Annotated in this window: 56 protein-coding genes, 3 tRNA genes and 1 pseudogene (1 of these 60 running past the window's edge); 16 read left to right on the forward strand and 44 right to left on the reverse strand. The window is 47.9% G+C overall.

What is annotated here, in order from left to right; genetic code table 11:
- The 5 genes and pseudogenes from dctM to JYJ62_RS08175 form a co-directional block, all read right to left on the reverse strand.
- Nucleotides 1-705: pseudogene (dctM, locus tag JYJ62_RS08155) on the reverse strand (C4-dicarboxylate TRAP transporter large permease protein DctM); the annotation flags it as partial.
- Entirely contained in the window at nt 702-1,349 is a 648-nt protein-coding gene (locus JYJ62_RS08160) for a TRAP transporter small permease (protein ID WP_205341722.1), read from the reverse strand. The gene JYJ62_RS08160 and the pseudogene dctM, both read right to left, overlap by 4 nt.
- A gap of 98 nt (nt 1,350-1,447) precedes the next feature.
- Entirely contained in the window at nt 1,448-2,440 is a 993-nt protein-coding gene (gene dctP / locus JYJ62_RS08165; protein WP_205341723.1) for a C4-dicarboxylate TRAP substrate-binding protein DctP, read from the reverse strand.
- Between the two features lie 219 nt (nt 2,441-2,659).
- A complete protein-coding gene (locus JYJ62_RS08170; RefSeq protein WP_205342075.1) occupies nt 2,660-4,036 on the reverse strand; it encodes a sigma-54-dependent transcriptional regulator in 1,377 nt (458 codons plus the stop codon).
- Entirely contained in the window at nt 4,036-5,835 is a 1,800-nt protein-coding gene (locus tag JYJ62_RS08175) for a sensor histidine kinase (RefSeq protein WP_205341724.1), read from the reverse strand. The genes JYJ62_RS08170 and JYJ62_RS08175 overlap by 1 nt, the downstream gene beginning before the upstream one ends.
- Before the next feature lie 438 nt (nt 5,836-6,273).
- On the opposite strand from JYJ62_RS08175, the gene JYJ62_RS08180 reads away from it, so the two are divergent.
- On the forward strand, nt 6,274-7,020 hold the full coding sequence (locus JYJ62_RS08180; RefSeq protein WP_205341725.1) for a sulfite exporter TauE/SafE family protein: 747 nt from the start codon (nt 6,274-6,276) through the stop codon (nt 7,018-7,020).
- Between the two features lie 67 nt (nt 7,021-7,087).
- Here JYJ62_RS08180 and JYJ62_RS08185 read toward each other — a convergent pair whose 3' ends face one another.
- From JYJ62_RS08185 to JYJ62_RS08200, 4 genes are all read right to left on the reverse strand, one after another.
- Entirely contained in the window at nt 7,088-7,576 is a 489-nt protein-coding gene (locus JYJ62_RS08185) for a hypothetical protein (protein WP_205341726.1), read from the reverse strand.
- An 87-nt stretch (nt 7,577-7,663) separates the two neighbouring features.
- Nucleotides 7,664-8,122: a periplasmic heavy metal sensor gene (locus tag JYJ62_RS08190; RefSeq protein WP_205341727.1), complete on the reverse strand. Its 459-nt coding sequence runs from the start codon at nt 8,120-8,122 to the stop codon at nt 7,664-7,666.
- A complete protein-coding gene (locus JYJ62_RS08195) occupies nt 8,119-8,547 on the reverse strand; it encodes an anti-sigma factor family protein (protein ID WP_205341728.1) in 429 nt (142 codons plus the stop codon). The genes JYJ62_RS08190 and JYJ62_RS08195 overlap by 4 nt, the downstream gene beginning before the upstream one ends.
- Nucleotides 8,540-9,097, reverse strand: a complete 558-nt coding sequence (locus tag JYJ62_RS08200) for an RNA polymerase sigma factor (protein WP_205341729.1) — start codon at nt 9,095-9,097, stop codon at nt 8,540-8,542. Before JYJ62_RS08200 ends, JYJ62_RS08195 begins: the two co-directional genes overlap by 8 nt.
- 374 nt (nt 9,098-9,471) lie before the next feature.
- Between JYJ62_RS08200 and JYJ62_RS08205 the strand changes: the two genes are divergently transcribed.
- The 5 genes from JYJ62_RS08205 (at nt 9,472) to JYJ62_RS08225 (ending at nt 13,956) form a co-directional block, all read left to right on the forward strand.
- Nucleotides 9,472-10,077: a TetR/AcrR family transcriptional regulator gene (locus JYJ62_RS08205; protein ID WP_205341730.1), complete on the forward strand. Its 606-nt coding sequence runs from the start codon at nt 9,472-9,474 to the stop codon at nt 10,075-10,077.
- A gap of 2 nt (nt 10,078-10,079) precedes the next feature.
- A complete protein-coding gene (locus JYJ62_RS08210) occupies nt 10,080-11,228 on the forward strand; it encodes an efflux RND transporter periplasmic adaptor subunit (protein WP_205341731.1) in 1,149 nt (382 codons plus the stop codon).
- Complete coding sequence (locus JYJ62_RS08215) at nt 11,225-12,427, forward strand: ABC transporter permease (RefSeq protein WP_205341732.1); 1,203 nt, start codon at nt 11,225-11,227, stop codon at nt 12,425-12,427. The genes JYJ62_RS08210 and JYJ62_RS08215 overlap by 4 nt, the downstream gene beginning before the upstream one ends.
- Before the next feature lie 4 nt (nt 12,428-12,431).
- Nucleotides 12,432-13,142 carry an ABC transporter ATP-binding protein gene (locus JYJ62_RS08220; protein WP_205341733.1) on the forward strand — a complete coding sequence of 237 codons (711 nt, stop codon included), beginning with the start codon at nt 12,432-12,434 and terminating at the stop codon, nt 13,140-13,142.
- A 157-nt stretch (nt 13,143-13,299) separates the two neighbouring features.
- A complete protein-coding gene (locus JYJ62_RS08225; protein ID WP_205341734.1) occupies nt 13,300-13,956 on the forward strand; it encodes a 7-cyano-7-deazaguanine/7-aminomethyl-7-deazaguanine transporter in 657 nt (218 codons plus the stop codon).
- A 191-nt stretch (nt 13,957-14,147) separates the two neighbouring features.
- Here the strand turns inward: JYJ62_RS08225 and yacG are convergent, their stop codons facing one another.
- From yacG to mpl, 18 genes are all read right to left on the reverse strand, one after another.
- On the reverse strand, nt 14,148-14,339 hold the full coding sequence (gene yacG, locus JYJ62_RS08230) for a DNA gyrase inhibitor YacG (protein ID WP_205341735.1): 192 nt from the start codon (nt 14,337-14,339) through the stop codon (nt 14,148-14,150).
- Nucleotides 14,339-14,947: a dephospho-CoA kinase gene (gene coaE, locus JYJ62_RS08235; RefSeq protein ID WP_205341736.1), complete on the reverse strand. Its 609-nt coding sequence runs from the start codon at nt 14,945-14,947 to the stop codon at nt 14,339-14,341. Before coaE ends, yacG begins: the two co-directional genes overlap by 1 nt.
- 110 nt (nt 14,948-15,057) lie before the next feature.
- Nucleotides 15,058-15,861, reverse strand: coding sequence for an indole-3-glycerol phosphate synthase TrpC (gene trpC, locus JYJ62_RS08240; RefSeq protein ID WP_205341737.1), 804 nt, complete (start codon nt 15,859-15,861; stop codon nt 15,058-15,060).
- Nucleotides 15,858-16,907, reverse strand: coding sequence for an anthranilate phosphoribosyltransferase (gene trpD, locus JYJ62_RS08245; RefSeq protein WP_205341738.1), 1,050 nt, complete (start codon nt 16,905-16,907; stop codon nt 15,858-15,860). The genes trpC and trpD overlap by 4 nt, the downstream gene beginning before the upstream one ends.
- Nucleotides 16,907-17,500, reverse strand: coding sequence for an anthranilate synthase component II (locus tag JYJ62_RS08250; RefSeq protein WP_205341739.1), 594 nt, complete (start codon nt 17,498-17,500; stop codon nt 16,907-16,909). Before JYJ62_RS08250 ends, trpD begins: the two co-directional genes overlap by 1 nt.
- A 34-nt stretch (nt 17,501-17,534) precedes the next feature.
- Nucleotides 17,535-18,521 (reverse strand): diaminopimelate dehydrogenase, encoded by a 987-nt coding sequence (locus JYJ62_RS08255; RefSeq protein WP_205341740.1) that lies wholly within the window; start codon nt 18,519-18,521, stop codon nt 17,535-17,537.
- A 51-nt stretch (nt 18,522-18,572) separates the two neighbouring features.
- Entirely contained in the window at nt 18,573-20,051 is a 1,479-nt protein-coding gene (gene trpE / locus JYJ62_RS08260; RefSeq protein ID WP_205341741.1) for an anthranilate synthase component I, read from the reverse strand.
- Between the two features lie 369 nt (nt 20,052-20,420).
- Nucleotides 20,421-21,524: a tRNA 2-selenouridine(34) synthase MnmH gene (mnmH, locus tag JYJ62_RS08265; RefSeq protein WP_205341742.1), complete on the reverse strand. Its 1,104-nt coding sequence runs from the start codon at nt 21,522-21,524 to the stop codon at nt 20,421-20,423.
- The gene (selD, locus tag JYJ62_RS08270; protein ID WP_269751411.1) at nt 21,521-22,549 is read right to left on the reverse strand and encodes a selenide, water dikinase SelD; all 1,029 of its coding nucleotides are present in this window, start codon (nt 22,547-22,549) and stop codon (nt 21,521-21,523) included. The genes mnmH and selD overlap by 4 nt, the downstream gene beginning before the upstream one ends.
- A gap of 336 nt (nt 22,550-22,885) precedes the next feature.
- Nucleotides 22,886-23,569 (reverse strand): phosphoglycolate phosphatase, encoded by a 684-nt coding sequence (locus JYJ62_RS08275; RefSeq protein ID WP_420042829.1) that lies wholly within the window; start codon nt 23,567-23,569, stop codon nt 22,886-22,888.
- Nucleotides 23,566-24,240, reverse strand: a complete 675-nt coding sequence (gene rpe, locus JYJ62_RS08280) for a ribulose-phosphate 3-epimerase (protein WP_205341743.1) — start codon at nt 24,238-24,240, stop codon at nt 23,566-23,568. Before rpe ends, JYJ62_RS08275 begins: the two co-directional genes overlap by 4 nt.
- Nucleotides 24,241-24,477: 237 nt before the next feature.
- A complete protein-coding gene (locus JYJ62_RS08285; RefSeq protein WP_205341744.1) occupies nt 24,478-25,002 on the reverse strand; it encodes a DUF3299 domain-containing protein in 525 nt (174 codons plus the stop codon).
- Nucleotides 25,003-25,011: 9 nt separating this feature from the next.
- On the reverse strand, nt 25,012-25,257 hold the full coding sequence (locus JYJ62_RS08290; RefSeq protein WP_205341745.1) for a GlsB/YeaQ/YmgE family stress response membrane protein: 246 nt from the start codon (nt 25,255-25,257) through the stop codon (nt 25,012-25,014).
- Nucleotides 25,258-25,328: 71 nt separating this feature from the next.
- Nucleotides 25,329-26,411, reverse strand: coding sequence for a 5-(carboxyamino)imidazole ribonucleotide synthase (locus JYJ62_RS08295; RefSeq protein ID WP_205341746.1), 1,083 nt, complete (start codon nt 26,409-26,411; stop codon nt 25,329-25,331).
- Nucleotides 26,412-26,414: 3 nt separating this feature from the next.
- Nucleotides 26,415-26,906, reverse strand: a complete 492-nt coding sequence (gene purE / locus JYJ62_RS08300; RefSeq protein WP_205341747.1) for a 5-(carboxyamino)imidazole ribonucleotide mutase — start codon at nt 26,904-26,906, stop codon at nt 26,415-26,417.
- Nucleotides 26,907-27,082: 176 nt separating this feature from the next.
- Entirely contained in the window at nt 27,083-27,376 is a 294-nt protein-coding gene (locus JYJ62_RS08305) for a YceK/YidQ family lipoprotein (RefSeq protein WP_420042830.1), read from the reverse strand.
- Entirely contained in the window at nt 27,369-28,001 is a 633-nt protein-coding gene (gene ubiX, locus JYJ62_RS08310; RefSeq protein WP_205341748.1) for a flavin prenyltransferase UbiX, read from the reverse strand. The genes JYJ62_RS08305 and ubiX overlap by 8 nt, the downstream gene beginning before the upstream one ends.
- Complete coding sequence (mpl, locus tag JYJ62_RS08315) at nt 27,998-29,356, reverse strand: UDP-N-acetylmuramate:L-alanyl-gamma-D-glutamyl-meso-diaminopimelate ligase (protein WP_205341749.1); 1,359 nt, start codon at nt 29,354-29,356, stop codon at nt 27,998-28,000. The genes ubiX and mpl overlap by 4 nt, the downstream gene beginning before the upstream one ends.
- A gap of 150 nt (nt 29,357-29,506) precedes the next feature.
- Here mpl and JYJ62_RS08320 point away from each other — a divergent pair, with 150 nt between their 5' ends.
- The 6 genes from JYJ62_RS08320 to ispA all read left to right on the forward strand — a co-directional run bounded on the left by JYJ62_RS08320 (nt 29,507) and on the right by ispA (nt 35,383).
- Nucleotides 29,507-29,947, forward strand: a complete 441-nt coding sequence (locus JYJ62_RS08320; protein ID WP_205341750.1) for a GNAT family N-acetyltransferase — start codon at nt 29,507-29,509, stop codon at nt 29,945-29,947.
- A gap of 160 nt (nt 29,948-30,107) precedes the next feature.
- Complete coding sequence (gene ppa / locus JYJ62_RS08325; RefSeq protein WP_205341751.1) at nt 30,108-30,635, forward strand: inorganic diphosphatase; 528 nt, start codon at nt 30,108-30,110, stop codon at nt 30,633-30,635.
- Nucleotides 30,636-30,783: 148 nt separating this feature from the next.
- On the forward strand, nt 30,784-31,716 hold the full coding sequence (locus tag JYJ62_RS08330) for an ABC transporter substrate-binding protein (protein WP_205341752.1): 933 nt from the start codon (nt 30,784-30,786) through the stop codon (nt 31,714-31,716).
- Nucleotides 31,710-34,082, forward strand: coding sequence for an EAL domain-containing protein (locus JYJ62_RS08335; RefSeq protein ID WP_205341753.1), 2,373 nt, complete (start codon nt 31,710-31,712; stop codon nt 34,080-34,082). Before JYJ62_RS08330 ends, JYJ62_RS08335 begins: the two co-directional genes overlap by 7 nt.
- A 174-nt stretch (nt 34,083-34,256) precedes the next feature.
- Nucleotides 34,257-34,493 carry an exodeoxyribonuclease VII small subunit gene (locus tag JYJ62_RS08340; RefSeq protein ID WP_205341754.1) on the forward strand — a complete coding sequence of 79 codons (237 nt, stop codon included), beginning with the start codon at nt 34,257-34,259 and terminating at the stop codon, nt 34,491-34,493.
- A gap of 2 nt (nt 34,494-34,495) precedes the next feature.
- Entirely contained in the window at nt 34,496-35,383 is an 888-nt protein-coding gene (gene ispA, locus JYJ62_RS08345) for a (2E,6E)-farnesyl diphosphate synthase (protein WP_205341755.1), read from the forward strand.
- Between the two features lie 176 nt (nt 35,384-35,559).
- On the opposite strand, the gene JYJ62_RS08350 is transcribed toward ispA, so the two are convergent.
- From JYJ62_RS08350 to JYJ62_RS08360, 3 genes are all read right to left on the reverse strand, one after another.
- Nucleotides 35,560-35,634, reverse strand: a tRNA-Lys gene (locus JYJ62_RS08350).
- A gap of 6 nt (nt 35,635-35,640) precedes the next feature.
- A tRNA-Pro gene (locus JYJ62_RS08355) sits at nt 35,641-35,717 on the reverse strand.
- A 1-nt stretch (nt 35,718) separates the two neighbouring features.
- Nucleotides 35,719-35,794, reverse strand: a tRNA-Asn gene (locus tag JYJ62_RS08360).
- 317 nt (nt 35,795-36,111) lie between these two features.
- Between JYJ62_RS08360 and JYJ62_RS08365 the strand changes: the two genes are divergently transcribed.
- A complete protein-coding gene (locus JYJ62_RS08365) occupies nt 36,112-36,762 on the forward strand; it encodes a TetR family transcriptional regulator (RefSeq protein WP_205341756.1) in 651 nt (216 codons plus the stop codon).
- A gap of 5 nt (nt 36,763-36,767) precedes the next feature.
- Here the strand turns inward: JYJ62_RS08365 and JYJ62_RS08370 are convergent, their stop codons facing one another.
- The 9 genes from JYJ62_RS08370 to JYJ62_RS08410 form a co-directional block, all read right to left on the reverse strand.
- Complete coding sequence (locus JYJ62_RS08370; protein ID WP_205341757.1) at nt 36,768-37,598, reverse strand: 23S rRNA (adenine(2030)-N(6))-methyltransferase RlmJ; 831 nt, start codon at nt 37,596-37,598, stop codon at nt 36,768-36,770.
- A gap of 7 nt (nt 37,599-37,605) precedes the next feature.
- Nucleotides 37,606-39,159: an SPOR domain-containing protein gene (locus tag JYJ62_RS08375; RefSeq protein ID WP_205341758.1), complete on the reverse strand. Its 1,554-nt coding sequence runs from the start codon at nt 39,157-39,159 to the stop codon at nt 37,606-37,608.
- Between the two features lie 15 nt (nt 39,160-39,174).
- Nucleotides 39,175-40,272 carry a 3-dehydroquinate synthase gene (aroB, locus tag JYJ62_RS08380; protein ID WP_205341759.1) on the reverse strand — a complete coding sequence of 366 codons (1,098 nt, stop codon included), beginning with the start codon at nt 40,270-40,272 and terminating at the stop codon, nt 39,175-39,177.
- Between the two features lie 108 nt (nt 40,273-40,380).
- Nucleotides 40,381-40,905 (reverse strand): shikimate kinase AroK, encoded by a 525-nt coding sequence (gene aroK / locus JYJ62_RS08385; RefSeq protein ID WP_205341760.1) that lies wholly within the window; start codon nt 40,903-40,905, stop codon nt 40,381-40,383.
- Entirely contained in the window at nt 40,905-42,923 is a 2,019-nt protein-coding gene (pilQ, locus tag JYJ62_RS08390; protein ID WP_205341761.1) for a type IV pilus secretin PilQ, read from the reverse strand. Before pilQ ends, aroK begins: the two co-directional genes overlap by 1 nt.
- A gap of 52 nt (nt 42,924-42,975) precedes the next feature.
- Nucleotides 42,976-43,503, reverse strand: coding sequence for a pilus assembly protein PilP (locus tag JYJ62_RS08395; protein WP_205341762.1), 528 nt, complete (start codon nt 43,501-43,503; stop codon nt 42,976-42,978).
- Entirely contained in the window at nt 43,500-44,123 is a 624-nt protein-coding gene (locus JYJ62_RS08400; RefSeq protein WP_205341763.1) for a type 4a pilus biogenesis protein PilO, read from the reverse strand. Before JYJ62_RS08400 ends, JYJ62_RS08395 begins: the two co-directional genes overlap by 4 nt.
- Nucleotides 44,120-44,695, reverse strand: a complete 576-nt coding sequence (locus JYJ62_RS08405) for a PilN domain-containing protein (RefSeq protein WP_205341764.1) — start codon at nt 44,693-44,695, stop codon at nt 44,120-44,122. The genes JYJ62_RS08400 and JYJ62_RS08405 overlap by 4 nt, the downstream gene beginning before the upstream one ends.
- Nucleotides 44,695-45,759: a pilus assembly protein PilM gene (locus JYJ62_RS08410; RefSeq protein WP_205341765.1), complete on the reverse strand. Its 1,065-nt coding sequence runs from the start codon at nt 45,757-45,759 to the stop codon at nt 44,695-44,697. Before JYJ62_RS08410 ends, JYJ62_RS08405 begins: the two co-directional genes overlap by 1 nt.
- A 182-nt stretch (nt 45,760-45,941) precedes the next feature.
- Here JYJ62_RS08410 and JYJ62_RS08415 point away from each other — a divergent pair, with 182 nt between their 5' ends.
- Complete coding sequence (locus JYJ62_RS08415) at nt 45,942-48,353, forward strand: penicillin-binding protein 1A (RefSeq protein ID WP_205341766.1); 2,412 nt, start codon at nt 45,942-45,944, stop codon at nt 48,351-48,353.
- Between the two features lie 82 nt (nt 48,354-48,435).
- On the opposite strand, the gene JYJ62_RS08420 is transcribed toward JYJ62_RS08415, so the two are convergent.
- From JYJ62_RS08420 to rpmE, 3 genes are all read right to left on the reverse strand, one after another.
- Nucleotides 48,436-49,704, reverse strand: coding sequence for a malic enzyme-like NAD(P)-binding protein (locus JYJ62_RS08420; protein WP_205341767.1), 1,269 nt, complete (start codon nt 49,702-49,704; stop codon nt 48,436-48,438).
- 151 nt (nt 49,705-49,855) lie between these two features.
- Nucleotides 49,856-50,596 carry a thermonuclease family protein gene (locus JYJ62_RS08425; RefSeq protein ID WP_332461634.1) on the reverse strand — a complete coding sequence of 247 codons (741 nt, stop codon included), beginning with the start codon at nt 50,594-50,596 and terminating at the stop codon, nt 49,856-49,858.
- A 71-nt stretch (nt 50,597-50,667) separates the two neighbouring features.
- Complete coding sequence (gene rpmE, locus JYJ62_RS08430) at nt 50,668-50,895, reverse strand: 50S ribosomal protein L31 (RefSeq protein WP_205341769.1); 228 nt, start codon at nt 50,893-50,895, stop codon at nt 50,668-50,670.
- Nucleotides 50,896-51,162: 267 nt separating this feature from the next.
- Here rpmE and hemB point away from each other — a divergent pair, with 267 nt between their 5' ends.
- Together hemB and ppk1 are read left to right on the forward strand one after the other, a co-directional pair.
- Nucleotides 51,163-52,176, forward strand: a complete 1,014-nt coding sequence (hemB, locus tag JYJ62_RS08435; protein ID WP_205341770.1) for a porphobilinogen synthase — start codon at nt 51,163-51,165, stop codon at nt 52,174-52,176.
- Between the two features lie 17 nt (nt 52,177-52,193).
- A complete protein-coding gene (gene ppk1, locus JYJ62_RS08440; RefSeq protein ID WP_205341771.1) occupies nt 52,194-54,401 on the forward strand; it encodes a polyphosphate kinase 1 in 2,208 nt (735 codons plus the stop codon).
- Between the two features lie 144 nt (nt 54,402-54,545).
- Here ppk1 and JYJ62_RS08445 read toward each other — a convergent pair whose 3' ends face one another.
- Both JYJ62_RS08445 and JYJ62_RS08450 read right to left on the reverse strand, forming a co-directional pair.
- Nucleotides 54,546-56,054, reverse strand: a complete 1,509-nt coding sequence (locus tag JYJ62_RS08445) for a succinate CoA transferase (protein ID WP_205341772.1) — start codon at nt 56,052-56,054, stop codon at nt 54,546-54,548.
- A gap of 327 nt (nt 56,055-56,381) precedes the next feature.
- On the reverse strand, nt 56,382-57,671 hold the 3' portion of the coding sequence (locus JYJ62_RS08450) for an NAD(P)(+) transhydrogenase (Re/Si-specific) subunit beta (RefSeq protein ID WP_205341773.1). The gene runs 162 nt beyond the window's last position; only the last 1,290 of its 1,452 coding nucleotides appear in the window; its start codon lies beyond the right edge, outside the window — the gene reads right to left on this strand; it ends in the stop codon at nt 56,382-56,384.

Here is a 57,671-nt window from a genome sequence, read left to right on the forward strand (position 1 = left end):
AAACATTCCTGAGTAAATACCACCCAAGATGATTACCATCAGCAACAAGCCCCAAACCGCTTTGCGCGCCGAGCTTAGCCATTCACGAACCGTGGCACGTGGTAAAGCAGGTAAATTTTTCTTCACCGCAATGATGTAAATAGCAGCCATCAACACCACACCCAGCAGCACACCCGGCACCACACCGGCCATAAACAGGGTACCGACTGAGGTTTCAGTCGCTGCAGCATAAACAACCATTACCACGGAGGGCGGAATCAAAATACCCAAGGTACCGGCGTTGGTGACAATACCTGCAGCAAACGCTTGTGGATAACCGGAGCGCACCATGCCAGCAATCGCAATTGAACCAACCGCAGCCACCGTCGCTGGGCTTGAGCCTGACAACGCCGCAAACAGCATACAGGCCAAAACGGCACCAATCGCTAAACCGCCACGAATATGGCCAACACTGGCATTGGCAAAATCAATTAAACGCCGCGCCACTCCACCAGTGGTCATAAACGAGCCAGCCAGCAAGAAAAACGGAATAGCGAGCAAGGTGTAGTGTTCACTGGTCTCAAATAGCTTAATCGCTAATGATCGCACCGAGTCGGGGCTGAACAGCATAATGGTGACGGAGCCGGCTAGACCCAGTGAAGCAGCAACCGGTACCCCGATAAACATCAGCGCAAATAATGCTAAAAATAGAAATAGAATGGTCATTCTTTTGACCCCTCTTCTATAGCAGACAGCTTCATTGCATCGGCAGCTTCATCAGCCAAACCTAAACCCACTTGCTGGTGACGAATAAGGCGTACTAATATTTCAACAAAGCGAATAAATACCATGGTAAAACCAATGGGCACTATCATCCCGATATGCCATTGTTTAACGCCAAAATGACCTAAATCATCTGCGCCAATCGAAGCCTGCATAAGCGTGCTAATCCACTCAAAACTCGCCACACTTAATAATCCGGCATAGCCTAAGCAGAAGAGGCAGGCGATGATCGCAATGATACGCTGCGTGGAACGCGAGGCTAATTTAACCAAAGCATCCACACCAATATGCCCACCAATACGCACGCCGTACGCCAAACCAAAGAAAATCAGCCAAGCAAACAATGCTTTAGTTAAAGCATTACTCCAGGTCATACCTTGTACGATGTCTAAAATCACATCGCCAATACTATAAAAAAGCTCAGAGACGCCTTCCGCACTCTCCGCGTAACGCTCACCCACACTATAAAAAAAGGTATAGAGGTTATTTAAAATCACATAAACAAAGGTTACTAGCGTCATTGCCGCCAGTAAGAAAACAATAAAGCCTTCCTCAAAGCGATCCCAAATCAGGCGCACAGCATTCATAAATTTTCTCCCGAAACGGATAGCAAAACTCAGACGCGATCAACCAACTTTAAGTCGGTCTTTACGCAGCACTTGTAGCTGCGCAAAGACACACTCAATTACTCTTGGTTAGAAGCTTCTGCTGCTTTGATGCGCTCTGCACCAATTTCTTTTTCAAACATCTTCCAAACCGGTCTCACCTGATCACGCCATTGATCACGCTGCTCTTTAGTCAAAGTAATGATTTCGGTTTTACCGCTATCAATGATTGACTGTTTATCACGCTGGTTAATTTCTTCAGCATGCTGGTTCACTTCAACAGTGACCTCATCCATGATTTTAGCCAGCTCAGTACGTACATCGGCTGGTAAACCATTCCAGAACTTGGTGTTGGTGATAACCATGTAATCGAGTAAACCGTGGTTAGACTCGGTGATGTACTTTTGTACTTCGTGCATTTTTTGCGAGTAAATGTTGGAGTATGGGTTTTCTGCACCATTCACTACGCCAGTTTGCAGACCTTGATAAACTTCAGCAAAGCTCATTTTACGTGGATTAGCACGCAATGCTTTGAACTGCTCATCCAAAACCGCAGAGGCTTGTACACGGAACTTCAAACCGCGGGCATCTTTAGGTACGCGCAGGGGTTTGTTCGCTGATAACTGCTTCAAACCGTTGTGCCAGTAACCTAAACCAGTGATGCCTTTATCTTCCATACTGGTCAATAGCTCTTGACCTACAGGACCTTTCTGGAAGCGATCAACTGCTTGAATATCGTCAAATAAGAATGGTAAATCAAAAATCTGAATGGGCTTCGAGTAATGCTCAAACTTGGCCAGCGATGGCGCAATCAGCTGCACATCACCCAGCAGTAAGGCTTCCATTTCTTTGCCATCACCAAACAAAGAAGAGTTGGAATACACTTCAACTTTAACTTGGCCTGGTAAACGCTCTTCAGCAAGCTTTTTAAACAGCAACGCTCCTTGCCCTTTTGGCGTGTGCTCGGCAACGACGTGCGAAAATTTGATGACAATTGGCTCGGCAGCGTTAGCTAAACCAGCCAGCCCCAATGAAACAGCACAAACCAGTGCTTTAGCGGTCATTTTAAGCATTAAAATTTCCTCTTACTTCGATTAGTGCCGCACAGCGCGACAGATCTTGTTATATACCATGAGTTCAACCCATGTGCCTTATACACAAGGCAAGTTACATACCTACTGGCGAATGATGCGACTAAAGTCGATAAAATTGACCCTAGCTAGCCTGCCAAAACAGCTGCTGTGATAGCGAATGGACTCTTTTAAACTCGATGTGGCGATTTCCCGCCGAGACTAATCATCAAGTGGCGATTTTTCGCCAGAACTACTGAAACTTAAACCGTATTTACGCAATTTATCATGTAAGGTTTTTCGTGGTAGCTGCAAAGCTTCTGCTACTTCGCGTAACGATTGATGCGGATTATTGAGTTCACTGCTGATTAAACTGCACTCAAAAGCTTCTACTTGCTCGCTCAAAGATACGTTCGGAGTCGATGCTCGAAGTGCGTCCGGCGCTTGATTAATGGCTAAATCAAGTCCCAGAGCAAAACGTTCTGCAGCATTTTGCAACTCACGAATATTGCCGGGCCATTCATGCCCCAACAACAGTGCACGGGTCATCGGCGTGAAGGCTGGCTCAGTAATATTATGCTTCTCACATGCTGCACTAACGAAGTGTTGAAACAGCGGCAAGATATCTTCGCTGCGCTGGCGTAAAGCAGGAATATTAATTTGTGCGACGTTTAGGCGGTAATACAAGTCGGCGCGGAATCGGCCTGCATCAGCCGCTGCTAACAAGTCTTCTTTGGTGGCGGCAATCACCCGAATATCTAAAGGAATCAGTTGGTTGGAGCCAACCCGTTCCACCACGCGCTCTTGTAATAAGCGCAACAGTTTGACCTGTATATCAAGGCTCATGCTTTCTATTTCGTCAAGAAAAACAGTACCGCCACTGGCATATTCAAACTTACCAATACGACGTTTCTGCGCACCGGTAAAGGCACCACTTTCATGGCCAAACAGCTCACTTTCAATCACCGATTCAGCTAATGCACCGGCATTAATCGCCACAAAGGGTGCATCACAACGAGATGATAAATCATGCAGAGCACGCGCCACGACTTCTTTACCACTGCCCGTTTCACCTAAAATCAATACATCCGCTTGAATCGTTGCCAAGGCACTGACCTGTTCACGCAAACGCTGCACACTGACCGAATGCCCTAATAAGCGCTCGCCCAATAAACGTTGCTCAGATAAGGCAAGGCGCAAGGAACGATTTTCCAGCACCAAACGACGCACCTCCAGTGCTCGGCGTACACTATCAAGCAACAACTCGCTGGCAAACGGTTTTTGTAAAAAGTCATAAGCACCAATACGCATGGCTTGCACCGCCAGCGGCACATCACCATGACCGGTAATCAACACGACCGGTAGCTGTTCATCAAACTGCTGCAGTTGCTCTAACAACTCAAGACCATTCATGCCCGGCATACGAATATCAGTGACTAAGACACCGTGCCATTCGCTCGGTAAGGCCTGCAAAATACCTTGCGCACTGCCGTATGCCTGCACACGCAAACCAGCCAAATCAAAAGTTTGGCACAGTGCCGTACGCAAATGGACATCATCGTCCAATAACACCACATCGGTTTCATGGCTGATCTGCATCATGTAAAACGATCCTCGCTTGAGCGTAAATTCACCGACGATGGAATCTCGCGTAAATATAAAGTGACTTCTGCACCACCTTCAGGATGATTGGCAAATAACAAACGTCCTTTCAATGCTTTAATCAGCGTTGCACAAATAGCCAAGCCTAACCCTAAGCCCCGTGCGCTGGTTTTCGTTGTATAAAAAGGCTCACACGCTTGCTGCAATGCTTCGACGCTAAAGCCAGGACCATTATCACGCAAGATTAATACCACCCAGCCCTCTTTTACCTGGGTACTCAGCCAAATGCGGCGTGGCAAACCTTTTTCGCTGAGCGCATCCAAAGCATTACTCAGCACATTACTGAGCACTTGTCGTAAACGCGTCTCGCCTGCTTCAACCCACAATGTGGCATCAGGAATATCGCGAATAATCTCTACCTGTAAACTGCGCTGGCGATTAGCAGTCAGCGCTAAAGCATCATCAATCGCTGGCTGCAGCGCCACATGCTCTGAAGCCAAACGATCACGGCGGGCAAAAGCACGCAAGTGGATAATAATTGAAGCCATGCGTTCAGTTAACTGCGCGACTAAGTCGAGATTATTACCCACCTCAGTGAAGCGCTGTTTTTCCAGTAGAATTTTTGCATTATCGGTATAGCTACGAATAGCTGCCAACGGCTGATTGAGTTCATGGCTGATACTGGCTGACATAATCCCCAGCGCCGATAATTTTCCAGCTTGCACCAACTCATCTTGCGCACGCACCAACTCTTGCTGAGCAGACTCACGCTCCAAAACTTCTTGTTTAAGACGACTATTCAGAGTTTGTAAATCCTGTGTACGAGTACGCACATTCTCTTCCAGAACACGCTTGGCATGCGTGTCCATGGCAATCCGCTCAAGATAATGGCGCCGCCGCTGCATCAGTAAACCCAAAAGCAACAGCACCGCGAACAAAGACGCAGTGACAACGGCCATGGCGGTACTGACCGGCTCATTAATTAAGCGCCGCGGGGCTAACACACTGACCTGCCAACCCATCTCATCTAAACGCTTATCTAAGGTCAGCCAATCCTGTTGCTTAAGGTTAATCAGCTTTGGAGAAATCGATGTGTAGGGCTGGTGTTTAGCGACGCTAAGTTGCTCTTGTGCCGTCAGCTCACGGGTTGCGGTAAAGCGCCACTCGGCTTGCGAGGTCAAAATGACGACGCCATTCTTATCGGTCACTAATAATTGTTCTGGGGTTTGCCCCCAAAGAGTTTCGGTAAAATCCAGATCCACTTTTACCACAATCACGCCAATCACGACGCCTTTGGCATACACCGCGTTACCAAAGTAATAACCGCGCTTAAAAGAGATATTACCTAAACCAAAAAACTCTCCCGTTCCCCCTTGTAAAGCACCCTGAAAGTAAGGACGAAAAGCGAAGGTATTACCGACAAAACTACGCTCAGCATTCCAGTTAGAGGCCGCCAAGGTTAAGCCTTGAGTATCCATCAGATAAATAACATCAGCACCGGTTTGCTGCTGGATACGCTGCAGCAACTCATTGGTAACCTGCAACGTCTCTTGATCGGTCGGTGCCAGCAAAGCCTGCTGCACATCAGGTAAACGTCCTAAAATTTGCGGCAGTACTTCATAGCGCTGCAATGTTCCCAATAAGTTAGCCACAAATAAATCTAAGGTTTGCCCATTTTTGCGGTTCAAACCTTCTAAATAATAGCTGTCGACAAAGCGCTGAATAGGCCAGAGTAAAATCAGAAAAAAAAGCGCCAGCCAAAGTAAATTGCGCCAGCGTGGCTTTGCAAATGTCATGCCTCTCACCCTTTGCATACTGATCTGCCTCAACATGATAAAAACGCTAGTTTACTGATGATACAGGCTATTATTTAATTCATATTTGCCGATGCTTGAACAATCTTGATCGACCACACGATACTACTGCGTTCAGAGAACACCTAAAACGTATCGTCTTCTATAGTCTTTAACCTTGGGGGCTCTATCGGGATTGCACCCGCAAAATAGCATGATCAAAGTGAATGACTACCACCCTAGCGTTAAGCTAAGATTAACACTGCATTAAAATAAAGCAGATATACAAAACTCAAAAAAGTTTGTCATGATGTCAAGGTAAGAGTAAATCAGATTACCTAACGCAACGAGCGCTGAGTCAGCAATACACAACGTTAATCAACAGTGACTCAGCTTTACCTGAAAAGCTCATTCGAGACCTTAAAAAAGGCACTGCATAACGTGATCGAATTTATTATCAATATTTTAATTGGCGGACTGCTGGGTGTGTTTGGCGGTTTGCTCGGCATCGGCGGCGGACTTTTTGCTATTCCAACACTCAGTATATTGTACGGTATGGATCAGCAACTGGCCCAAGGTACGGCGCTAGCAATGGTGGTGCCAAACATTGTCTTGGGTATCTACAAATATAATCAGCGCAATAAAATCGAGTGGAAAACGGCCGCTATTTTAGGCCTATGTGCCTTTGCCTTATCGTGGTTTGGTGCGCTGATTGCGATTGATTTAGACCATCGCGCCATGCGTGAAATCTTTATTAGCTTTCTCATTTTTATTGCTATTTGGAACCTGTTACAAATGCTCGGAAAACGAGCAACGACAGGCTTACGCGACCTAGCTTGGCCTTACTTTGCTGGGTTAGGCGCTGTATCGGGTTTTCTTGGTGGCTTATTTGGGGTCGGTAGCGCAGTGGTTGCCACGCCGGTATTGACGATGTTTTTCGGCGCCACACAAGTGGTTGCACAAGGCTTATCGTTGGCCATTGCAGTTCCGACAACAGCAGCAACCTTAGTCACTTATAGCATGCACGGCCAAGTCAATTGGGCGACTGGTATTGCGATGGCCATTGGTGGCGTATTGACCGTCAGCTATGGGGTGCGTGCAGCACATAGCTTGCCGCAACATATACTAAAAGTTATTTTCAGTGTGTTTGTGCTAATCAGTGCCGCGTTGCTGTACGGCCAGCTATAACACCCGTTAAAAGCTGTGGCTTATTGATCTAGCACCAATAAGCCACAGAGCAACTTAATATACCGCCTCAATGTACCGGTTTGGCAAACTCAGCATCATTGAAATAGGTTGCGTAGCTATCTAATGCGCCCACCAACTGTACTGCACCCTTACGCTTATCTTGCAGATCACTGCGCTTTTGCATGACCTCAGCACTATCGATTAAACGGGCAATAACAATATGTAATTGTGCATCGGCTTGCGGTTCTAACTGACAGTTTTCAACCATATACGCCACTTGCTGATGCACTTGCTCAGCTAAAGCTTGATAACCTGCAGCATCCAACTGATTATTATGTATATCGTCCAAGGCAGTATTCACTGAGTGACCAATTTTACCCATGGCTTCACGCAAAGGCGCATCCGTTTGCCATTTCTGACCGGCATTGAGCTGCAACTCAGCACCGGCTAAATCGTCGTGATCATGCACCTCAGCAATACTGGGCAGTGCGGTTAAACTCAAGACTAACGCCAAACCTAAGCCTGTTGCAGTCTGCAATACTGAATATTTTTTCATATGTTGATCCTTTCGTTAATAAATAAAGCTTTAAAAATAAGCGCCTTCTTATGTATAACGTTTGTTAGCGCTATTTAGTTCCCCTTATCATTCACTTTTATGCAATTGCTCGTATTGTGATGTGTGGATAGGCTGCTGAATCAATATCTCTTGCAATACACGTCTCTGCCGAGCGGTTAAAATAGCGCGCTCAGCTAACAGCTGCTCAATGACTATTTCCTGCTGCTGATTTTGTAATTGCGCTAAGGATTGTCGGGCTACATGCACATCATCGACGTTTAGATCATCAGCAAACACCGCCTCTATCAGAGCATTGCGTTGCTGTTTAATAGCGCTTTCATTGCTTTGCAGTTGCACTAAAAATGTTTGCTCCGCTTGCCGCCAATATAAGACTTGCTCCGCATCCAACTGCAAATAGTTAGCCAAAACCGGCGCTGTTGTTGGCGACCAAGCGCGTCCCCAACTCGACCAAGCAATCGCCAGCAAAATACTAAGATTGAGCAAGGTTAGAAAAACAAAATAGGTACGTGCGTTAGATTCGTTCATTTCTTAGGCTCCAAATAACAATAAGCCGACGTACTGCATAAGAACCCCGGCGGTTCGGCACCAAGTACCTGTACAAAAGCAAGATCGAATGACGGAGCTGTCTCGGCGGGCATCAGCCAACTACCAATCAGCAAGCCACAGAAAACCGAAGCCACCGCCGCACCATACTCCAGCGATGACCAACGTTTATGCCGTCGAGAAGGTGCTAAGTCAGCCAGCATGGCCAAGGTTTGCGCGCGCACATCAATCGCGCATTCAGTCGTCTTTAGCATCTGCATGTCTTGCTGTAATTGTTGTAACTCGCGCATATACGCCTGACATGTCAAACAGCCAGCCAGATGTTCTTGCACCCGCCGCTGCTGCGAGGAGCTCAGCTGCTCATCGAGATACTCTGATAACCATTGCTTTTCAATATGCTCAATCATACGTAGCCCTGCCATTCACTTTTTGCATCAGTGCGGCACGTCCTCGGGATAAACGCGAGCGGACAGTGCCAGTATTGATGTCTAACAAATCGGCGATTTCTTGATAAGAAAACCCTTCAATATCGCGTAAAATCAAAATTTCTCGGTGCTCCACTGACAGCTCAAATAACGCGTGTTCAAGTGTCTCTAAGCGCTGCGCATGTATCGCATGCTCCTCAACATTAGCGCTGTCTGCTATGAGCTGCTCAGCCTGTGAGTCAAGCGCTACCAGCGGGTAACGTTGTTGGGCACGTAATACGTCTAAACAGGCATTGCGGGCAATACGCAACAACCACGCCGGAAAAGCAGCATCAGGTCGCCAGCTATCCAGTGCTAAAAAAGCTTTAATAAAAACGTCTTGGGTTATATCTTGCGCACCCTCGGCACTGCCTAATAATCGCCGTGAAAAGTGATACACCTGCACTTGATAACGAGCAATTAACTCACCAAAAGCAACCCGATCACCGTGTCGTGTTTGCTCAATAAGGTGATCGTCTGTTGCTTCACTCATCAATACAATCCTCACCGTCTTAATGCCCGTCATTAGTTAACGTTCGAACGCAACAAAAGTTCCCTGAACAGCTGTTTTTAGCAAAAGTTGCTACCCTGCAGCACGTCAGCGCGGAATATGTAGCGAATCATCATCAGAATCATCGAACTCGGCATCTTCCTGACAAGCTACGCGATTGGCACGGCGAGTATGAGCAACACAACAGGAAAAAGTTTTCGGTACATAGGCAAATCCTCAGCAGTCAATAGGCTCACAACATAAGCTTAAAATATTAATTACAGCTTAAAAACATAACAATCACTGTCCATGGTATTGCACAAAACATACGCATCTGCAAAGATAGCAATCAATTACTATCTTCTTTGGATGGATATATGCAACCACCCAGTAAGTACTTACCGGCCGATGAGCGTCGTGCTGTCACTGTTGAGGCGGTTATCGAACTGGCGGCAGAGCAAAATCCAAGCGAGATCACCACTGCGGCTATTGCTAAGCATATGAGCGTCACTCAAGGCTCACTGTTTCGGCACTTTGCCAATAAAGAAGCCATTTTAGAGTCGGTGATCAACTGGGTCGCCAAACGTTTACTAACGCGCATTGATAAAGCCATGCAAGGTCAAGACAGCGCACTCGCCGCGTTACACGGCGCATTTATGACTCACATACAATTTATCAGCGACCATCCCGGCGTGCCGCGCATTCTATTTAGCGAACTACAGCGTAAAGAAAGCACCGCGGCGAAAAAGCTGGTCACTGCGTTACTCAACCAATACCGCCAGCGGATCCAGCAAGCACTGGAGCAAGGCAAACAAAATAAAGAGTTCGATACAGAGCTTGATATTGAAGCGGCGGCGCAACTCTTTATTGGCAGCATCCAAGGTTTAGTGGTGCAAAGCGTCTTGCTCGGCACTGATTTTGTAATTCAGCCAGCGGCTCAAGACACCTTTGCTCTGTATACCCGCGCAATTGAGGCCCGTTAGTGATGCCAGAATTCTTTAAGCAAAAAAAACTGCTCGCGGTATTTGCCACTATGGCGTTACTGGCAGCAGGCTTTATTTGGGTGTTACTCAGCTCTGGACCTCTGGCTAAAATAAAAATAGTCGTCACTGAGGTGCAAGAACAGCGTCTCGAACCGGCATTATTTGGTATTGGTACGGTTGCCGCGCGCTACAACTATCGTATTGCCAGTAATAATGTCGGACGGGCTACGACGCTGAATGCTGATGTCGGTGATAAGGTCGAAGCCGGAGAAATTCTTGGCATTATTGACGTGGTTGACCTCGATGAAAAAATCAATGCACAAGCCGCTTTGGTCGAGCGCAATAAAGCGCAACTTAATGAGGCTCAAACACGTTTAGATTACACCGGTAAACAAGCCGAGCGTTACCGCAAACTACTGCCTTCACGCTCCGTTAGCGAAGAGTTAGATGCCAGCAAACAGCATGAATGGATACTGGCCCGTAGCCAAATGCGCAGCGCCACCAGTGAGTTGGTTCGCGCCCAAGCTGAGCACCTTGGGTTACTCGCGCTGCGCGAGGATCGCTATCTCCGCGCACCGGTCTCAGGTTTAATTATTGCGCGCCATATTGACCAAGGTGCAACGGTATTGGCTGGGCAAACCGTGTTTGAACTGATCGATCCTCAGCAGCTCTGGATTGATGTGCGCTTTGACCAAGCGGGTTCCATGCTACTGGCAGAGCAGCAACCGACACAGATTATTTTACGCTCACAGGAGTTACAACCGCACACTGGCTATGTTGCACGCTTAGAGTGGCTGGCCGATGCTGTTACCGAAGAACGTCGCGCCAAAGTGATGTTTACCCAGCAACCTAACCCTGCTCCCAGCATTGGCGAGCTGGCCGAAGTCACCGTGCAACTGCCACAATTGGCCAGCACTCCAGTGATTGCCAACGCAGCTATCATGCGCCAGGCCGGCACCTTAGGCGTGTGGTTGCTTGACGATCAGCAGCCCTTTTTTCAGCCCGTGCGTATCGGTCGTAGTGATTTAGCGGGGAATGTGCAAATACTCTCAGGACTCAGCGCAGGACAGCAGGTGGTGCTCTATAGCAGTAAACCTTTAACCACCAATAGTCGAGTCAAGCGTGTTAAACAGCTGGCCGACACACCATGATCAGCTTAGCCGGTCGCGATATTCTTCACGCATGGGGCAAGTTTGTCTTTACCGGTGTGGGTTTAGGCTTACTGATTGGCGTGACCTTAACCATGGCTGGTGTCTATCGCGGCATGGTCGATGATGCGCAAGTACTCCTGGATAATAGTGCAGCGGATTTATGGGTGGTACAAAAAGACACTCTTGGTCCTTATGCCGAGCCCTCCAATTTGCCTGATGACACTTGGCGCGCAGTGGCTAATATACCCGGTGTCGCCAACGCCTCTAATGTGACCTATTTAACCATGCAAGTGTCATCAGCAAGCGGTGAGACGCGTGCCTTAGTCACAGGCATTGCTAATAGCGGCCCAGGCTCTTCGGGTTGGCCGCTCAGGTTATTAGCCGGGCGTCAGGTGAGCAAAAACCATTATGAAGCAGTGGCCGATATTGCCAGTGGTTTTAAGCTCGGCGACTCTATTCAAATTCGCCGTAATCGCTACCTAATCGTCGGATTAACCAAGCGCATGGTGTCATCCAGCGGTGATCCAATGATTTTTATTCCGCTATTGGATGCGCAACAAGCACAGTTTCTTAAAAGTAATGATGCCATCGCACAAAATCGGCGACGCATCAGCCAGAATCCCATCTTTAATAACCCTCGCAACCCTGAAGTGCTGGATGCAGTGCTGGACCTGCAAGAAAGTAATACTCAAGTCAACGCGGTACTGGTGCAACTCAAAGCACAGGCTGAGCCTAAACAGGTGGCAGAAGACATGCGGCGCTGGTTACGCTTGCAAGTCTACGATCGTGAACAGATGGAACAGATTTTAGTCGGCAAGCTCATCGCTACTTCAGCACGGCAAATTCTAATGTTTTTAGTTATTTTGGCGGTGGTCAGCGCAGCGATTGTAGCCTTTATTATTTACACCCTAACCATGGGTAAAATCCGTGAAATTGCCGTACTTAAGCTGATTGGCACCCACAACAAAAGCATTATTTCGATGATTATCCAGCAAGCCTTAGCCTTGGGCATTATCGGTTTTATGGTGGGTAAAATTGCCGCAACCGTCTGGGCGCCATTCTTCCCTAAATATGTTTTATTGGTCACCCAAGACACCATAACCGGACTGATAGCCGTACTAGGTATGTGCGTGCTTGCTAGTTTCGTCGCCATTTACGCAGCTTTGCGCGTCGACCCCGCCGATGCAGTGGGAGGTTAACTCTATGCAAGCTTATGGCATTAAAATCTCCAATTTGAGCAAGACCTTTGGCCGTGGTGATACCGCTGTGCATGCTTTGAAAGAAGTGAACATGCAAGTCGAGCCAGGTGAAGTGGTGGGCCTGATTGGACCTTCAGGCTCAGGTAAAAGTACCCTACTGAAATGCTTGGGTGCCATTATCGAACCTAGCGCTGGACAGATGTACCTTGGTGATCAACTGATTTATGACAATGGCTGGAAAATCTCCGATTTACGCGCCCTGCGCCGCGATAAAATTGGCTTTGTTTTCCAAGCACCGTATTTAATACCTTTTTTGAACACACTGGATAACGTTGCGCTATTGCCGATGCTGGCCGGTAAAAGCAACAAAGAAGCGCGTCAACGAGCACTGGAATTATTAACGGTATTGCAAGTCGAGCACCGTGCTCATGCGTTACCTTCACGCCTCTCTGGTGGTGAACAACAACGAATTGCGATTGCTCGCGGCCTCATCAATCGTCCGCCAGTAATTTTGGCCGATGAACCAACCGCCGCCTTAGATAGCGTACGGGCGCTCACCGTGATTCGCACCCTCAATGATATTGCTCGAGACTATAATACCGCGGTGATTGTAGTGACTCACGATGATAAAATCATTCCAACCTTTAAGCGTTTGTATCATATTCGTGACGGCATCACCTATGAGGAACAAGGGCAAGGACGCGAAATTTTATAGCAATTTTTGCCAAGCAAAACCTGTCTAAGTGCTCGACTGCAGCCAAGTCGTCGGCTGTCTCGCCTACTTATCAGCGCGGCTTATGCGTATAATGCGCGCTCGCAACACCTAAACTTAGGTGCCCATGGTTCCCTCACCCCATTCAAAAAGGTGTTCAATGCTTGTTCTATCCGGCCCACGCCAGCGTGTGGCAGTGGTAACGCTGATTGCGTTCCATATCTTTATTGTGATTGCCAGTAACTACTTGGTGCAATTCCCCATGCAGCTGTTTGGCTGGCAAACCACTTGGGGGGCTTTTAGCTTTCCATTTATTTTCTTAGCCACCGACCTGACCGTGCGCTTACTCGGCAAACAGCCTGCTCGGCGGGTGATTGCCTATGTGATGTTGCCGGCATTATTGGTCTCTTATGTGGTATCAGTCTTGTTTCAAGAAGGGTCATTTCATGGCGCGGGCGCTTTGCTGGTGTTGAACACCTTTGTCTTGCGTATCTCTTTAGCCAGTTTTGCTGCTTATGCAGTGGGACAACTGGCAGATATCCAAGTGTTTGATCGCTTACGCCGCTTAAAACAGTGGTGGGTCGCGCCAACCGCTTCGACAGTGCTGGGCAATTTACTGGATACTTTTGTGTTTTTTGCTATCGCCTTTTGGGCAAGCAGCAACACCTTTATGGCTGAGCACTGGGTCGAAATTGCCGTCGTCGATTACGTGATCAAGATTCTCATCAGTCTGCTATTATTTATCCCGCTGTACGGCTTGCTACTTAATGCGCTATTACGCTACTTAGCAGGACAAGCAGCAAGCGCCGCGCACTAACTGCTAGCTTGTAAGCAGCTGATTACTCGAGTTTTGAGTCAATCGTACTGCGCTAGTGGCGCGACAAGCGTAAGCATGGATGGCGTAGCGCCCGAATTGAGGCAAGAAGCCTCATTGAGGGAAAAGCGACACTAGCGGGGCACGCCGAGCACAAATATTTATCATGGCTTTTGCAACGATTGTCGGGCAGTTTAACTGTTGAGTTCACCGCTAAACACATCATTTAAATCGGGTTCACCGGGGATGGAATGCTCTTCTGCCGCCCAAGCTCCGAGATCGATTAGTTTACAACGCTCACTGCAAAAAGGACGCGAAGGGCTTTGTTCACCCCATTCAACAGGCTTTTCACAGGTGGGACAAGCAACGGTTGTTACGGATGCCATCACTGACCTCCTTTCAAGGTTAAATAATAGTCATGCAAACGCGACACTTCGCGCTGCAGTGCGGCTTTATCAGCCGCATTAGATAATACGTCATCGGCATGTTTTAAGCGTTCATCGCGTTGCAACTGCACCTGCATAATTGCCCGTAATTGCGCCTCAGAGACCTGATCACGCTGCAGAGCTCGCGCCATCTGCACCTCGCTGGGCACATCAACGACCAACACGCGCTGCACAATCTTATTTTGGCCTGACTCAATCAATAGTGGCGAAACTAAAATGGCATAAGGCGATTGCGCCGCCTCTAAAAACTGCTGAATTTCATCACGGATCAGTGGATGCAACAGCCCTTCCAGCCATTGTCGCTGCTCCGGTTCAGTAAAAATATGCTCACGCAATACTGCACGATTGAGCTGACCATCATCCAGTAATACGGTCTCGCCAAAGCGCTCAACGATTTTATCTAAAGCAGGGCGACCGGGTTCAACCACCCAACGCGCTGCATGATCAGCATCAATGGTCTCAATACCCAATTCAGCAAAAGTATCGGCAGCAGCACTTTTACCACTACCAATACCACCAGTAAGCCCTAGCACCCATGGTTTACTCAAATCACTGATCCTTTATTAGCTCAAGCAAAACGCAGACTCAGACTACTGACGATCTAATAGCAAGTCACGATGCAACCTTATTTAGGTCGTAATCCGTGCTGCTGCGCTACTTATTTAGGAAAAAACAAACGCTGCAGTTCTGCGCCGGGATCATTAGCGCGCATAAAGGCCTCGCCCACTAAAAACGCATGTACATTGTTAATTTCCATCAATTCAACATCAGTACGCTGCAAAATACCACTTTCAGTAATCACTAAACGCTCTTGCGGGATACGTGGTAATAACTCAAGCGTGGTTTCTAGCGATACTTCAAAATTGTGCAGGTTACGGTTATTAATGCCCACCAGAGGCGTCTCGAGATGAGTCAGTACGCGATCCAGCTCCACACCATCATGCACTTCGGCCAGCACATCCAAGCCCAGCTCTTTAGCTGTTGCAGCCAGCTCTCGCATTTGCTCATCGTCTAAGCACGCGGCAATCAACAAGATACAGTCGGCACCAAGGGCACGTGCTTCAACAACCTGGTACGGATCAATCATAAAATCTTTACGAATCACCGGCAGTTCACAGGCATTGCGTGCTTCTTGTAAATAACGGTCAGCACCTTGGAAGAAATCAATATCGGTCAGCACTGATAAGCAAGTCGCGCCGCCTTGTGCATAACTTTGTGCCAGCCACTCAGGCACAAAGTCTTCACGCAGTACACCTTTACTGGGTGACGCTTTTTTAATCTCAGCAATCACTGCCGGCAGTTTACTCTGTACTTGCTGCTGTAACGCACGGGCAAAGCCACGGGGTGCAGACGCCTGAGCGGCTTGTGCATACAACTCGCCTAAGCTCACGACTTGTTTACGTCGTGCCACTTCCTCACGCTTGCGGACAATAATTTTTTCTAAAACTGTTGGAATGCTCATGCTGTGGTGGCCTCCTGCTTAAACACCGAAGTAAAGGATACCAGCTCAGACAATTTCTCTAGAGCCAGACCGGTATAGATGGTGTCATGTGCGCGCGCCACACCTTCTTTTAACGTGCTGGCGACACCTGCAGCATATAAGGCCGCACCAGCATTGAGGGCAATCATTTCTGCCGCTTTATGCGCATAAGGCAGCTCGCGTTTGCCTAAAGCATCACGAATCAAGATGTAAGATGCCGCAGCGTCTTCGACTTCTAAGCCAATTAATGACTGACTATTGATGCCAAAATCTTCAGGCTGAATCCGATACTCAGTGATTTCGCCGTCTTTTAATTCAGCAACAAAGGTTGGCGCACCTAAACTGATTTCATCCATCCCGTCTTGCGCATGCACAACCAAGACATGCTCGCTGCCTAAACGTAACAGCACTTCAGCTAAAGGGCGGCACAGCTGCTTGCTGAAAACGCCGATGACTTGGTTTTTCACCTGTGCTGGATTGCTCATCGGCCCAAGGATATTGAATAACGTCCGTAAACCCAGCTCACGACGCGGGCCGCTGGCGTGACGCATCGCGCCATGATGCGCAGGCGCATACATAAAGCCGACGCCGACCGTATCAACACAGCGCGCAACTTGATCGGGCGTTAAATCCAAATACACGCCAGCCGCTTCCAGCACATCAGCGCTGCCACTTTTACCTGAGACGGCACGATTGCCGTGCTTCGCTACTTGTCCGCCAGCAGCCGACACCACAAATGCAGCGGCGGTGGAGACATTAAAAATATTCATGCCATCACCACCGGTGCCACAGGTATCGACCAAGTGATCACCTGAAATATCTACCGGCTCGGCCAGCTCGCGTAGCACCTGCACGGCACCGACAATTTCATCGATGCTCTCACTTTTCATGCGCATCGCCACTAAAAAGCCGCCAACCTGTGCATCGGTGCACTGCCCTGTCATAATTTGTCGCATCACCGACTGCATCTCGGCAGTGCTTAAATCTAAATGACCAACCGCTCGATTCAGCGCTTCTTTAATGTCCATTAACGCTGTCCTCCCGTTTGTTTTAAAAAGTTTGCCAACAAGGCATGGCCTTGCTCGGTCAAGATTGATTCGGGGTGAAACTGCACCCCTTCAATATTCAAAATACGATGTTGCAAGCCCATAATTGCGTCAAGCTCGCCCTGCTCGGTTTGTGTCCAAGCAGTAACGGCTAAATCTGAGGGTAGGCTGTCTGGCGCCACGACCAAAGAATGGTAGCGGGTGGCCGTCAGTGGGTTATTTAAGCCGTGAAAGACCCCTTGATCGTGGTGATAGACCGGACTGGTTTTACCGTGCATCGGCTGCGCGGCACGTACGACTTCACCGCCAAACACTTGACCAATACTCTGATGGCCTAAGCACACTCCTAAAATCGGCACTAAACCAGCAAACGCCTGAATCGCCGCTAAAGAGACACCCGCCTCATTCGGCGTACAAGGACCCGGCGAAATCACCACCCGCTCAGGCTGCATAGCTAATAATTCAGGCACGGTGTATTCATCATTACGCACCACCTTAACCTCGGCACCCAACTCAGCAAAATACTGCACTAGATTCCAAGTAAACGAGTCGTAATTGTCGATCATCAGCAGCATACGGGTGGTCCTTAGGCGATTGCGTTCGATAGGATTACAGCAGTTCTTTACGCAGTTGGGCTGGGCTTTTTGGCGAGAGTAAACCGGGAGCTATATCAAACACGGTTTTCGCACCAATATCACCTAAGCGGGCCAGACGATGCACCGCGCGGGCATACGCAACCAACACACTTGACGTGAATTCAGGGTTACTGCCTAACGCTAATGAATACTCAATGGTTTGTTTGCTATCAACACCGGTATGACCGCTGCGAATGACAAAGCCACCGTGCGGCATGCTGCTGTGTTCTTGCTCAAAGGTAGCCTGATCGATAAAGTTAACTACCGTATCGTAATCAGCAAAGTAGTCTGGCATGGTGACAATACTGTCACGTACAATTTCTGCATCAGCGCCATCGTCCAGCACTACAAAACACTCTCGAGTATGTTTCTCTCGAGTGCTTAATTCTGGTTGTTCACCACTGCGCACGCGTGCCATCGCGTCTTCAGAGGGCAACGTATACTGCACTGCTGATTTAACCCCTGGTACACGACGTACGGCATCTGAATGCCCTTGACTCAAGCCTTTCCCCCAAAAGGTATAGGTTTCGCCTTCGGGTAGAATCGCTTCACCAAATAAACGATTCAGTGAAAACAAACCTGGGTCCCAACCCACTGATAGCATCGCGACACGACCGGCATCACGTGCCGATTGGTCCAGTGCGGCATAGTACTCAGGTACTTTAGCGTGGGTATCAAAGCTGTCCACGGTATTAAAAAACTGTGCCAAGTACGGTCCTTGCTCGGGTAAATCCGACTTAGAACCGCCGCAGAGAATCATCACATCGACTTCATCTTGGTACTGCTCAACATCACTCATGGCATACACCGGCACGCTACTATCCAGCAAACTCACGCTAACCGGATCACGGCGGCTAAATACCCCGACCAAACGCATATCTGGATTTTGTGCCAGCGCTGCTTCAACGCCACGTCCTAAATTGCCATAACCGGCAATCGCTACTCTGATTCGATGAGTCATGATGTCTACCTTTACAGTTAAAACAAAAACACGGTTAAACGTACAGTGCGCTTATGGCTTACTTTTTTCAGCCAGCGCGACGGCTTTAAACATAGCCCGACGCTTATTGAGGGTTTCTTCCCACTCCAAGGCAGGCTGCGAGTCGGTCACAATCCCCGCGCCAGCTTGTACATGCAGCTGGCCGTTTTTAATCACTGCCGTACGGATCGCAATCGCAGTGTCCATATTGCCATTCCACGCCCAGTAGCCGACCGCACCGCCATACACACCACGCTTAACCGGCTCGAGCTGATCAATGATTTCCATTGCTCGAACTTTCGGCGCACCAGACAATGTCCCGGCAGGCAAAATCGCGCGCAAGGCATCCATCGAGTTCAGCTCACTGCGTAACTGTCCGGTAACATTGGAGACGATATGCATGACGTTGGAGTAGCGTTCAATAATCATTTTCTCGGTGACTTTAACACTACCGGTTTGCGCGACTCTGCCAACATCGTTACGGCCTAAATCAATCAGCATTAAATGCTCAGCCAGTTCTTTCTTATCGGCTAAAAGCTCTTGTTCAAGCGCCTTATCTTGCTCTTCAGTCGCACCACGTGGACGGGTACCGGCAATCGGACGTACAGTGATTAAGCCATCTTCCACCCGCACCAGAACTTCTGGCGAACTACCCACCACATGAAACTCGGCAAAGTTAAAGAAGTACATATAAGGCGTAGGATTAAAGCAGCGTAGCGCACGGTACAAATCAATGGGAGCCGCAGTAAAAGGCACTGACATCCGCTGCGAGATCACCACCTGCATGCAATCGCCAGCGGCAATATACTCTTTGATTTGCAACACCGCTTGTTCGTAATCAGTACGGCTGAAGCTCGAAGTAAAATCAGGCTCAATGTCATCAATGGCATTGAGATCGACTCCGAGGCGTGGCATCAGCGGCTTGCGCAATTGTGCACTGAGCAGCTCAAGCTCAACTAAACCTTGCTGATAGGCATCAGGCGTATTGGGGTCAGCTAAAACAATTAAATGCAGCTTGCCGGATAAGTTATCAAACACCACCACGGCATCCGACACCAGCAATAAAATATCTGGCGTACCCAGTGGGTCTGGGTTCGGACATTCGGCTAAACGTTGCTCGACATAGCGCACGCTGTCATAACCAAAATAACCGACCAAGCCACCATTAAAGCGCGGTAAACCGGCGAGCGTTGGCACCTGATAACGCTGTTTAAAGCTTTCGACGAAAGCCAACGGATCATCGACTTCAAGATCTTCGACCACGCGCTCATCAGTGATCACCCGCACGCGTTTACCGTCAACACGCAAACGGGTGCGGCTGGGTAAACCAATAATAGAAAAGCGCCCCCACTTCTCACCTCCTTGGACAGATTCCAACAGGTATGAGTAAGGCGCATCAGCCAACTTTAAGTAAATAGATAGCGGGGTATCAAAATCGGCCAGCGTTTCGCGGGCCAAAGGAATGCGGTTATAGCCTTCTGCAGCTAAACGCATAAACTCTTCTTGGGTCATATCAGCCTCGTGGCAAGAGGGAAAACGGAAACACAAACAATGCCGCCATAATGGCGACGCATATAAATTAGACGCGCCAACGCCAACGGCCGGATGCCGCTGATAACGTGCCTATCAATAGTTTGCGATCAACAACCACGAGCGGGTCCCTTGGAGTGGACTGAAATATTAGATAACACTAGCTCAGGCCATGCTAACGCGCAACCGCTAGATGCGAGTTTCTACTATTTTCCCTAGGAACAATCGCTGTTATTGGCAAAGAATAGATAACTGAGCGCGCAGACCCGGCGCACGCAGCATAAAAAAGTCTGCCATGAGCCATTAAGGTCATGCCTAGAAATACGCAAATCGCAGACTTGATCATCTCTTTTATCCGAGGTGTGAGGATTGTATTAGATATTCACGAACGTCTACTGCACTGCCACTGAACTCAGTGACACCTTTTTTATGCAATAACTGGTATTCATACATAGGGTCGTAATACTGGCTTAATATAATTTTAATCCATTCCCGATGTAGGCTGTTATCACCTTGCTGTTGCTCAACCAATGCTTGTTGCAGCAACTCATTAACCTGCTGATACAGTTCACCACCTAGACGCTTTTGTATTCTCTGCAAGGAATCGCTTAAGTCATGACTGAAGGCGATAAAACCAGCGTCTGCACCTTCAACTTGCTGCCATTCCTGGCATTTATGCAGAATATAATTACGAAAACTATGCTCTACACGTTGCTCCAAGGTTGCAGTCACAACAATGATAGGGGCCACGCTCATACGCTGATGCAGATCTAAAGGAATGGCACTACGACCGATCAGCCTGCTTTCATCTTCGAGCAAAATACGCTGCTGCGGTTGTGCATGGTGTTGGCGTAAAAAGGCAATCGCCAACGTATTTTCAAAATTAATCTGTGAAGGTTGTCCGGCGGGTCGCTTACCAAAGGAACTGCCGCGATGGTGAGCAATACCCTCCAGATCAATACTGTTGTCCAGAGTATTGAGCAGATCTGTTTTAGCGCAACCGGTATGCCCAGCTAAAATACAAAAACGACTCGCAGCAACGATCTGCTCTTGGCTATCAATTAGAAAACGACGCATGGCTTTGTAGCCACCGCTGATACGCGGATAATCACAGCCGGCGTCCTTCATCCACTGCTGTACGATCTGGCTGCGTAAACCACCACGAAAACAGTACAAATAGCCGTCTGGATTATTACGGGCAAAGGCCAGCCATTGCTCCAGCCGTTGCTGTTTAATCTCGCTATGCACCAATTGATGGCCTAGCGCCAGAGCAGCTTCTTGCCCTTGTTGTTTGTAACAGGTACCGACTTTGCTCCGCTCGGCATCGGTCATTAGTGGCAAGTTGACTGTATGCGGAAACGCACCCTTATCAAACTCCAGCGGCGCACGGGTATCCATCATCGGTGTATCAGCTAAAAACAGACGGGTAAAATCTTGGCTATCGGCGCGGCTCATGGCCGCACTTCAATGCGATAGTCATCGCGCGCCGCAATTAATTCACCAATCGATTGCGCATAGACACCCGCTGTCGCGAGCACCTGCTCTAGCTCTGCGGCATGCTGTGGCTGTACCGCAATTAATAGACCGCCACTGGTTTGTGGATCACAAAACAGTGCACGCTGCTCATCGGTTAACGGCGCGAGTTTATCGCCGTATGATTCAAAATTACGCGTAGTGCCGCCGGGCAAACAACCCTGTGCAATATAATCTCGCACGGGTGTCAACAGAGGAATATGTTGCTCAAATAACACCGCATTGACGCCACTGCCTTCACATACTTCCAACAAGTGTCCCATTAAGCCAAAACCAGTGACATCGGTAAGCGCTTCCACACCAGGTAAGTGTGCAACTTCAGCGCCGATTTTATTCATTTGACACATCACATCACGTGCTAAAAATTCGTGCTCAGCTCGTAGTTTTTTCTGCTTTTGCGCAGTGGTTAAAATACCCACGCCGAGCGGCTTGGTCAGATACAGTCGGCAACCCACCGTGGCAGTGTTGTTTTGTTTTAACTGATCTTTATTGACGATGCCGGTCACGGCCAAACCAAAAATGGGTTCGGGTGAATCAATGCTATGACCACCCGCCAGCATAATACCGGCTTCAGCACAGGCCTGACGGCCACCATCGATCACACGTTGCGCGACTTCAGGCGGTAGCACGCTAATCGGCCAGCCAAGAATGGCAATGGCCATGATCGGTCTGCCACCCATGGCGTAAATATCGCTGATAGCATTGGTGGCAGCGATGCGACCAAAATCAAACGGGTCATCGGCAATTGGCATGAAGAAATCGGTGGTACTGAGAATCACCTGACCGTTGCCAATGTCATACGCGGCGGCATCATCTTTACTGCTGTTCCCCACTAACAAGTTAGCATCGGTCGGCAAGGTCAAGCTAGACGCCAGAATTCGATCGAGTATTTTAGGAGATATTTTGCAGCCGCAGCCGGCACCGTGACTGTATTCGGTTAAGCGTATTGTAGGTACGGACGTCTCATCATTCGGCTGATTGCTGATTGGATTGTTCACTAGCGGCTGATCCCTAAATTGATAAATTACTCATTTTCAGCTGCGTATGATACAACCCGTAAGGCAGCAGTGAAAGCAGCAGGCGCCCGTAGCATTATATTTGTAGTGATATTGTTTTTTAATGGCCAGTGCATCACAGAGGCTAACCTAGCCACTGCAATTGTTTGGTAGAGCTTGAATACGGAGGGCCAGGCTGACGCTCTATTTCATCCAGTCCGTCACGCTTATGCCAAGCAGTACCAACTGAATAAACAGGTGTGTCTAATACAGCTAATACGCCTGCAACTATAGAAATAGCTCGCGTAAATCATCCACCACTAGCGCTGGCTTATCAGCACTGATTGGCTCGCCATAGTTATAACCATAGGTCACAGCAACACAGGCCACATTCGCCGCATGTGCAGCCTGCACATCATTACGCGAATCACCGACAAACAAACACTGTTCTGCAGTGACCCCTGCTTGTTGCATCACCCATAACAATCCGCTTGGATCAGGTTTTTTCTGAGCAAAGGTATCGCCACCAACAATCCATTCAAAAAACTCAGCCATCTGTGTATCAGCCAACAGTTGCGGTATGAATTTCTCGGGCTTGTTGGTGACTAACGCAATTTTAATGCCGAGCAGGTGCAAAGATTGCAATGTGTCTAAGGCACCGGGGTACAGCGTGGTTAAACTCTCACCGACGCCATAGACCTGCATAAAGATCGCCAAGGCCTCAGCTTCTTGCTCAGCGCTGATAGCCTGATGATCAAAGTCATCGGCCAGTGCTCGGCGTACCAACACGGGAGCACCATTACCCACCCAGTTGCGCACCTTATCCATGCCAGCAGGCGCACGACCTAACTGCAGCAGCATCTGATCAGTGGCAACGGCCAGATCAGGCACTGAATCAATTAAAGTGCCATCCAGATCAAACATCACCAATTTAGGTAATTGCCCGCCTAATACGCCTGCTAACGTTTTCACAGCTTTACACCTGCCAATTCTGCGCGCATGGCAGAAATCACTTGCGCATAATCTGGCGCGTTAAAAATTGCGGAACCAGCGACAAAGGTATCGGCACCGGCTTCAGCAATTTGCTTGATATTTTGCACATTAACGCCGCCATCGACCTGCAAGCGAATCGGCAAGCCACTGACATCAATTAACTCACGCACTTCACGTAATTTATCCAGCGTACCAGGGATAAACGACTGTCCACCAAAACCTGGGTTGACGCTCATCAGCAAAACCATATCGACCCGATCTAACACGTACCTCAGCACATCTAAAGACGTGGCGGGGTTAAATACCAGCCCTGCTTTACAGCCGCCTTGTTTAATCAACTGTAAGGAGCGATCAACATGCTCAGACGCTTCAGGATGAAAGGTAATATAACTGGCGCCAGCCTCAATAAAATCACCAATAATGCGATCGACAGGCTTCACCATCAAATGCACATCAATCGGTGCGGTAATACCGTATTTACGCAAGGCCGTACAGACCATTGGGCCAATCGTCAGATTGGGTACGTAATGGTTATCCATCACATCAAAGTGCACCGTATCAGCACCTGCTGCGAGTACTCGATCAACATCTTCGCCTAATCGAGCAAAGTCAGCGGATAAAATAGATGGGGCAATAACAAAAGGCTGCATAATGTCCTCGCTGTAAAATAGATTAAGCATGGCTGTGGTAAGCAGCGTATAAAGCATAAATTAAGAGGTATATCTTAACGCAATTACTCAAACTTCTGAGTTTTAACAGTAACAAAGCCTCATTTTTGAGCGGCTGACAACTAGAGTAATAGACTCTAAAACGTTGATCTGCGCCAAATTACCTGACGCAGAATTTGATTAGTTATAACCAAGCAGTAGACATAAATGCGGCACGACTTAGTCTGTAACCTTCTCAACTTTTGCAGCTTCAATGCTATACGCAGAGTCAGCCAGGTCATTACTGTTAACGTCCACGCGTAAAATCCCCTCGACCCATAAAGGCGCATAGATATCATCTAAAACAATACCTTTTGGATAGCGTACCAGAACAATTTGATTGGGCGGCGGTGGCGGAACATGAATACAAGCGCCAGGGTATGGCACTAAAAAAAATTCTACAAAATGACCTTTCTGGTCGGTTTCTAACGGCACTGGATAGCCACCTAATAAAATCTTAAGCCCATCGAGCGCAGGTACTGTTTGCGCCGAGTACATCACTGCTGGCAAATCTTGAGCGGTCGAACGCAGGCCTCCAGCCACATAAAAGCCACTTTCAGCCTCAGGCGTATCATGACTAATATCAGGCATATCAAGCAGCGCCTGGCGATCCGACTCAGGCATTAAATCCAGCCAGTCAGTTTCTTCCAGTGCTGCTTGTGCCGTACCCACCACCAACAACATGCATAACAAAAAGTAGCGCATAGTTTTCAATTAACGCTTATGCAAAGCTTCAACGATAAACAACAAGACAACTGCACCCACTACAGCGCCAATAAAACCAGCGGGCTGGCCGACCTGATACACACCTAAAGCTTGACCACCATAGGTCGCAACAACAGAGCCTGCCACACCTAAAATAATTGTCATGATTAAGCCTAAACCGCTACGACCAGGCTTTAACAAGCGCGCAAGGATACCAACGAAAAAACCAATAACTAATGTTCCTAATATTCCCATATGGCCTTCTCCTGCATTTTTATAATGATGTTATTGTCAGACCACATTACCGCATTGCGGTTCAGTTTAGCCTACTCTTTTAACAAGGCTTCAAGCTCAGATATTTGCTGCTGTAACTGTTCAACATTTTGACTGCGTATAGTTGCATGACCCACTTTGCGACCGGCTTTTGGTGCTTTGAGGTAGTCGTGCAAATGACAGTCAGCAATGGCTAAGACTTTTGCCGCTTCAGGCACGCTACCAATAAAATTCAGCATTGCGCTATGGCCAACGGTAGCGGTTGAACCCAATGGCAATCCCGCCACCGCACGCAAATGGTTTTCAAATTGACTGCACTCGGAGCCTTCGATGGTCCAATGCCCAGAGTTATGCACTCGCGGAGCAATTTCATTGGCTTTTAAGCCGCCGTCCACTTCAAAAAACTCAAACGCTAAGACGCCAACATAATCCAACTGCGTTAATACGCGACCGGCGTAGTCTTGCGCCAGCGCCTGCAATGGGTGCTGATCACTGGCCACCGAGAGATGTAAAACGCCATCGTTATGGGTGTTATGCACCAATGGGTAACAGCAAACCTGACCATCACGACCACGTACTGCCACCAGTGATACTTCACCAGTAAAGGCGACAAAACCTTCTAAAATGCACGGCACATTGCCTAAATAGGCAAAAGCATCGAGCACATCAGCAGGCTCGCGTAAAACCTTCTGACCTTTACCGTCATAGCCTAAGGTGCGAGTTTTCAGTACTGCTGGCAAGCCAATTTGCGCTACTGCTGCCTCTAAATCAGCTTGCGAGAGTACATCAGCAAACTCAGTGGTAGGAATACCCAAGTCTTTAAACATGGACTTTTCAAACCAACGGTCACGCGCGATACGTAAGGCTTGGGCGCTGGGGTAAACCGGCACAAACTGCTCAAGATAAGCCACAGTTTCCGCAGGCACGCTTTCAAACTCAAAGGTCACCAAGTCAACCGATTGTGCCAGCTGCTGTAGATGTTCTGCTGAGCTGTAATCCGCATGCAAATGCTCTCCCAATGCGCCAGCACAAGCATCCACTGCTGGATCAAGAAAAGTAAACTGCATCCCTAAAGGAGTACCCGCTAGGGCTAACATGCGCCCCAATTGTCCGCCGCCAATCACGCCAACTTTCATGACTTAAGCCTCTCGTGGATCTGGATTATCTAACACTGTTTGCGTTTGCTTCTCACGGTAGGCATTGAGCGCCGTATGAAACTCGGGATACTGATGGCCAATAATACTGGCAGCTAATAAAGCGGCATTAACGGCGCCCGCTTTACCAATGGATAACGTCGCGACAGGCACGCCAGCAGGCATTTGCACAATCGATAATAATGAATCGACACCAGACAACATCGATGACTGTACTGGCACACCCAGCACAGGCAAGTGCGTTTTTGCTGCACACATACCGGGTAAATGCGCGGCACCACCGGCGCCAGCAATAATCACTTGCAAGCCGCGCTGATGCGCGTGTTCAGCGTAACTGAATAATAAGTCTGGAGTGCGGTGTGCAGAAACCACCTGTACTTCATAGGGAATGCCGAGGGTTTCCAGCATTTCTACGCTGTGGCTCATTGTGCTCCAATCCGACTTGGAACCCATAATCACGCCTACCAGTGGACTCATCAGTGTTGCCTCTTCAAGTTTGGGCGCCTATTAGCGCTGCAAAAATAACAAACCACGCAACACGGCGTGGCTTGGTAGATGGTACGGTCAAGAAATCGTAAGCGGCTAATTATAGCGCATTTGTAGCGCATTGCTAAAAGGCTTACCGACCAAAGTAACGATTCTTTACTATTTGTTTAACGCCCGCCCTGCACGGTCAAACCAATCCCGAGCTCAACCGCCAATGCCCAAGGCAATAATAGCGTATCCAGCAAAGCACTAAAGGGTAAATCCAACGCTGCATATTTTGGCGCCTGTGCACCAAAACGTTCAACAGGATAACAGCCGCCTTGCAAACTGTACCAATCCAAACGCGTCCCTGAATAGATCACCGGTGCGCCAGTTTGTGCGGCATCTAAGGTGCGCACACTGGCACAACCACCACTCAGCGTTATACTGATAAGCAGTAACCCAACCAGTGACTTACTCATCCCAACCGGCTTGATGATGCTCACCCCAGCGCGGCAACATATCTTGCGGTACCTGCAAAATATTAAGAATTCGTGCCACGACAAAATCGACTAAATCATCAACGCTTTGTGGTTGATGATAAAAACCTGGAGAAGCCGGCAAAATCACTGCGCCCATATTCGATAGCTTCAGCATATTTTCCAAATGAATACTGGAATATGGCGCTTCACGCGGCACGATAATTAATTGGCGGCGCTCTTTCAGCACCACATCAGCAGCACGTTCAATCAAATTATTACATGCGCCCGTCGCGATCGCGGACAGCGTGCCGGTTGAGCACGGCACCACCACCATGGCACTGGGCGCGCCCGAACCTGAAGCCACTGAAGACATCCAATCTTCTTTACCATAAACACGTATCTGCCCTGCTGCGGCACCGGTATATTCAGTTAAAAACTGCTGCATGGCTTGCGGCTTCGGCGGCAATAGCACATCGGTTTCGGTGGCTAGAACCAACTGCGCCGCTTTAGATATCAAAAAGTGCACTTCACGCTCTTCTTGCACCAAACAATCCAACAAACGTAAACCGTACTGCGCACCCGAGGCACCGGTCATGGCTAAGGTAATCCGCTGTGGACCCATCATGGCTTGTTCTCCAATGCTTCGATCAACTGATTATGAATACCACCAAAACCACCATTACTCATAATCACTACTTGAGTATCAGGCTCAGCCAACGCCACAACACCGGCAATAATGTCGTCTAAGGCGTTGCACACGTGCGTCGGTACCGACGCATTGGCAACCGTTCCCGCCAAATCCCAGCCGAGATTATCTGGCGCATACCAAAAAACATGGTCAGCATCAGTCGTCGATGGCGCTAAGCCTTCACGGTGCGCGCCCAACTTCATTGAGTTTGAACGTGGCTCAATCACCGCAATAATGCGTTGTTTACCGACTTGTTTGCGTAAGCCATCTAAGGTGCTAGCAATTGCCGTCGGGTGGTGGGCAAAATCGTCATACACAGTAACGCCACGCACTTGCGCGAGCTTTTGCATACGCCGCTTAACATTCTGAAACGCAGCCAACGCTTGCGCGCCATGCTCAGCGGTAACACCCACATGCCGTGCCGCCGCTAAAGCCGCCAACGCATTGGCAACATTATGTAAGCCGGTCAAAGGCCACTGCACCACTCCTTGCTCAACGCCATCTAATAGCACCGCAAACGCCGAACCATCTTCTTTGATCAAACGCGCTTGCCACTGTCCTTCGGTGCCTGTGGTCTGCACGGGCGTCCAGCAACCCTTATCGATCACTCGTTGCAACGCGTGTTCTTGCGCAGGATAAATCACTAAACCATTGCTCGGTACCGTGCGCAGCAAATGGTGGAACTGCAATTCAATCGCGGCTAAATCAGGAAAAATATCGGCATGGTCAAATTCTAAGTTATTTAACACCGTGGTTCGCGAATGGTAATGCACGAACTTTGAGCGCTTATCGAAGAAGGCGCTGTCGTATTCATCCGCTTCAACCACGAAGAAGTCAGTCTCGCCTAAACGCGCTGACACGCCAAAGTTTTGCGGCACACCACCAATTAAAAAGCCAGGCTGCATGCCGGCATACTCTAAAATCCATGCCAACATACTGCTGGTGGTGGTTTTGCCATGCGTACCTGCCACAGCGAGCACCCAGCGACCTTGCAGCACATGCTCCGCCAACCACTGTGGACCAGAGACATACGGCAAGCCTGAATCCAGCATATATTCCACTGCAGGATTACCGCGAGACAGTGCATTACCGACCACAACTAAGTCAGGCGCAGGCTGCAGATGCTCCGGATGATAGCCTTGCAGCAACTCAATACCTTGCTCTTGTAACTGCGTACTCATGGGCGGATACACATTGGCATCCGAACCGGTAACGCGATGCCCTAACTCTTTAGCGAGTAAAGCTAAAGACCCCATAAAGGTGCCACAAATACCTAAAATATGAATATGCATATAAACCCCAAATAATTGCTAGCAAGATTAACACAAGCGACAGATCACAGAGGCGTATCAAGCAACTGCAACACATTTGCATCTAGACGTTGTTTTAAGGCACGATTACTGGCCTAGTGATGATCACCTGACCTATAAAAGAGAGTTGCCATGCGCATCATTTCCGCCGACCTAGACCATCTAGACCAACTGACGCCGATGTTTATCCATTACCGTGAACTTTATGGTGCAATGCCGCAGCCAGAGGCCTCAAAAGAGTATTTAGCCGAGCGCCTTAATAAAAAAGAAGCCATTATTTTCTTAGCGTTAGAAGGCGATGTAGCATTGGGTTTCTGCTTGATCTACCCAAGCTTTTCCTCGGTATCTCTGCGTCCAATGTGGATTATTAATGATCTGTACGTCGCCGAAGACGCGCGCCGTAAACACGTAGCCAAACAGTTAATTCAAGCCACTGCGGCACACGCTCGCACCAATGGTGCTGTACGTTTACGTGTGTCAATCAACACCAGCAACGAAATTGCTAAGCGTCTCTACGAGTCAGAAAAATTTCTCGAAGATCAACAGTTCAGTAATTATATTTTACTATTATAAAGTGTCCCAGCCGCCCCATTTGCATCAAGCTAAGCAGCTGGGGTTTGCTCTCCACAACCACAATTGTCATCGCAGCACATCAACACACGGCAATACTTGGTATAGATAAACAAATACCCCTATAATTGCTCTACTTTTTTATTTTCCATTGGATACTCTCATGAGCTTTAGCAAAATCCCTGCTGGTAAAGACCTTCCTAACGACATCTACGTCGCCATTGAAATCCCTGCAAATCACGCTCCAATCAAATATGAAATTGATACTGAAACCGACAACCTAATGGTTGACCGTTTTATGGCGACACCGATGTTCTACCCTGCTAACTATGGCTTTATCCCTAATACTTTAGCGGATGATGGCGATGCTCTTGATGTATTAGTAGTGACGCCTTACCCCGTTGCACCGGGTGCAGTCATTCGCGCACGTCCAATTGGCGTCTTGCATATGACTGATGAAGCCGGTGGTGATGCCAAGCTGATTGCGGTACCGCATGAGAAAATCACCCAGCTGTATAATGATGTTCATGAATACACTGACCTACCACCGCTGTTGATTGAGCAGATCAAACATTTCTTTGAAAACTACAAAGACCTGGAAAAAGGCAAATGGGTTAAAGTTGAAGGCTGGGGCGATGCTGCCGCTGCACGCGCAGAAATCACTAAAGCTGTCGCTGCCTACAACAAGTAAAATCCAAGCAGTAGCAGTCGTTACTCGCAGCGCCCGCTACTGCCTACAGCGTTACCATTGAGTCTTTTATGGCTAACGCTTCAAAGTGGAGTTGTTTCGAGTTATAAGAGTTATTAATTACTAATAACTAAGCAAGCGGGACTCATCAATGCGCACCTTCCTAATTGCTATGCTGTGCGTTTTATTTCTTAGTGGCTGTAAACCCCCTTCAGAACCTTTACGCATCGGCAGTAACCGCTGGTTAGGCTACGCCCCCATTTACCTCGCTGACGAGCTCGGCTGGACAGCTTCATCCAATATCCGTCTCGTAGAATATCCAACCTCAAACGGCGTGGTTCGCGGCCTACACAATGGTTTAGTAGATGCCGCCATGCTCACCCTTGATGAAGCCATAGTGTTACAAAGCACTGAGCACAACATTGAGATCATCCTGATCACTAATCTATCCGCCGGCTCTGATGTATTGTATGCCCGACCCAACATTCGCACTTTAGCGGACCTTAAGGGCAAACGTATTGCGGTTGAAGGCAGCACCCTCGGCACGTACTTTCTAGCGCATATTTTAGACAAAGCACAGCTCTCCACTGATGATATCGAAGTGGTCAATATGCCTCTGTATATGCACATCGAAGCATTCAACAAAGGCACAATTGATGCATCGATCGGTACTGCAGTGGTACACAACCAAGCACTAAAAACAGGTGCCGCTCCATTATTTACCAGTCGTGATTTACGCGAAGAAATTATCGATGTGCTGGTTATCAACCGTGAGCGTATCAATCCAGAACTGCGTGAGCGTCTTCGCGCACTCTGGTATAGCAGTCTCGAGACGTGGCTTGAGCATCGTGAAAAAAGTGATGTACTGATACAAAAACGCTTAGGTCTTGATAAATCAGCATTAGTACAAGCATTAAACGGTATGGTGATGGGTGACAAGGCTCTAAATACTGTATATTTTGATCAAGGCGAACTCGCCAAGCGGATTGAAATAATGCAAACCTATATGCTCAACAAGGGTCAGCTTAAACAACCGATCGACGCAACTTTACTACTGCCTGCCTGCTCGGGTGACTCATGCTAAGACGCTACTCACTGCGCTGGTCAATTCCTGTTCTGCTTAGCGCATTTGCTGTAGCTTTCTCTGCATTATTAATCTTGATCCAACTGCCAATTAGTCAAAAAAACGCTCTCGACTCATGGCGCAATTATACCGACCACATGCTGATTCAGCTGCAAAGCAGCCTTAATGACCATTTACGTCTTAATCGTACTGAAGAAATAGCAACAGAGCTGGCAGAGCTAGGCAGCTTACCCAATGTAAACTGGGCAGCGGTTATCGATGCAAAACTAAATACCATCTCTTCAACACGCTTAGGCCTAGAAGCAACCATTCAAAACCAGCTTACTGAGCAGCCGCTGCCCGAGCTCATCAAGAAAAACATGCCTTCTTGGCTCTTGACTGGAAAACAAAGCTACTTGGTCATCTACCCACTCAATCGCATGCAGCTCAATGACAAAGATCAGCCCGCAGCACTATTGGTTGAATTAGATTTCTCATCCTTATTACGACAAACAGCCAACAACACTTGGCTCCATCTAAGCCAAACGCTCTTATTACTGCTTACTCTGGGACTTCTGTTAAACCGTCTTTATTTTCATTTGGTCGTCAAACGTATAGCTCATATTGGCAAGACGACTCAGCTATACGGCGCTGGTAACTTGAAGGTGCGTACACACCTAGACGGTAGTGATGAGATCAGCCAGCTGGGCACTGATATCAATAAAATGCTTATCCAGCTGGAAGATAATCATACAGCCCTGCAAGAAAGTGAGTATATGCTGCGCAGTCTGCTCACTGCGGCACCGATCGGCCTACTGGTACTCAATGAACAACAACATATTATTGAAGCAAACCCTGCTGCCCAATCGCTATTAAAGATGAGCCCAGAAGAGCTGCTCACGGCTGATACATCACAGCTATTTAGCAGCGCTGAGCAATGGCAGTTGCTGCTACATGGCAGCAGCAACACAGCCTTACTTAATATGACACGCGCCTCGCAAACACTAACCATAGAAGCCTCAATCAGTGCATTTTCACGTGATGAACAAAGCTTTCAGCTGGTTTTACTCAACGATATCAGTGAACGCAAACAAGCCGAGCAGCGTCTAGAGTACCTCGCTAATTACGACATTTTAACAGGGCTGGCTAACCGCAATAACATGCTTAGTCATATCGAAACCATGTTGAAAAATAACGTAGAACTCAGCTTACTCATGATCGACTTGGATCGCTTCCAGTACCTTAACGACGGTCTTGGTCACAACATTGGCGATCAACTATTAAAGGCGGTGGCAAGCCGCTTACAAAAATACATAAAAGACCAGGATGTATTAGCACGAATCGGTGGTGATGAATTTATGCTGGCCTTATACAGGTCACCTCTTAAGGATGCCGAGCAATTAGCCCAACAGCTACTGGAGGCGTTTAAACAGCCCTTTAAAGTACTGCAATACGAACTCAATATTACCGCCAGTATCGGTATTGCTCATCAGCATGGTCAAGACAGTAACGCTCTACAGCTATTTAAGCATGTCGACCTAGCACTGCATCATGCTAAAAAAGTGAGCCGCAATTGTTTTGTAAGTTTTAACCAGAGCCTAAATACCGACTCGGCTTTACGCCAACGACTGACTGACGAATTACGTTACGCTCTAAGTAAAAATGAGTTTGAATTGCTTTATCAACCACAAGTCGATGATTGCGGCCAGCCTATTGCAATGGAAGCGTTACTGCGCTGGCGATCACCCTCTAGCGGCCAGATTTGTCCAAGCCAGTTTATTCCTCTACTTGAAGAAACAGGGATGATTTTAGATGTGTCACGCTGGGTGTTCCGCACCGCCTGTCGTCAAGCAACCTTATGGAATAATCAAGGTACTCCTCTGCGCATTGCCGTCAACCTCTCTCCGCTAGACTTTTTGCAGACGGACTTAGCCGGCTCACTGATCACAATTATGCAAGAGGAACAGACGCCAGCTAAACTGATTGAGTTAGAAGTGACCGAAAGTTCACTCCTCGACGCAGGCTCACAAGTTCAGCAGACGCTGAAGCAATTAAAAGCAGCAGGGTTATTGATGTTTCTTGATGATTTCGGTACCGGCTACTCATCACTGACCTACATCAAACGCTTCCAATTTGACGGCATTAAAATTGATAAAGAGTTTGTCGCGGGTTTACCAGACTCCCCACAATCTATTGCGTTAGTGCTTGGAATTCTAACTATAGCCTCTCATCTTGACCTTGAAGTGGTGGCCGAAGGGGTTGAAACAGCAGGGCAAGTAGAGTTTTTACGCAAGTGTGGCTGCCATAGATTGCAGGGCTACTATTTCTCAAGAGCGCAACCTGCGCAGCAACACTTCACGAGCGAAAACACACTCAAACATTACTAAGAAGACTCAACACTCGCCCGAGATAGCAAACTGATATCATAGCAAAGACGTTAATAATTTAGCTCAACTTCGAGTGCTGCTATACTTTGCTAGACATTATGTATAGCCCAGCCAACCTGACTACAGCTAAGTTGCGCTCTACACTTCCCTACTCCTTAATTTTGTGAGGGCTGTATGGCTCGCCAAAAAAAAACACCCGCTTTTGAGCAATCATTAAACGACTTACAAGGGCTCGTTGAGCGCCTCGAAAGCGGCGACTTATCCCTTGAAGATTCCCTCGCCACCTTCGAGCAAGGTATTGCTCTGACTCGTGAATGCCAAAGCGCACTGCAAGATGCAGAACAGCGCATCCAGGTATTGCTTGAGCAAAACGGCACGCTGACTGAAAAACCACACGATGGAAGTCTTTAGCCTTGATCTTAGATTATCAGAAATTTTGCCAGCAACATGTTGATGACGCGCTGGAGCAATTACTAAAGGCTCCATCTACAGAACTGCAACGTTTATATGCCGCCATGCATTACAGCGTAATGAATGGCGGTAAACGCGTGCGTCCTTTATTGGTGTTCGCTAGCTGCCAAACACTTGGCGGCGCAATACAACAAGCCTATGGCGCAGCCTGTGCGGTTGAGCTTATTCATGCTTACTCATTGGTTCATGATGACCTACCGGCGATGGACGATGACGACATACGTCGTGGCCAGCCTACGACTCATAAAGCGTTTGATGAAGCCTATGCGGTTTTAGCCGGCGATGCCTTACAGTCCCTAGCCTTTTACGCCCTCGGCGATGAAGCGCTCTCGCCTATTAGCTGTCAGCAACGCTTAGAGATGCTTAAGGTGCTCTCAGCCGCAGCAGGCGCCTCAGGAATGGTCGGTGGCCAGGCTATTGATCTAAGCTCAGTCGGGCAATCGATCAGTCAAACAACACTAGAACTGATGCATCGCCATAAAACTGGCGCACTGATTCAAGCCAGCGTGCGACTGGGCGCTATTGCCAGCAACCACGCCACGCCACAAGCACTCGACGCACTGGATAATTATGCGCAAGCGATCGGCTTAGCCTTTCAAGTTCAAGATGATATTTTAGATGTCACCAGCGATACCCAGACACTCGGTAAGCAGCAAGGTAGCGATATCGAGCACGACAAACCCACCTATCCCGCTTTACTGGGTCTGAAACAAGCCCAAGATTATGCCTATGAGCTCAGAGACCAGGCACAAGAGGCGCTAGCCAGCTTTGATCAACGAGCCAATCATTTACGTCAACTGGCTGACTATATCGTCTCGCGAAGCCACTAAGTAACTCAGAACGACGTGCTCTGCATAAGCGGAGCATATCAACAGGCTTTAATAAAAATATAGATAGCGCAGAGAGAACTGCAATAACGCCATGAGTTTTAAATACTTTACGACGAAAACAAAAAAAGCCCCTAACAGAAACTGCTAGAGGCCTAAAATGTGTATTCAAAAATACATGGTGGGTCGTGTGGGATTCGAACCTACGACCAATTGGTTAAAAGCCAACTGCTCTACCACTGAGCTAACGACCCAAAAAATGGTCGGGGTAGGGGGATTCGAACTCCCGACATCCTGCTCCCAAAGCAGGCGCGCTACCGGACTGCGCTATACCCCGATGGCTCCACGACCTGGACTCGAACCAGGGACCCAATGATTAACAGTCATTTGCTCTACCAACTGAGCTATCGCGGAACATACAGTTTTCGTTGAACCCTTGTGAAGTTCGCCTCATCTGTGGTGCGACATTCTACGCATTTTTTAGACCTTGTCAACACCTTTAGCAAAATAAATCTTAGTTTTTGTTAACGATGTTTCAATGATACTTATTAATGCAGAATGTAGCAGGCGGCTATTGTATAGATACCGACTAGATTTGGGAAGCCCTTAATGACTAACAATCCACTCAGCATCTGCTGTCGGCTAACACTGCCTGACTTTTTACGCTCATTTACACCCCTCCGGCAGAAAACAGTTAGACTTAGACTCACACTTATTGCTTGAAAATACTTATGCGCCGCACAAAAGAAGAAGCAGAAAACACCCGCACAGCCATACTCACTGCAGCGGAACTACTGTTTCTTAAGAAAGGAGTATCCCATACATCACTTGAGCAAATCGCTCGTCAAGCCGGAGTCACACGGGGGGCCATCTATTGGCACTTTCAAAATAAAGCTCACTTATTTCATGAGATGCTTAATCAAGTGCGCTTACCCGCGGAGCAAATTGCCGAACGTATCAGCCAGTGCGATCCTAACAACCCTATTGTCGCGTTAAGACATCTCTGTGCTGAAGTACTGTTTAATGTGGGAAGAGATGAGCGTAAGCGACGTATTTTTACCATCTTGCTACGTCGGTGCGAATTTACTGAAGACTTACGCGAAGCTGAGCAGCGCCACGAAGCTTTTATTAATGAGTTTATTGCCCTATGTGAACAGCTGTTCAGCGAGCCTGCAACAGCTAAACGTTTACATCCGCAGCTAACCCCTAGGATGGCAGCCGCAGCCTTGCATGCGATGATTTTAGGGCTGCTCAGCGACTGGTTGCGAGACCCTACATTATTCGATATCCAGCAAGCTGGAGCAATGCTCGATGCACTACTGCGCGGCATCATTACCGACTGGGAGCTGGGTAATAACGATAATGAGCCACACCAACCGTAAGCTCACTACTCAGCGATCAACCAATCTAAACGCCAGCCACCTTCACCTTGCTGCAGAGTTTCAGTCAACCAAGGTAATAACTCTCTGAGTTCAGCTTCCAAGCCCCAGGGTGGATTACAAATCACCAGACCCGAACCATTGAGCTTACTCGAGTCATTGGGTTGATTCACATACAGCTCAACGCGCAATAATTTAGGTGCATTACTTTTTTCCAGTTTCTGGTAAAAACGTCGTAATTGTCCAATATCTTTTACTGGATACCAGAGACAGACGATTGCTTGGCGCATTCGAGCTAAGCTTTCTTCTAGTGCCTGCACGCTATTTTGCAGATCATCCCCTTCCTCAAAAGGCGGATCAATCAGCATCAGCAAACGTTTTTCTTCAGTGGGCAATAAAGCACGCGGAACATGCCAACCTTCACCGAGGTGCACACTGACACGACGATCAATACGCATATTGTCTTTCAGCAACTGACCGTCGGCAGGATGCTTTTCGTTTAGATGTAGATGATCTTGGCTACGGGTTAAGCAACGTGCGATCTCTGGTGAGCCTGGGTAATAACGCAGCTCATCATCTTCATTGAGTTCGCGCACAGCATGCAAATAATCTGCTAGCAAAGGATGGGTCGATGTCCATACCCGTCCTATACCCGCCTGCCACTCATCTGTTTTAAGCGCTTCTTCGCCCTTCAAATCGTACAAACCAATACCTGCATGAGTATCAATATAAGCAAGAGGAGCCGGCTTCTTTTGCAACAAGGCAAGGCAACGGGTTAGCACCCAGTGCTTTAATACATCAGCATGATTGCCTGCATGATAGGCATGACGATAATTCATAGATTCCTCAACGCAACTCTTTTTGAATGCTTAAAATGGTACGCGACCAAGGTTTATCTTTACGGATTTTCTCCGGCAAACCATTAATCGCAGCCTGAGCTGCAGCACGATTGGCAAAAGAGCCATAAGTGACTACAAACAGCGGCTGACCTTGGTGAATTTTTCTAAAATAATGGTACTGAGCAGTATTTTGTTTCACAAAACGCTGAGCAGTCGCTTCAGTACGGGTACCCAATACCTGCAAGGTATAGCGCGACGGTGCTTGCTGTTTATACCATTGACTGTGCCCCGCTGTACCCGATGCGGCACGAACGGCAGGCGCTGCTGGTTTCGCCACACTAACGGGCTTAGGCGCAGGCTGAACTTTGCGTACGGGTGCTGCAGGTTTTTTTGCTACAGGAGGAGCGACAGACGGTTGCACAACAACCTCTTTGACCGCTTCAACGAGAGGAAGACTGACTGGTACTGGCGCACTAACGAGCGGTTCAAGAGCAGACTCTTCCTCAAGTACGGGTACAGGCTCGCTGATCTCAAAGCGACTGTCATCCTCCTCAGAGTTAACCGCCTGCGCTAACGGTTCGCGCAATACAGGCTCAGGCGGCGTATCTAAAGGGAGAGCCAGTTCAACCGTTTTCGATTGACGCGCACCCACACCGAGAGGCTGTTGACTGGATGCATCACTCGCTACATCTACAGCTGTTTGCTCTAGATTACGTCCTGATCCAGAGGTCTGCATCAGCCATACCAATAGCAAGGCCACAGCAAGCACGGCTAAAACAGCAAAATACTTATAGGGAATATTTCTAGCGGTTTTTTTGCCGACGCCTTTACGATTCATTTGCTCAAGCAAAACAGCTTTTGCTGCACGGTTAACGTGCCCAGGCCAGCCTCCTGATTGGGCAAAAATATCTGCAAGCTGCCACTCAGTAAACACATTCAACTCTTGGCCGGCAGCGACTAAGCGTTGCTTAATATACTCATCCATCTCTTGCCGATCCCAAGGCTCAAGAGCAATAACATGGTGTAGGTCAGAATTATCAGCGACGCGTTCTAATAAGGGGCAGATGGACGAATCAGAAAAGACAAAAACGCGAGCACAAGCATCATTCACGCCTTGTGCAATACGCTGTAAAAATAACAGCGCTGACTCATCTAGACACTCAGCATTATCGACAACCAAATGAACTTCTTGCCCGTTCACATGCATCTGCTCAATATGCGTTAACACATCGGCAATAGTACTGCCGGACAACTCTAGAGCAGCGCTGACTTGCTGCAGCATAGACGCAGCATCGACTGTCGCTGAAGCAACAATAACAATACTTTTCACCGGCTCCTTGGAGCTGGCTACCAACGCTTGGCGCAGCAATGTTTTTCCACTGCCTTGCGGTCCAGTCACCACCAGCATTAATTTGCTATAGCGGGCAAGGTGATGCAACTCAACAAGTACAGGCCGACGTTTAGCGGCAAAAAACTTAAAATGTGCTCCACGCTCCATAAAAGGGTCGTGCTCAAATTGATAATGATCTAAATAGTCATCATCAGCATACAAGTCAGTCATGCTGTCCTCATTCAATTAAATACTGCTCGCAATAGTTGCATAATCAGCAGTCAGAGTGTCGTGCAGAAGATCTGCCGGATACTCGGCGGTAACAACCGAGTCACCTAAATCACGTAATAAAACTAAGCGTATGTGCCCGTCAATATTCTTTTTATCGACCGCCATATGAGTTAAAAAAGTGTCAGCTGTCATGCTTTGAGGCGGTACTACAGGCAGCCCTGCTTGCACTAAGAGTTTGATGCCTCTATCGCGCTGTGCCAGCGTTAACCAACCTAACTGCTTGGACATTTCAAGCGCCATAACGGTTCCAGCCGAAACAGCTTCACCGTGCAACCAGACACCATAGCCCTGCTCTGTTTCTATTGCATGCCCAAAGGTATGACCTAAATTTAGGGTTGCACGCACACCTGACTCACGCTCATCAGCGGAGACAACCTTAGCTTTAGCAGCACAAGAACGCTCGATGGTTTCCATCAACGTTGGATTATCCAACTGACGAATCAGCTCAATATTTTCTTCTAGCCAAACTAAAAACGGCTCATCACAAATAAAGCCATATTTAATCACCTCAGCCAGACCCGCCGATAACTCGCGAGACGGCAGTGTGTGCAGAGTCGCTGTATCAATCACAACAGCTTGCGGCTGATAAAACGCACCCACCATATTTTTCCCTAACGGGTGGTTAATACCTGTTTTACCGCCGACAGAGGAGTCCACTTGCGACAGCAAGGTGGTTGGCACTTGAATAAAGTTGACGCCACGCTGATAGCACGCCGCAGCAAAGCCGGTCATATCACCAATCACCCCACCGCCCAAGGCAATCAGGGTGGTTTTACGATCATGCTTATCACGCAATAAGGCATCAAAAATCAGTTGTAGGGTTTCCCAGTTTTTGTAAGACTCGCCATCCGGCAGGATGATCTCAGTCAGCTCATAGCTGTGCAGCGCTTCACGCAATGCCTGCAAATACAAAGGCGCGACAGTGGTATTGGTGACAATCGCTACTTTACGTCCGACGATATGCGGAGTAAAAAGCTGCGATTGTCTTAATAAATCCGTACCAATATGAATGGGATAACTGCGTTCAGCCAAATCAACAGTAAGGGTGCGCATATGGGCCTCTTGTTATAACGCTTTGATACATGCATAAAAACTGACCTGCAAAAGCGCAGGTAGATACTTAAATCATTGGAAAAGTATAACCTAGATTAAGCGGTACAATTAACGACTCTGATAGGTGTTGAGAAACCGCATAATCTCCTGCACAACCATGCGTGGAGGCCGCGTATCCGTCTCAATAATCAAAGTTGCGACCTCTCGATATAAAGGGTCACGTAACGCTAATAAACGTGTTAAAACCTGTGCTGGGTTTTCCGTCTGCAGCAACGGTCGGTTACGGTCTCGAGCAGTACGTGCGAGCTGATGCTCAACAGATGCATGTAGATAAATTACCACAGCACCTTGGCGCATCGCCTGACGATTTTCACTGCGTAAAACAGCACCGCCGCCAGTAGCTAACACCAGCCCTTGCTCACGACATAGCTCAGCAATAACGGCTTGTTCTCGGTCACGAAAGCCAGCCTCTCCCTCAACATCAAAAATCAAGGGAATACTTGCTCCCGTACGCTCTTCAATCTCTTTATCAGAGTCTTTAAAGGGCAAACCGAGCTCTTTAGCCAGTAAGCGTCCGATGGTACTTTTCCCAGCACCCATCGGGCCAATCAGTATGTAATTACGTGTCTGCATTAGTTTTTCAGTGAAATGGCCTGATTATTCATAATACGCGGGGTAATAAACACCAGCAGTTCAGACTTTTGATCCTGTACATAGTCGCGTCTAAAGACACGTCCGATAAAGGGCAAGTCACCTAAGAAAGGAACTTTATCCACGGCTTTGGTTTGCGTATTAGAAAACACACCACCAATAACAATCGTCTCACCGTCTGACACCAACACGTTGGCATTGACTTCATTCTTTTTAATCGGTGGCACGCCATTTAGCGCATTAGCGAAGTCCGGCTCATCTTTGGTGACTTTGACATCCATGATAATACGATTATCTGGAGTAATTTGCGGAGTCACCTCAAGCGATAACGCGGCTTCTTTAAATGAAGTACTGGTTGAGCCACTGGAGCTGGCCTCTTGGTATGGAATTTCCGCACCTTTTAAAATCTTTGCTGTTTCTTTATCTGAAGTGACAACTTTAGGCTGCGAAACCACCTCACCGTTACCGGTTTTCTCCATCGCTGAAAGCTGCAAATCTAAAATCGCATGGTTAGAAACAAAACCAATCCCTAAGCCAGCAGTGGATCCCGATGCCCCTAAATCAACAAATGGACCACCCGAACCATCCTCATTACTGGCTCCGCCAGCAGTCCAGTTACCACTGCCTCTAGACAAGCTTCCACCCCAGCGCACACCTAAGCTTTTGCTGTAATCGACGTTGGCTTCAACAATTCGCGCTTCAATCATTACTTGGCGCACAGGAATATCCAGCTGCGCTACCACACGACGCAACTCATCGAGTTTTTCTTGGGTTTGGTAGGCAATGATGCTGTTGGTACGATCATCGACTGTCACCGAACCACGCTCATCACCTTGGCCGCTGGTCACCGATTGAAATAAAGCAGCAATTTGTGCCGCCTTAGCGTAGTTCACTTGAATCAGCTCGCGACGTAAAGGGGCTAACTCTGCAATTTGTTTCTGCGCTTCCATCTCCTGACGCTCGCGTGCAGCAATCTCTTCAGCCGGAGCAATTAAAAGTACATTACCAATTTTACGCTTATCGAGACCTTTAGTTTTAAGCACTAAATCCAGCGCTTGATCCCAAGGCACATTCTGTAAGCGCAAAGTGATATTGCCCTGCACACTATCACTGGCCACTAAGTTTAAATCAGTGAAGTCAGCAATCAACTGCAATACTGAACGCACATCAATATCTTGAAAGTTTAGTGATAATTTCTCACCCGTATAAGCAAAGTGTTCGACTTTGCGCTTTTCTATTTCGTCTTGGCTAACCGTTTTAACGCTGACAATCAGCTTATTATCAGTCTGATAAGCTAAATAATCATACAAACCACTCGATTCAATAACGATAGATACCTTACCGTTTGATTCACTGGCATTCACAAACTGCACCGGTGTGGCGAAGTCTTTAACATCAAGACGCACATGCAAGGCCTCTGGTAAGGCTGCCTTAGCAAATGTCAGACTGATTTTGCCACCGTGATCTTGAATATCAGGCGTACCGGACGTGCCATTGAGTTCAATGACCACATTTCCCTCGCCTTGCTCGCCACGTTCAAAATCAATATTACTGATGCCTGGCTGCTGAACCACATACGGCTTAGCCGCAGATGTGCTAACAACTGGTGCGGAGACTTTCGAGCCCTCCCCAACCACTACGTATAAATACCGTCCGTTGACGCGGGTGCTGTAGGGCGCGAGGGTGGTCAGATTAATAATCAAACGGGTTCGGTCATGCGCCTCAACAATACTGACACTGCGTGCATTACCATCACCTAACTCATGTTTTTTTAGACCGAGCTTATTTTTAACACCAGGAAAATCCAGCGCAATACGTGCAGGCACGCCAATGGTATAACCTTGTGGCGCTGCTACGGGTTCATCAAAGGTCAATTTAAGCTCAACTTTATCACCGGGTAAGCTGGCGACATCAAGCGCTTGTAAACTGGCAGCCAACAGCATCGGTGAAAATACAGCAGCCAGTAAAGTCATAGTGAGGCGAGACAATTTTATTTTCATTTTCAAATTCCGTTGTGCTTTCTAATAGTCACGTTATATAGCCTATCCGTGCTCAAGGGCCTTCATGCAATGTCAAAGCGCGAGGCCGTTCCAACCATCCTTCATCACCATCAGAAACAATTTCGATAACTTCTACGCTAGAAGCAGTGATCACTGTAATACGGCCATGATTACCACCCAAGTAATCACCAACACGAACACGATGCACACCATCGCCCCCCCGCAGTAAAGCGTAAGTCCCGGCACTATTTGCTATTGTTCCCACCATCACAAAGCTTTCAATATTAAACCCCTCAAGAAACTGCTTAACGCGCGCCTCATCAGGTCTAATATTTTTATTACCTTTTTCAAAACTGCTCAACTCAACCTTAATCGGCGGCTGAAACGGACTACGCATTGTCGTAGCCATATAAGTAAAAGGCTCATACACCACTTCTTTAGGCATAGGTTCAATGACGCCTCGAGGTTGAGTCCTGACGTCATCCATAAACGCTTGTAAATCGGCAAAATTGGTCGATGAGTCACAACCGCTTAAAAATAAAAACAACACCACTACATAGGCATACTGAGAGCGTTTCATTGTTTCGCTCCTTGCACATTGTAGCGGTAGGTTTTCACTAAAATACTCATCGCCAATTTAGAGCTATTGCCGGCAGTGACCGGCTTAATCGAGAAGTCATGTAAGGTCACGATGCGCGGCATTCCCGCGATAGCGCTCACGAAAGTGGCTAAGTCATGGTAACTGGCAACAACTTTAATTTGGATCGGCAACTCAATATAGAAAGGCTGTGTCACTTCAGTCAGTAACGTAATCTCTTCAAACTCCAAGCCAGCGCTCAAACCGGCACTGGTAATATCTTCAAGCAATCCGGGCACTTCAGTATCACTGGGTAGCTGCCGCAATAGCGCTTCAAATGAAGCCTCCATTAGCTTCATCTGTTCTTTATATTCTTCAAGGTTAGCTGCTTGGCGAACTTTGCTAGTGAACTGTTCTTTTAAAGTAATTTCCTCTGCTTTGCTACTCTCGAGCATATTTTGCAAGTCAGTTAAGTGCATAAAGTAACCTAGCAGCAAAACCAAAACCAGAACGACTAAGCATACCAGCGCTCGAACCGCAGCAGGCCAAGCGCCGATATTATTGACATCCAACTCGGCAAAGTCGACCTTACCTAAGCTCTTAAAGGAGTCCACTAAACTCATTGCTGGCCTCCTTGCTGACTGTGATCACTCGGCTCTGTTTGTAGCACGGTGAGCTTGAAAGTATTGGCTTGATCTATTTTGTCGGCACTGACCGCTTTAACTTCGATTAAGTTCGGCGCCGTCAACCAATCCGATCCCTCCTGATTACGCATTAAACTGGAAACCAAATTATTTGACTCAGCAGCGCCTTCAATAGCGATAGACGGCCCGACCATTTTTAAGTCAGTAAAATAAACACCATCTGGAAGTGTGCGCACTAACTGATCAAATACCCGTGCGGCAATCGGTCGGTTACCCTGCAAGGCTTGAATAATTTTCATTCGTTCAACCAGCTGTTGTCGGCGTGTTTTAAGCTCACTGATTTCTTTGATGCGCAAATCAAGTGCTACATTCTCTGTCCGAATAAACTCGTTACGCTGGTTTTGCTTAGCAATAGCGGCGCTCAAATATTGATCTGCTAAAAAAACAATACCTCCAGCAATAACCAACACGCCCAGTAACACAGCTAAGAACTGCTTTTTGCGCTCTTCGCGCAACTGTTCGCGCCATGGCAGTAAGTTGATGCGCGCCATCAGTCAAAACTCCTCATCGCCAAACCGCAAGCAATCATCAAAGACGGCGCATCACTGGTTAATGCTCCGGCGTTCACTTTATTGCTTAGGGTCATATTTGCAAAGGGGTTGGCCACCAAGGTTGGAGTTCCTATTTTCTCTTGTACCAATTGCTCCAGTCCAACAATAGAGGAGGTACCGCCAGCCAAAACAATATAGTCAACTTGACTGTACTGTCCTGCAGCAAAAAAGAACTGCAATGAACGTGATACTTGTTGAACAACAGCATCTTTAAATGGGGTTAAAACTTCACGATCATAATCATCAGGCAAGCCTCCATGCTTTTTAGCACGGCCAGCTTCTTCTACGGGCAAGCCGTAACGGCGTTGGATTTCATCAGTCAACTGCTTACCACCAAACATCTGCTCGCGTGTGTAGATGGTTTGACGATTGTGCAAAACACTTAAGGTCATCATCGTTGCACCAATGTCGACAACCGCAACAGTTAAATCTTCTTCGTCATTACCCAACTGATCAGCCAACAAACCGCAAGCACGCTCCATGGCATAGGCTTCAATTTCAACAACTTTTGCGCTAAGGCCGCCTAAAGTTAAGGCGGCCTCGCGCACTTCTACGTTTTCTTTACGGCAGGCGGCCAGCAGCACATTAACCTTATCACTGCTACGCACAGAAACACCTTGCACCTCAAAATCGATGGCAACTTCTTCAATCGGATAAGGAATATATTGATCGGCTTCTATTTTTAGCTGATTTTCCAGCTCGTCATCCGTCAGACCAGCGTCCATTTCAATCGTCTTAGTAATCACCGCAGAACCCGACACGGCAACAGCTGCTTGTTTAACACTGGTGTGCGCTTTGAGGACGAGCTTAGCAATCGCTTGCCCAACCATTTCTAACTCGGCAATATTTTTTTCTACGATTGCATTAAGAGGAAGCGGCTCAACAGCATAAGCCTCTACTTTATAGCGGCTGCCTGAGCGACTTAATTCAATGAGTTTGACTGAAGTCGAACTGATATCGATCCCCAGCAGCGTATTCGCTTTCTTTTTGAAGATCCCTAGCACGACCGTATTCCTATCAGCACCCGTCATTTATGCACGGTTAAGGTTTCTTTGCACGTTTAAAGAGGATTTAGTAAGAAAGCGCAAATAGCTTCTCTTGATTAAAAACGCTTATAATGTGTTCTGTTTTATTCTATTACGCCGCACTCTTCATATCTCACAATTTTTTCGGGAATCCAATAGTCTTGATGCGCTTGCTGAAATTCCTTTTTGCAACTCTTACCGCTATCGTTTGTGGACTGACGCTCAGCCTTAGCGGCGCCTACCTTTACTTAAGCCCCAATCTACCGTCTATTGAATCCTTACGCAGTATAGAATTGCAGATTCCGTTACGAGTTTACAGTAGCGATGCAAAGTTAATTGCTGAGTTTGGAGAAATGCGCCGCTCGCCTATTTCATTCAACGAAATCCCGAAAAACTTTATCCACGCCTTACTGGCCGCAGAAGATGATAACTTTGCCAATCATTATGGCGTAGATCCGGGCAGTTTAGTACGTGCAGCCGCGCAAATTTTAAAAACAGGTCGTATCCAAACCGGCGGCAGCACCATCACCATGCAAGTCGCTAAAAATTACTTTCTCTCCAGTGAGCGTAGCTTTTCTCGAAAGGCCAATGAGATCCTATTAGCCTTACAAATTGAGCGCGAATTAAGTAAAGATGAGATTCTAGAGCTTTACATCAACAAAATATACCTTGGCAACCGCGCTTACGGAATTGAAGCCGCGTCACAAGTGTATTACGGCAAATCAATTGGTGAAATCAGCTTAGCAGAAATGGCGATGATTGCTGGATTACCTAAAGCGCCGTCGCGGTTTAACCCTATTGTTAACCCTGAACGCAGCATGGAACGACGTAACTGGATTCTCGGACGCATGCTTAAACTGGGCCGTATTTCTGAAGACGCCTACCAAACCGCCGTGACCGAACCTTTAACTGCGCGTTTACATATCACTGCGCCAGACCTGAATGCTCCTTATATCGCAGAAATGGCGCGCGCAGAAATGGTTGGTCGCTTTGGTGGACAAGCCTATACTGATGGCTACAGCGTCACCACTACAGTGCCATCTGACTTACAGTCGCAAGCACATCTAGCCGTTAAAAGCGGATTGATTGCGTATGACCACCGCCACGGCTATCGCAAACCAGAGCAATCTGCGCTACCAGAAAGCCAATGGTCAGAGGCACTGACAAAAGCACGCAGTATTAGCCAACTATTACCCGCCATTGTCACCCAAGTCAGCACTGACGGTATTAGCGTCATGCTGGCCAGCGGCGAGCAAGAGCCTGTGGCTTGGCAAACGATGCGCTGGGCACGGCCTTTTATCAATAACCGCAGTATGGGACCGCCACCAAGAAAGCCTGCTGATATTGTACAAGTGGGCGACCTAGTTCGTGTCAGCCGTCAAGATGATAACGCGTTAAGCTTTGCCCAGATCCCTAAAGTTCAAGCCGCACTGGTCTCCTTAGATCCAAGCAATGGCGCTATTCGCGCTCTTGTCGGCGGGCTGTCTTTTGAGCAAAGCAACTATAATCGCGCCATTCAAGCCAAACGCCAGCCGGGCTCAAGCTTTAAACCTTTTATTTATAGTGCAGCGCTGGATGCCGGTTACACCGCAGCGACCATTGTCAACGATGCACCGCTGGAGATCTTCGAGCCTGGAATGAAAGCGGTATGGCGTCCGAAAAACGACAACAACACCTTTCTTGGACCGATCCGAGTCCGTGAAGGTTTATACCGCTCACGCAACCTCGTTTCGATTCGCATCTTGCAAGATATCGGCATGCAATACGCTCGTGATTACATCAGCCAATTTGGCTTTAACCTCGACGATCTACCGCGCAACCTCTCTTTAGCACTCGGAACAGCAACCCTCACGCCATTAGAAATCACCACGGGTTGGACAGCATTCGCCAATGGTGGTTTTAAAGTAACGCCTTATTTGATAGAGCGTATCGAGAACCGTGAGGGTCAAACAATTTTCTTAGCTAATCCAGCACGTACCCCCGCCAGTACAGCGGCGGCGACTGAGGTGGAGGCCGTAACAGAACAGCTACTGGCTGACAGTGAAACAGAACCGCCAGTCGACGCGCCACGCATCATTGACGAACGCACCAGTTATATTATGACCAGCATGCTACAAGACGTCATTAAGCGCGGTACCGGACGCCGTGCGCTCAGCTTAAACCGTAGCGACTTAGCGGGTAAAACCGGTACCACCAACGAATCTAAAGACAGCTGGTTTGCAGGTTATAACAGTGACGTTGTCACTACTGTGTGGGCTGGCTTTGATCAACCAGAAAGTCTCGGTCGACATGAATACGGCGGCACAGTGGCCTTACCTATTTGGATTGACTATATGGCCTATGCACTCAAAGATAAGCCGATACATAGCATGAAAGAACCGGCCGGCATGATGACCTTACGTATCGATCCCGAGAACGGTCGCATTGCTCGACCCGGTACACCTGACGCCTACTTTGAAATATTCAAAAGCGAAGATGCCCCCCCCACAATGGATGAGTTTGACAACAGTTGGGACACCTCAAACAAATCATATTTCGAGCCCTCTGAAGCAGCGCCCATTGACCTATTCTAAGATGCTAACTGCCACTTAGATGACTCAATAACAGCCAATAAAAAACCCGCACTAAGCGGGTTTTTTATTGGCTGTTTGACGCTTAACCGTCAAACACTTCATTCACTGACGTCAGCGGGTAATGCTTAGGGTATGGCAAGGTGGCCACACCAGTTTCAATCGCCGCTTTAGCAACCGCATCCGATACTAAGGTGATCAGACGTGGATCCATTGGCTTAGGAATGATGTACTCACGACCAAACTCAAGACAATCAATTCCATAGGCATCACATACCGCATTAGAAACCGGCAATTTTGCCAGGTCACGTAACGCATGTACTGCAGCAATTTTCATCTCTTCATTAATACGTTTTGCACGCACATCCAGCGCACCACGGAAAATGAATGGGAAGCCCAAAACGTTATTCACTTGGTTTGGATAGTCTGAGCGACCGGTCGCCATAATCACGTCTGGACGTGTTGCGTGGGCCAACTTTGGATCAATCTCAGGATCAGGGTTAGAACAAGCAAACACAATAGGGTCTGCTGCCATACGGGCTAAGTCTTCAGCGCCGAGCAAGTTTGCACCTGACAAGCCAACGAACACATCAGCGCCATCCATGGCATCCGCCAAGGTACGACGGCTGGTTTCATGTGCGAATACTGCTTTGTACTGATTCAGATCATCACGGCCCGCGTGGATGACACCTTTACGGTCAACCATGAAAATATTTTCAACTTTCGCGCCTAGGCTGATCAACAACTTCATGCACGCGGTTGCTGCAGCACCTGCACCCAAGCACACGATATGTGCTTCTTCCAGCTTTTTACCAGCAATCTCTAATGCATTCAGCATACCGGCCGCTGTCACAATCGCAGTGCCGTGCTGGTCATCATGGAAAACAGGAATATCGCACTGCTCGATCAACGCGCGTTCGATTTCAAAGCACTCAGGCGCTTTAATATCTTCGAGGTTAATGCCACCGAAGGTAATAGAAATACGCTTAACGGTATCGATAAAGGCTTGCGGGCTCTCTGCATCAATCTCGATATCAAACACATCGACACCAGCAAAACGCTTAAATAAGACGCCCTTACCTTCCATAACAGGCTTAGATGCTAAAGGACCTAAATTACCTAAACCTAAAATTGCAGTACCATCTGAAATAACTGCTACGAGGTTACCCTTGCCTGTGTATTTATAAGCAAGCTCTGGATCACGGGCAATTTCACGTACTGGCTCAGCCACTCCAGGGCTATAAGCCAGCGCCAAATCACGCGCTGTTGCAGTTGGTTTAGTGAGCTCAACACTTAATTTTCCCGGACGTGGGGAAGCATGGTATTCGAGAGCGGCTGTTTTTAGATCAGACATAATGGGCAATTTCCGCTTGACTATATAATGAATTTGACGATCTGCGAGCATACTCAAGAACGGCAAAGCCCACAAGAGGATCTCGCTTACTCTGCATACAAAGCCGCATAACCAACGAAAGATTTAGCGTGAATCGTCGATATACGGCGACTTACTGCAATTCCAACATACTCGGATGATTGACAGTTAAACGCCACTTAGCATATTTTTTCTGCTGATGGGTACGTTCAGAGACCCAGCCTCGGGTTTTTAATCGACGCCCCTGCCACTGCTCAAATGCCTGATCTTTAAAATACGGCAAAGCATTCAGTGGGATATTAACTGTCACGGAGTGGCCTAACTCAAGCCAGACACCAGCACGATTACGCTGCACACTTTGAATGCGACCTTGCAGCAGAGTAAAGCCGCCTCGACTAAGCTGTTGCGCTGAAATAAAGGTTACTTCTTTCCACAGACCCAACTGCTGTTGACGAGCCTGCTGTTCGGCCTGGGTTAAACAATCAGCCAGCGCTAGGTTAGGCGCAATCAGCACATGATATGCAAGGCCCTCAGCAAGCAATTGCGCCTCAAGGCTCGCACCATGACGATCGTACAGATGCGCCAGCACACGGCCGTAACGATCATGCGTTTGCTCACCCAGTTGCAAACCTACTTTATTGTCATTGGCTTTCACTAAAGCGCTTAAACGACGCTTAGCTTGCACGGCATAGGGCTCAGTCATGCGAGCACGACCGCCTATTTCTGGCGCATTAATACCAATCAGACGCACACTGCGACCATCTTGCAAACGCAAAGTATCGCCATCCACCACATAACTTACGGAGTACTCTGCGAGACGCTCGTTGGCTGCGCAAAACGCCACCGCAGCATGGGCTCGCAAAGATAACAGCAAAAAAAAAGCGCCCAAAAAGGACGCTTTTTTTAGCACAACTATGACCCCATTTAAAAAGGTCATGCAAATGCTTACTCTGCTGCTTCTTTTGTTGCGCCGAAACCGCCAAAGCGTTGTTTGAAGCGATCGATACGACCACCCACATCAAGCACTTTTTGTTTGCCGGTATAGAACGGGTGACACTCGGAGCACACATCAATGCTGATGTCTTTACCGATGGTAGAACGCGTATTAATCACGTTACCGCAGCTGCAGGTAGCGTTGATTTCAACATAATTTGGGTGAATATCGGCTTTCATGGTGTTTCCTCAACATAACCGTGCCGCCACCCAACACCATTGTCGAGTACCGCACGAAAACAGGGCGTGAATAATACCAGAGCAGACACCTGTTGCAATAGTCTTATTTACCTATCGGCGTCCAGTAGTATTTTTTCAAATAGATTCATCTATATATTAACTGACATCATTTAAATAACACAGCTTTCGCACTTCTGTGATCTTTTCGTCATACTATTAGCCTACATACTGTTACACAACCCCGCAATTGCGGGATGAGGAGCTACTGTGAGCATCAATACTGCTAACCGCCTTTTTCCAGCCACTCGATTACGTCGCAACCGTCGTGATGATTTTTCACGTCGTTTAGTGCGTGAAAATCAGCTTAGCGTGGATGATCTGATTTACCCGGTATTTGTCCTCGATGGTACGAACCGCAGAGAAGCCGTGGCCTCGATGCCAGGTATTGAACGCTTATCCATCGATTTGTTGCTTGAAGAGGCTGAAGAGTGGGTTAAGTTAGGCATCCCAGCGTTAGCACTGTTTCCAGTGACACCAGTAGACAGTAAATCATTGGATGCTGCCGAAGCGTGGAATCCTGAAGGTATCGCACAACGTGCGGTGCGCGCATTACGTGAACGTTTCCCTGAATTAGGTGTGATCACTGACGTTGCCCTTGATCCTTTCACCACGCATGGTCAAGACGGTATTTTAGATGACAACAACTATGTTCTGAACGAAGAAACCGTGGATGCATTGGTACGCCAAGCGCTCTCTCATGCCGATGCTGGCGCGCAGATTGTTGCCCCGTCCGATATGATGGACGGACGCATTCAAGCGATTCGTGAAGCCTTAGAGATGGCTGGCCACAGCAATGTGCGCATCATGGCCTACTCAGCTAAATATGCCAGCGCCTACTACGGCCCCTTCCGTGATGCTGTCGGCTCTGCAGCCAACTTAGGTAAAGCAAATAAATCCACCTACCAAATGGATCCTGCCAACAGCAATGAAGCCTTGCACGAAGTCGCCACCGACCTCGCCGAAGGCGCAGATATGGTGATGGTTAAACCAGGCATGCCGTATTTGGATATTTTACACCGTGTCAAAGAAGAATTTAGAGCGCCAACCTTTGTTTACCAAGTCAGCGGCGAATACGCGATGCACATGGCTGCGATTCAAAATGGCTGGCTCAGCGAAGCGGTGATTATGGAATCCTTAGTCGGATTTAAGCGCGCTGGTGCTGACGGTATTCTCACCTACTTTGCTGTACACGCGGCAAAACAACTCAAACAAGACGCTTAACTCACATCGGAGAGTCTATGAGCAACGAAGGACTAAATCAGACAGTACAGAGTGCTGAGCAAGACAGTGAGAGCACAGCTGCAACCTCTGCAGCCTATGCGCCTGCTGCTACCGATGCGTCCTCCGTTGCTCTAGCGCCGATTACTAATCTCGATGACAGCAGCTTGTATATACACCGTGAACTCTCACAGCTGCAGTTTAATATTCGCGTTTTAGAGCAAGCGCTGGACGAGTCAACGCCGCTCTTAGAACGTCTAAAGTTTCTGCTTATTTTCTCCAGCAATCTCGATGAATTTTTTGAAATTCGTGTCGCTGGACTGAAAAAACAGATCACCTTTGCTCGTGAACAAGCGGATGCTGATGGTCTACAGCCGCATCAAGCCTTAGCGCGGATTGCTGAGGTCGTACATGAGCAAGTTGATCGCCAATACCAAATCCTCAATGAGGTATTACTGCCAGAACTGGCCAAGCAAGACATTCGCTTTATTCGCCGTCGTTACTGGACCCATAAAATCAAAGCCTGGGTCAAAGAGTATTTTGACGCAGAAATAGCACCAATTATCACCCCGATCGGTCTTGATCCAACCCATCCCTTCCCGTTACTGGTCAATAAAAGTCTTAACTTTATTGTTGAGTTGGAGGGCGTGGATGCTTTTGGTCGTGATTCTGGCCTAGCGATTTTGCCAGCACCGCGCTTACTACCCCGCATTATTCGTATTCCTGAAGAAGTCGGTGGCCCTGGGGTCAATCATGTTTTTTTATCGTCAATGATTCACGCCCATGCTGATGATTTATTTCATGGCATGAGTGTGAAAGGTTGCTATCAGTTTAGATTGACCCGTAATGCTGATTTAGCCGTCGATGCTGAAGGCGTCGAAGATTTAGCTCGCGCGCTACGTGGTGAGCTGTATTCGCGGCGCTTTGGTGATGCTGTACGTCTAGAAGTGGCGGATACCTGCCCCGCACCTTTAGTCGATTTTTTACTCAGTCAATTTGGCTTATCCACCGCTGAGCTGTACCAAGTTAATGGCCCAGTCAATCTGACACGTTTATTTAGCGTGACCAGCCTTGAAAGCCACCCTCACTTACAGTTTCCACCCTTTACTCCGTCCATTCCCAAAGCATTACAAAACAGCGAGAATATTTTTCAAGCGATCCGAAAACAAGATATCTTGCTTTATCATCCATTTGAGTCCTTTACTCCAGTCATTGATTTACTGCGCGGTGCGGCGAAAGACCCGAATGTGCTCGCAGTCAAACAGACCTTGTACCGTGCCGGCGCCAACTCAGAAATCGTAGATGCGCTGGTCGACGCGGCGCGCAACGGCAAAGAAGTCACGGTAGTGATTGAGCTACGGGCACGCTTTGATGAAGAGTCAAATCTTGCGCTAGCCAGTCGCTTACAAGCGGCTGGCGCGGTAGTGATTTACGGCGTAGTAGGGTTTAAAACTCATGCAAAAATCGTTTCTATTTTACGTCGTGAAAACGGTAATTTTGTTCGTTATGCACATCTTGGCACCGGCAACTACCATGCTGGCAATGCGCGTCTATACACCGATTACAGTTTACTCACCGCTGACCCTGAACTCTGCGAAGATGTCTCCAAACTGTTTAATCAATTAATCGGCATGGGTAAAACCTTGCGGATGAAAAAGCTATTCCATGCGCCGTTTACCCTAAGAAGAACGCTACTGGATTTAATCGCTCGTGAAGCCAACAATGCCAGCGAAGGCAAAGCCGCACGCATTATTATTAAAGTGAATGGACTGACCGACGCTCGCATGATCAAAGCACTCTACAAAGCCAGTCAGGCCGGGGTAAAAATTGATTTAATTGTGCGCGGCATGTGCTGTTTACGCCCAGGCATCCCTGGCGTTTCGCACAATATTCAAGTGCGTTCAATTATTGGTCAACTACTGGAGCACAGTCGCGTATTTTACTTTCTGAACAGTGACGCTGACGAACAAATATTGCTCTCCAGTGCCGACTGGATGGAGCGCAATCTCGATAAACGTATCGAAACCTGCTTTCCATTAGAAGGTAAAAAGCTCATTTCACGGGTTAAAAAAGAACTGCACACCTACCTCACTGACAACACCCATGCTTGGCTGTTACACAGCGATGGTAGTTACCAACATCTGCAGCCTCGCGATGAGCAACAGGTCTGTAATGCACAAACTCTGCTGTTAGAAAAGCTCAGCATTCCACTGATTGAAGTACTCTAGCGCAGCGCTAACCAGTGACTGCCTCAAGCAGACGCTAAAGCGCACACAAAAAAAGGCAGGTGCTTAAAGCATCTGCCTTTTTTATTTAACTTAAGCTCACTGAAGCAAAGGAGCATCTGCGTGGGATGCTCCAATTACATCGGCTTATTTCAGTAACATCGTACCGTTTTGAGCTAAGCTGGTGTGCCATGAAAAGGCTTTTTCCAAGTTGTGTGGCGTTTGACCACCACGTGTTTTGGCTTCTGCCAAGTAATCACGTGCTTGTTGTTTGTAGTCAGGGTGCACACAGTTTTCGATGATACGCTCTGCCGCTTGAGTTGGCGCTAGGCCACGTAAGTCTGCATAGCCTTGCTCAGTGATGATGACATCAACATCGTGGTTAGTGTGGTCAACGTGAGCAACAAACGGCACGATTGCTGAGATTTTGCCAGCTTTAGCCGTCGACTGAGTCACGAAAATAGTGATGCGCGCATTACGAGCGAAATCGCCTGAACCACCAATACCGTTCATCATATGCGTACCACCAACGTGCGTTGAGTTTACGTTACCGTAAATATCAACTTCTAGCGCTGTGTTAAACGAAATAATGCCTAAGCGACGAATCACTTCAGGGTGGTTAGAGATTTCTTGTGGACGGAAGACGATCTTGTCTTTGTACTTAGCGAGGTCTTTACCTAAGGTTGCGACACGCTTGGCAGACAATGATAGTGCGGTACCCGCAGCGAATTTCACTACGCCAGCATCAATCAGATCGAAGACGCCGTCTTGCAGTACTTCAGAGGCAACGATGATGTCTTTAAAACCAGAAGTTTTCATGCCGTTAAGCACAGCGTTTGCTACTGAACCAACGCCAGACTGGAGCGGCGCGAGGCTTTCAGTTAAACGACCGGCTTTAACTTCTTCACCTAGGAACGCCAGCAAGTTATTAGCAATTTGCTGAGTTTCTTCGTTTGGCTCAAACAGTGGCGATGGAATATCAGCTTCGCTAGAAATAATGATACCGCGGATTTTCGCAGGATCTACTTTCATGCCCGGCGTACCAATACGCTTGCTCACTTCAAACATTGGAATTGCTTCACGGGTATTCTCGCCCGCTGGAGTTTGCATATAAATATCGTGCATACCTTCGTATTCACGTGGCGCGGCGATATTTAATTCAATGATCACATGCTTAGCAGTTTGCAAGAAGATCGGTGAGTTACCCACTGAACCGGTAGGGATGATGTCACCATCTTCAGTGATCGCTGCAGCTTCAATAATTGCGTAATCAATCGCTGGGTAAGTCCCCTGGCGAATGGACTCAGCCATATGAGATAAATGCTGGTCGATGTAAAAAATTTCGCCCGCGTTGATTTTTTTACGCTGAACGGCATTACCTTGATACGGAACACGCAAGTTAATGATGTCTGCTTCAGCCATCGATTGGTCAGCTGCTGGGCCCATTGATGCGCCAGTGAACAGGTTAACTTTAAATTTTTCTTTTTTGCCGCGCTCAGCCAAGGCTTTAGGGAATAGTTTTGGCTCACCAAACAGGGTGAAACCACTCATACCCAAAGTCATGCCGTCTTCAATCCATGTGGCTGCTTCTTCTGCTGTAACGACTTTATCTAAAAACGCTTTATTACGGATAAATTTACTTAAATCAGTGCTCATGCAACCACCTTTAGAGAGTTTTTGTTGTTGAAATATGTCGGCTAGCAGCCTTGATAATATCTGCTTTTCTGAGCGTTAACAGAGGCAATCACTGCACATCGCCACACTTCAGATGCTTTGACTATATCCCAACATTCTATGCCTATAAGATTTTTTAACAGCTATACTAAGGTCGATTTTGGCAGGACTTTTAATCATTCAATCCTGACCGCGTCCTCGTTGCGCATTACCTTACAACAACATTGAAAAACATGCATAAAAAAATGCCCCAGCGCAGAGTCACTACGCTAGGGCAAGTCTAAAACAACAGCCTGTTAAAAAACCAGCTTACTCGACTGCTTTAACCATATCCTCGATGACCTTTTTCGCATCACCAAACACCATCATGGTTTTGTCCATATAGAACAATTCATTGTCCAAACCGGCATAACCACTAGCCATTGAGCGTTTGTTGACGATCACTGTTTTCGCCTTATACGCCTCAAGAATCGGCATTCCTGCGATTGGCGAATGTGGATCAGTTTTAGCCGCAGGGTTAACGACATCATTGGCGCCAAGCACCAATACCACATCGGCCTGGCCAAATTCAGAGTTGATATCATCCATCTCAAACACTTGCTCATACGGCACTTCTGCCTCAGCCAACAACACGTTCATATGTCCGGGCATGCGCCCAGCCACCGGGTGAATAGCATATTTCACTGTCACGCCGCGCTGTGTCAGCTTCTCAGCTAGTTCCATCAAAGCATGCTGCGCACGGGCAACAGCTAAACCATAGCCTGGCACGATAATGACAGTATCGGCATTGGTCAGCAAAAATGCTGCATCATCCGATGATCCTGATTTGACCGGACGCTGCTCTTGCTGCTCAGCACTCACCGCAGCACCTGGCGTATTGCCAAAACCGCCGAGGATCACATTAAAGAACGAACGATTCATCGCCTTACACATAATGTACGAGAGAATCGCACCGCTGGAGCCCACTAAAGAGCCGGCAATAATCAGCATCGAGTTATTCAGCGAGAAACCAATCCCTGCTGCTGCCCAACCGGAATAGCTGTTGAGCATCGACACGACGACCGGCATATCTGCACCACCAATCGGGATAATGATCAGCACGCCAATCACAAAGGCTAACGCCACCACCACAGCAAAGGCCGTGAGGTTACCACTCAAGGTGTAATAGAGACCCAAGGCCACAATCAGCAGACCCAGCAGTAAATTAATCAAGTGCTGGCCTTTAAAGGAGACTGGCGCGCCTTGGAACAAACGGAACTTGTATTTACCCGACAACTTACCAAAGGCAATCACCGAGCCGGAGAAAGTAATCGCACCAATAACGGCACCCAAGAACAATTCCAAACGGTTACCCGCCGGGATCGCATCCTGTATGTGCGCAACAATCCCTAAAGATTGCGGCTCGACTACCGCCGCGATGGCAATAAATACCGCAGCCAAACCAATCATGCTGTGCATAAAGGCAACCAGCTCTGGCATTTTGGTCATTTCGACACGTCTAGCCATCACTGCACCAACAGTACCACCGACTAACAGGCCTACCAAAACATAACCAATGCCTTGCGCAAGACTGCCACCATCAGCCAGCTGCACACTGAG

It is taken from the genome of Denitrificimonas caeni (assembly GCF_905120345.1).
Classification (GTDB): domain Bacteria; phylum Pseudomonadota; class Gammaproteobacteria; order Pseudomonadales; family Pseudomonadaceae; genus Denitrificimonas; species Denitrificimonas caeni_A.

Coding starts and splice junctions, on each gene's coding strand:
- JYJ62_RS08160 (WP_205341722.1), bottom strand. CDS start 1,349: ATGAATGCTGTGCGCCTGATTTGGGATCGCTTTGAGGAAGGCTTTATT.
- dctP (WP_205341723.1), bottom strand. CDS start 2,440: ATGCTTAAAATGACCGCTAAAGCACTGGTTTGTGCTGTTTCATTGGGG.
- JYJ62_RS08170 (WP_205342075.1), bottom strand. CDS start 4,036: ATGCAGATCAGCCATGAAACCGATGTGGTGTTATTGGACGATGATGTC.
- JYJ62_RS08175 (WP_205341724.1), bottom strand. CDS start 5,835: ATGACATTTGCAAAGCCACGCTGGCGCAATTTACTTTGGCTGGCGCTT.
- JYJ62_RS08185 (WP_205341726.1), bottom strand. CDS start 7,576: ATGAAAAAATATTCAGTATTGCAGACTGCAACAGGCTTAGGTTTGGCG.
- JYJ62_RS08190 (WP_205341727.1), bottom strand. CDS start 8,122: ATGAACGAATCTAACGCACGTACCTATTTTGTTTTTCTAACCTTGCTC.
- JYJ62_RS08195 (WP_205341728.1), bottom strand. CDS start 8,547: ATGATTGAGCATATTGAAAAGCAATGGTTATCAGAGTATCTCGATGAG.
- JYJ62_RS08200 (WP_205341729.1), bottom strand. CDS start 9,097: ATGAGTGAAGCAACAGACGATCACCTTATTGAGCAAACACGACACGGT.
- JYJ62_RS08205 (WP_205341730.1), top strand. CDS start 9,472: ATGCAACCACCCAGTAAGTACTTACCGGCCGATGAGCGTCGTGCTGTC.
- JYJ62_RS08210 (WP_205341731.1), top strand. CDS start 10,080: ATGCCAGAATTCTTTAAGCAAAAAAAACTGCTCGCGGTATTTGCCACT.
- JYJ62_RS08215 (WP_205341732.1), top strand. CDS start 11,225: ATGATCAGCTTAGCCGGTCGCGATATTCTTCACGCATGGGGCAAGTTT.
- JYJ62_RS08220 (WP_205341733.1), top strand. CDS start 12,432: ATGCAAGCTTATGGCATTAAAATCTCCAATTTGAGCAAGACCTTTGGC.
- JYJ62_RS08225 (WP_205341734.1), top strand. CDS start 13,300: ATGCTTGTTCTATCCGGCCCACGCCAGCGTGTGGCAGTGGTAACGCTG.
- yacG (WP_205341735.1), bottom strand. CDS start 14,339: ATGGCATCCGTAACAACCGTTGCTTGTCCCACCTGTGAAAAGCCTGTT.
- trpC (WP_205341737.1), bottom strand. CDS start 15,861: ATGAGCATTCCAACAGTTTTAGAAAAAATTATTGTCCGCAAGCGTGAG.
- trpD (WP_205341738.1), bottom strand. CDS start 16,907: ATGGACATTAAAGAAGCGCTGAATCGAGCGGTTGGTCATTTAGATTTA.
- JYJ62_RS08250 (WP_205341739.1), bottom strand. CDS start 17,500: ATGCTGCTGATGATCGACAATTACGACTCGTTTACTTGGAATCTAGTG.
- JYJ62_RS08255 (WP_205341740.1), bottom strand. CDS start 18,521: ATGACTCATCGAATCAGAGTAGCGATTGCCGGTTATGGCAATTTAGGA.
- trpE (WP_205341741.1), bottom strand. CDS start 20,051: ATGACCCAAGAAGAGTTTATGCGTTTAGCTGCAGAAGGCTATAACCGC.
- mnmH (WP_205341742.1), bottom strand. CDS start 21,524: ATGAGCCGCGCCGATAGCCAAGATTTTACCCGTCTGTTTTTAGCTGAT.
- rpe (WP_205341743.1), bottom strand. CDS start 24,240: ATGCAGCCTTTTGTTATTGCCCCATCTATTTTATCCGCTGACTTTGCT.
- JYJ62_RS08285 (WP_205341744.1), bottom strand. CDS start 25,002: ATGCGCTACTTTTTGTTATGCATGTTGTTGGTGGTGGGTACGGCACAA.
- JYJ62_RS08290 (WP_205341745.1), bottom strand. CDS start 25,257: ATGGGAATATTAGGAACATTAGTTATTGGTTTTTTCGTTGGTATCCTT.
- JYJ62_RS08295 (WP_205341746.1), bottom strand. CDS start 26,411: ATGAAAGTTGGCGTGATTGGCGGCGGACAATTGGGGCGCATGTTAGCC.
- purE (WP_205341747.1), bottom strand. CDS start 26,906: ATGAGTCCACTGGTAGGCGTGATTATGGGTTCCAAGTCGGATTGGAGC.
- JYJ62_RS08305 (WP_420042830.1), bottom strand. CDS start 27,376: ATGAGTAAGTCACTGGTTGGGTTACTGCTTATCAGTATAACGCTGAGT.
- ubiX (WP_205341748.1), bottom strand. CDS start 28,001: ATGATGGGTCCACAGCGGATTACCTTAGCCATGACCGGTGCCTCGGGT.
- mpl (WP_205341749.1), bottom strand. CDS start 29,356: ATGCATATTCATATTTTAGGTATTTGTGGCACCTTTATGGGGTCTTTA.
- JYJ62_RS08320 (WP_205341750.1), top strand. CDS start 29,507: ATGCGCATCATTTCCGCCGACCTAGACCATCTAGACCAACTGACGCCG.
- ppa (WP_205341751.1), top strand. CDS start 30,108: ATGAGCTTTAGCAAAATCCCTGCTGGTAAAGACCTTCCTAACGACATC.
- JYJ62_RS08330 (WP_205341752.1), top strand. CDS start 30,784: ATGCGCACCTTCCTAATTGCTATGCTGTGCGTTTTATTTCTTAGTGGC.
- JYJ62_RS08335 (WP_205341753.1), top strand. CDS start 31,710: ATGCTAAGACGCTACTCACTGCGCTGGTCAATTCCTGTTCTGCTTAGC.
- JYJ62_RS08340 (WP_205341754.1), top strand. CDS start 34,257: ATGGCTCGCCAAAAAAAAACACCCGCTTTTGAGCAATCATTAAACGAC.
- JYJ62_RS08365 (WP_205341756.1), top strand. CDS start 36,112: ATGCGCCGCACAAAAGAAGAAGCAGAAAACACCCGCACAGCCATACTC.
- JYJ62_RS08370 (WP_205341757.1), bottom strand. CDS start 37,598: ATGAATTATCGTCATGCCTATCATGCAGGCAATCATGCTGATGTATTA.
- JYJ62_RS08375 (WP_205341758.1), bottom strand. CDS start 39,159: ATGACTGACTTGTATGCTGATGATGACTATTTAGATCATTATCAATTT.
- aroB (WP_205341759.1), bottom strand. CDS start 40,272: ATGCGCACCCTTACTGTTGATTTGGCTGAACGCAGTTATCCCATTCAT.
- aroK (WP_205341760.1), bottom strand. CDS start 40,905: ATGCAGACACGTAATTACATACTGATTGGCCCGATGGGTGCTGGGAAA.
- pilQ (WP_205341761.1), bottom strand. CDS start 42,923: ATGAAAATAAAATTGTCTCGCCTCACTATGACTTTACTGGCTGCTGTA.
- JYJ62_RS08395 (WP_205341762.1), bottom strand. CDS start 43,503: ATGAAACGCTCTCAGTATGCCTATGTAGTGGTGTTGTTTTTATTTTTA.
- JYJ62_RS08400 (WP_205341763.1), bottom strand. CDS start 44,123: ATGAGTTTAGTGGACTCCTTTAAGAGCTTAGGTAAGGTCGACTTTGCC.
- JYJ62_RS08405 (WP_205341764.1), bottom strand. CDS start 44,695: ATGGCGCGCATCAACTTACTGCCATGGCGCGAACAGTTGCGCGAAGAG.
- JYJ62_RS08420 (WP_205341767.1), bottom strand. CDS start 49,704: ATGTCTGATCTAAAAACAGCCGCTCTCGAATACCATGCTTCCCCACGT.
- rpmE (WP_205341769.1), bottom strand. CDS start 50,895: ATGAAAGCCGATATTCACCCAAATTATGTTGAAATCAACGCTACCTGC.
- ppk1 (WP_205341771.1), top strand. CDS start 52,194: ATGAGCAACGAAGGACTAAATCAGACAGTACAGAGTGCTGAGCAAGAC.
- JYJ62_RS08445 (WP_205341772.1), bottom strand. CDS start 56,054: ATGAGCACTGATTTAAGTAAATTTATCCGTAATAAAGCGTTTTTAGAT.